Source organism: Cobetia sp. UIB-001 (assembly GCF_044789135.1).
GTDB lineage: Bacteria > Pseudomonadota > Gammaproteobacteria > Pseudomonadales > Halomonadaceae > Cobetia > Cobetia amphilecti.
On sequence record NZ_CP058244.1, the window covers coordinates 2,876,116 to 2,933,786 of the forward strand.

Sequence of the window (57,671 nt, forward strand, 5' to 3'; positions counted from 1 at the left end):
CGAAGCGCGGCAGACGGCCCGCGCAGGCAGAGGCCAGCGTGATCTCGAACACGAACACCTCGACCTTCAGGCCAAGCTCGGCGCGCGCCGCCGGGTGCAGGGCACCCATCCAGCCCGCCGGCTCACCATTGAAGAACAGCTGAGCGCACTGGCCCGGGTGCAGTGCCGGATGCTCGGCGGCTTCGAAGCGCCAGGCATCCAGATTGCCGCCCAGTGCCAGCAGTGCCTCGACATCGCCCTTGAGATCGAAGAAGTCGACCTTGTCACGACCGCCATTCCAGCCTTCCGGCAGACGGGCGCCGGTGATCAGGCCGCCGATCATCGGCGTCTGCTCGAGGGAGTCCAGCTCGCCGCGGAACACAAGCCCGGTCTCGAACAGGCGCACTCGCGACTGCTGACGATTGAGGTTGTGGCTCAGCGCCTTGACCAGCCCCGGCAGCAGCGAGCTGCGCATCACGGCCATGTCGCTGGAAATCGGGTTGGCCAGTGCCGGTGCCACCCCTTGCGGATCCAGCGTCTTCTGCAGCTCAGGGGCGACGAAGCTGTAGCTGATCGCTTCCTGATAGCCCCGCGCCACCAGCTGACGACGCAGGCTGGTCAGCGGCTGGGTGGTCTCATTGGCCACGGCCGGTGCCAGACGCGCGTTCGGGCGGCTGACCGGCAGATTGTTGTAGCCGTGGATGCGCGCCAGCTCTTCGATCAGGTCAGCCTCAATGCTGACATCGAAACGCCAGCTCGGCACCGTCACCTGCCATTGGCTATCGCCATTCGCGGCGACCTGCATGCCCAGACGCTCGAGAATCTCGACGATCTCGTCATCCGGCAGCGCCATGCCCAGCGTGCGCTCGACACTGACGCCGCTCAGGCTGACGACGGCGGCCTTGGGCAGTGCTGCGTCGCTGGCGACCTCGATGATCGGGCCCGGCTTGCCGCCGGTGATCTCGAGCAGCAGGGCTGTCGCGCGCTCGATGGCATCACGCTGCAGCTGGGCGTCCACACCACGCTCGAAACGATGCGAGCTGTCGGTGTGCAGGCCGTAGCTGCGCGCCTTGCCAGCGACGCTCAACGGCGCGAAGAAGGCCGACTCGAAGAAGATGTCGCGCGTCTCGGCGTTCACGCCACTGCCTTCACCACCCATCACACCGGCGATGGCCAGCGGGCCCTTCTCATCGGCGATGACCAGGGTGTCGTCACGCAGCGCGACTTCCTGACCGTCGAGCAGCGTCAGCGGCTCTTCAGCGGCTGCCATGCGCACCTCGATGCCACCGTTCAGGCGTGCCAGATCGAAGGCGTGCATCGGCTGGCCGAGTTCGAGCAGCACGTAGTTGGTGACGTCGACGACGGGGTCGATGCTGCGGATACCACTGCGACGCAGACGCTCCTCGAGCCACAGCGGCGAGGTCGCGGCGACATTGACGTCACGCACGACACGTCCCAGATAGCGCGGGCACGCCTCTGGCGCGCTGACGGTGACCGGGAAGGTATCGTCGATCTGGGCGGCGACCGGCTCGATGCTCGGCGCCGTGACAGCGAGACGGTTGAGCACGCCGACTTCGCGCGCCAGACCCTTGACGCTCAGGCAGTCGCCACGGTTCGGGGTCAGATCGACCTCGATGGCGTTGTCGTCAAGATTCAGGAAGTCACGTGCATCACGGCCCACCGGCGCGTCCGCGGCCAGCACCATGATGCCGTCGGAGGCTTCGGCTTCCAGACCCAGCTCGGAGGCACCGCAGATCATGCCGCGGGATTCGACACCGCGCAGCTTGGCCTTGCGAATCTTGAAGTCGCCCGGCAGCTTGGCGCCGACCTGAGCGAAGAGCACCTTCTGGCCAGTAGCGACATTCGGCGCGCCACAGACGACCTGCACCAGTGCACCACTGCCATCATCCACCTGGCAGACATTGAGGCGATCGGCCTCCGGGTGCGGTTGCTTGTCCTTGACCTCGGCCACGACCACACCGGTGAACTCACCGGCGACCGGTTCGATACCATCGACTTCCAGACCGGCCATGGTGACCTGATCGGCCAGCTGCTGGGTGTTCAGTTCCGGCGACACCCACTCACGCAGCCACTGTTCGGAAAATTTCATCTTGCTGTCCTGTTCCGTAAGTTCACGCCCTCAAGGCGCGATACGTGAATGAGTGCCTAGCTGAACTGGCGAAGGAAACGCAGGTCGTTCTCGAAGAACAACCGCAGGTCGTTGACGCCGTAACGCAGCATCGCCAGACGCTCCACGCCCATGCCGAAGGCGAAGCCGCGGAAGCGCTCGCTATCGATACCAGAGTGACGGAAGACTTCCGGATGCACCATGCCGCACCCCATCACCTCGAGCCAGCCGGTGTGGGAGCAGACACGACAGCCGTCACCGGCACACATCACGCACTGGATATCGACTTCAGCGGACGGTTCGGTGAACGGGAAGTAGGACGGGCGGAAGCGGACTTCCAGGTCATCACGCTCGAAGAAGGCATGCAGGAACTCTTCGACGGTGCCCTTGAGGTCGGCGAAGCTGACATTCTCGTCGACCAGCAGACCCTCGACCTGATGGAACATCGGGGTGTGGGTCAGATCGGAGTCGCAGCGATAGACGCGACCCGGACAGACGATGCGCAGCGGCGGCTCACTGGCCTTCATGCTGCGCACCTGCACCGGTGAGGTGTGAGTGCGCAGAAGACGCGTGGCATCGAAATAGAAGGTGTCATGCATCGCGCGCGCAGGGTGATGCGACGGAATGTTCAGCGCTTCGAAGTTGTGATGGTCATCTTCGATTTCCGGCCCTTCTGCGACCCCGTAACCGATGTGCGAGAAGAAGCTTTCGATACGCTCAAGCGTGCGGGTGACCGGGTGCAGGCCGCCTACCGGCTCACCACGGCCCGGCAGGGTCACATCGACGCGCTCGGCGGCAAGACGCGCATTGAGCGCAGCCGTTTCCAGCGTATTGCGACGCGCATCCAACTCGCCACTCAGCAGCTGCTTGGCTTCGTTGATGGTCTCACCGGCCTTGGGACGCTCTTCGGGGGACAGCTTGCCGAGGCCCTTGAGCAGTGCGGTGATCTCGCCCTTCTTGCCGAGAAAACGTACCCGTACCTCGTCGAGGGTCTGGACGTCTTCGGCCGCCTGGATCGCGGTGCGTGCTTCGTCCACCAGGGTGGAAAGATGTTCCATCCGTTCAGCTCCGATCGCTTGAGTCACTGGCGCGGCAATGTCCGCCACCAATGGAAGTCGCGCCGACCCGAAGGTCGGCAGGGAGAGCGCTCCGCCTGCGGTGAGTCACGCAGACGATCGCACCCTTGCCAGAGACCGGCCCACAACGCGGCCAATCCCGTTCATGTCGCTGTCGACCCACCGCCGGTTCTCTGACGGCAGGTCAAACAAAAACAGGGGAAGAGCGGCTGCTCTTCCCCTGTGACGTAACACGTCATCTCGATACCGCCTGAGTTGTCCAATGCAAGCATTCGACAGTCACGGCCCGATTCGCCACCTGAGCGGCTCGCCGGGTCTGGGCGACATCTGATCCGGTCACTTACTGAGCAGCCTTGGCCTTCTCGACGATGGCAGCAAAGGCAGCTTTTTCGTGAACCGCGATATCGGCGAGGACCTTGCGGTCGATCTCGATATTGGCCTTCTTCAGGCCAGCGATGAAGCGGCTGTAGGACATGCCATTGATGCGGGCCGCAGCGTTGATACGCGCGATCCACAGGGCACGGAACTGACGCTTGCGGACACGACGGTCACGGTAAGCGTACTGGCCGGCCTTGATGACAGCCTGCTTGGCTACGCGGAAGACGCGTGAACGCGCTCCGTAGTAACCCTTGGCCTGCTTCATGATCTTCTTGTGACGGCGACGTGCGACGACGCCACGCTTGACGCGGGACATAGCGTACTCCTGATATTAAGAAAGTTGGACCGAGGTAAGGACGGCTTACAGGTTCGGCAGCATGCGCTGGATCAGCGCCTTGTCTGCAGCGTGAACCTGCTTCATGCCACGCAGCTGACGCTTACGCTTGGTCGACTTCTTGGTCAGGATGTGGCTACGGAAGGACTGCTTGTGCTTGAAGCCGTTGGCAGTCTTCTTGAAGCGCTTGGCAGCGCCGCGGTTAGTCTTGATCTTCGGCATGAGTATTAACTCCGCTCGGTTTCTTGAGAAAATCCAGGGCCGACAAAAAGAGCCACGCCCGCAGGCGTGACCCTGATGTGTCCGTTTTACTGCCTATGGATCACTTCTTTTTCGGCGCGAGAATCATGATCATCTGACGGCCTTCCATTTTCGGGAAGGACTCGACGGTCACGAGCTCCGAGAGATCGCCGGCGATCCGTTCCATCAGCTTGCGGCCGATGTCCTGGTGCGCCATTTCGCGACCACGGAAGCGCAAGGTTACCTTACCCTTGTCTCCGCCTTCGATGAAGCGAGTCAGGTTGCGTAGCTTGACCTGATAATCGCCTTCATCGGTACCAGGACGGAATTTGACTTCCTTGACCTGGATCTGTTTCTGCTTCTTCTTCTGCAGATTCTTCTGTTTCTTCTCGTCGAAAAGAAACTTGCCGTAATCCATGATCTTGCAGACGATGGGGTCGGCATTGGAAATCTGGACGAGGTCGAGCCCTGCCTCTTCGGCCTTGACAAGCGCATCTTTGGTTGACACTACGCCAACCTGCTCGCCATCTGCGTCGATGAGGCGGACTTCGTCCGCACGAATACGGTCATTGATGGGAGCCCGCTTTTCCTGGGGGCGTCCGCGCTGATTATTCCGCTTGATCGTTGCGTCTCCGTTTGGCTGAAATTCGTTACTGTCAGACCTGTTCTTCCTTCAGGCGTTCCATGAATTCTGAAACTTTCATGGTGCCGAGGTCTTCACCGGAACGGGTTCTGACAGCTACTGCATCAGCTTCCACTTCCTTGTCGCCAACGACGATGAGGTAAGGAACCTTCTGCAGAGTATGCTCACGGATTTTAAAGCCGATCTTCTCGTTCCTCAAGTCTGCTTTGACACGGATGTCATGTTTCTCGAGGCGGGAGACCAGATCCTTGGCATATTCTGCCTGGGAATCCGTGATATTCATTACGACAACCTGCTCCGGGGCGAGCCAGAATGGCATCGCGCCTGCGTGGTGCTCGATCAGGATGCCAAGGAAGCGCTCGAAGGAGCCGAGAATCGCGCGGTGCAACATGACCGGCATGCGACGCTCTCCACTTTCATCGACAAACTGGGCACTGAGACGCTCAGGCAGATTGAAGTCGAGCTGTAGAGTACCACACTGCCAGACACGATTCAGACAATCTCGCAGAGAGAATTCAATCTTTGGTCCATAGAAGGCACCCTCACCCGGCTGCAGCTCCCACGGCAGGCCAGTCGCATCCAGTGCTGCCTGCAGGCCGGCTTCGGCCTTGTCCCACGCTTCCGGCTCACCGATGAAGGATTCCGGACGGGTGGAGAGCTTCAATTCGACGTCTTCGAAGCCGAACTGACGGTAGACTTCCAATGTCAGACGGATGAAGTCCTCGGCCTCGGACTCGACCTGATTCTCGGTACAGAAGATGTGGGCGTCATCCTGGGTGAAGCCACGCACACGCATCAGGCCATGCAGAGAGCCGGACGGCTCGTTGCGGTGGCAGGAGCCGAACTCGGCCAGACGCAGCGGCAGGTCACGGTAGCTCTTCAGGCCCTGATTGAAGACCTGAACGTGACACGGGCAGTTCATCGGCTTGACCGCGTACTCACGCTTCTCGGACTCGGTGGTGAACATCAGCTCGTTATAATGTCCCCAGTGCCCGGACTTCTTCCACAGCGAAAGATCGACCACCTGCGGCGTCTTGATCTCCTGGTAGCCATTGGCACGCTGGATACGACGCATGTACTGCTCGAGCACCTGGTACATGGTCCAGCCATTCGGGTGCCAGAACACCATGCCCGGGGCCTCTTCCTGCATATGGAAGAGGTCCAGCTTCTTGGCCAGCTTGCGGTGATCGCGCTTCTCGGCTTCCTCGAGACGCTTGAGGTAGGCCTTGAGCTGCTTCTTGTCCGGCCAGGCGGTGCCATAGATGCGGGTCAGCATCGGCTTGGTGGAATCACCACGCCAGTAGGCACCGGCCAGCTTGAGCAGCTGGAAGTGCTTGAGGTGACGGGTATTCGGCACGTGCGGGCCGCGGCACATGTCGGTGTATTCTTCGTGGTGGTAAAGGCGGATGGTGTCGCCTTCGCCGATGCCCTCGATGATCTCCTGCTTGTACGGCTCATCGCGCTTCTCGAAAGCGGCCATGGCCTGGTCACGCGAGACATACTCACGCACCACATCGTACTCGCTGTCGATCAGCTGCTTCATGCGCTTCTCGATGGTCTCGAGATCTTCCGGGGTGACCGAGCGGCCAAAGTCGATGTCGTAATAGAAACCGTCATCGATGACCGGGCCGATGGCCATCTTGGCCTCCGGGTAGAGCTGCTTGACGGCATGACCGATCAGGTGCGCGCAGGAGTGACGAATCACGTCCAGGCCTTCCGCATCACGCGCCGTGAGAATGGCGACGTTGGCGTCTTCGGTGATCATGTCAGCGGCATCGACCTCGACGCCATTGATCTTGCCGGCCACGCAGGCCTTGGCAAGACCGGGACCGATGGACTCGGCCAGCTGCATCACGGAAATCGGGGCATCGAAGGTACGCTGGCTGCCGTCAGGCAGAGTAACGATAGGCATGAAGAATTCCTTGCGTTCAGTGGTGGCCCTTACCAAGGGTCACGTGAAGCGAATTTGGCCGAACGCGGGGCGTCGGCTCGAAATGGGGGCAATGACGATCACGCCCCTCACGCTACTGACCCCGGCCTACAATGCCTGGGGCGCCGCCCACTGCCCCATGATGATCGAGCGACCAGTCAGGGCGTGGACACATAACGCGGGAACATGAGCGAGGCAAGACCTTAGCAGCCCGTTCAAAAGTCGTAAAGATACGCTTGAGCCACTGGAGGCCATGCACGACACGAACGCAGACGGGGCGCCCTGAGGCGCCCCGTCTGATTCAGCTTACCGCGTTCGGCTTACTTGACTTCAGCAAGCTCGACACGACGGTTTTCGGCACGGCCTGCAGCGGTATCGTTGCTGGCGACCGGCTGCTCTTCACCGTAACCCACAGTCTGGATACGGTTGGCGCCAACACCTTCGGAAGCCAGGTAGGCCTTCACGGAGTCAGCACGCTTCTGGGACAGCTGCTTGTTGTAGGAGTCAGAACCCACGGAGTCAGTGTGACCTTCAACGCGAACGCGGACGTTCTCGTTGGAGACCAGCTTGGCCGCCACACCATTCAGCACTTTCTCGGCATTGGCAGTCAGCTTGGCGGAGTCGAACTCGAAGTTCACGTCACGCAGGACGAGGTCAGCGACACAGCCCAGGGCATTGACCTTGGCGCCGGCCGGGGTGTTCGGGCACTGGTCCTGGTAGTCCGGCACGCCGTCACCGTCGGAATCGAGCGGGCAGCCTTTCGCGTCAACAGTGACGCCGGCCGGAGTACCCGGGCACTGGTCCTTGTAGTCAGCAACGCCGTCACCGTCGGTGTCCAGCGGGCAGCCTTTCGCATCAACAGCGACGCCTGCCGGAGTCCCCGGGCATTCGTCACGGTCGTTCGGCACGCCGTCGCCATCGTCGTCCATGGACTTCGGAGCATCGTCAGCACACAGCAGCGCGCCAGCGGTCGCGCCGCCGACAGCACCCAGAGAAGCGCCGGTGTCTTCGTCGCTGTCGCCAGAGACGCCGTAACCAATCCCGCCACCGATCAGGCCACCGGCCAGACCGCAGACGAACGGCTGGCTGTACCAGGGCTTCTCAGCAGATGAAGACTGGGAAGCAGAGCTTGCGCAGCCAGACAGGCCAACAACCAATGCAGAACCCAGAACCAGGCCAGTCGTAGATCTTTTCATGTAAGACTCCTTCTTAACACAGCGCAATATGTAACGAGGGTGTTACGTATCGACTCAGTATAAGAGCCGAACTCGTTACGATGAAAGGAATTTTATTCAAATCTTCCTTTAAGAAGAAAGCACATGCAGGTGCGTCCTTCCAGCTCTGATCGGGTCTGTTTCCCTTGAAAACGGTACCGATCCTCAGGCATACGGTGAAGGAAAACAGTGTTTTTTGCAACGTCGAAAAACTTTGACACTAACTGTATCAGAATGGCGACGCTGTAAAACCCCTGTTTTACTCTCTTCCAAGGTGCTGGCGAACCAGCCCCTCGAAAATCTCGACGCCGGGCGCCAACAGCGTATCAGGAAAATCGTAATCGGGGTGGTGAAGCCCCGGCATTTCCTCACCTGCGCCAAATGTGAACATGGCGGCATGGCAGTCACGTGCCAGCACACCAAAGTCCTCGGACCAGCGATGTGCCTGAGAAAGTTCCGCGCAATCAAGCCCTTGCTGTCGCGCCACGCGGCGAATCATGTCGTTCGCCTCAGGCGAATTCCAGGTCGCATCGAAGGTGTCACACCAGTCCACGTCGATGCCCAGACGGTCTTCTTCCGCCTCGCTGCGCGCCAGTGACACCGCCGCTTCGGCCAGCGCCTTCATCATGTCATCGCTCTCGGTGCGCAGGGTGACCATCACCTCGGCGTCGCCCGGTGAGGTGCCGAACGCGACCTCGCCCAGGCGCGCATGAATCAGGGTCACCATCGCAAGTCCGGTCTCATCGGCAAATTGCAACGGCAGACGCGACAGGCCTTGCATGATGCGACACATGGCCATCGCCGGGCTGCGACCATTTTCCGGGTGGGCCGCATGTGCACAGAGCCCGGAAAGCCGCACGATCATGCCGCGTGAGGCACAGGTGAAGGCATGGTCGCGCACGCTGACTTCCCCGAGGGGGCGCCCCGGCAGGTTGTGGCACGAATAGAGATAGTCCGGCTTGAGCGCGGCAAAGGCCTTGCTGCGCACGACGGCGCGCGCCCCTTCGCCGGTTTCCTCGGCGGGCTGGAACAGCAACACCACCTCGCCCCTGGCGACCGGAGATGCCGCCAGGCGCTGCGCCACGCCCAGCATCCAGCTCATGTGGCCGTCATGGCCACACAGGTGCCCGACATGCGGATGACAGGAGGACCAGTCGCCGCGCGGCGCCTCATCGATGGGCAGCGCATCCAGCTCACAGCGCAGCATGACGCGCGGGCCTGGCTCGGCGCCGCGGAAGATGGCGGCCAGACCATGCCCGCCCAGCCCGCTGACCACCTCGGCGCCGGCCTCCTGCATCCAGCCGGCGATGCAGGCCGCCGTGGCGGCTTCCTGTCCGGAGAGTTCCGGTGAGCGGTGCAGCGCGTGACGCAGCTCGGCCAGCGGCGTGCCCAGCAAGGAAAGTGTCGTGTTCATGCCTGCCTCGTGAAGACTCATCAGACGGCCTGCCCCAGATCTGCTGGCGAAGCGGGACGCTTGCGCCCCAGGTAATGCTGATGCCAGAACTCCATGTTGCTCAGCACGCGACTCGCCGCCAGCTGCAGCGGCTCCGCCAGCGCTTCCTCGACGGCGATGCGCTCCTTGTCTTCGGCCAGACGTTCACGCGGCGACAGCTCCTTGCGCGCCGAATGGGTGTGCAGGTGTGATACCCGCCCATGCAGGACACCGAAGACCGAGAGCACGTCATCTTCGGCCAGACTGGTATCGAGAATCTCGATCAACACCTTGCAGCGCAGACCGCCTTCCACCATGTCGACCTGCCCGGCCTGCATGGCGCGTGCGATGGCTTCGAGGCTTTCCAGACAGTTGGCGCGCGCCTGGATGAGCTCTTGCTCGCGACGCGCCTCACGCACCTTGACCTCGCGGCGCAGCTTGAGGGCATAGAACGCCAATCCCGCGATGATGATGATCGCGATGACGGCCAGAATGATGCTGATAGTCAGGGACATGCCTTTCTCCTGCGGTAAACAAGCCATGAGTATAGGGACTGCACACGCGACACCCAAGGTGGAGCACTGCGACCGATGACCACGTAGCCCGCCCTCACCCACGCCTTGCGTCAACAAAAGGCCCCGCATCGGGGATACGGGGCCAGTCGTGTCATTCACTCTTGCACGCTTTCCTCTGTCGTACTCATGCTTCGTCCGGCACGCAAGCGGTCAATCTGTCAGCGCGGACCTTCACCGCCCCGCCATCAAGGCCTCGAAGCTGGCCTTGAGCTTGAGATTCTGCGCCTGATGCGAGTAATTGCATGCCAGACTGGCCAGCGCAGCGCTCAGCGCCTGCGTATCGCTCTCGAGCAGATGGGTGCAGCGCTCGGCCCACTGCTGTGGCGTGGACTCTGCCGCCATGACCAGCTCAGGGTAATCATCGAGCAACTCGGCCGAGCCGACCCGCGCATTGAGCAGCACCGGCGCACCACAGGCCATCGCCTCCAGCGCGACACGCCCGAATTCCTCGATATGGGCCGGCATCACGAACAGGTCCAGCGCACCGTAGAGCGTCTCGACCTCCGGGATGGTCGAGCGCCAGATCATGCGCTCGGCGATGCCCGCCTCCCTGGCCTGCTGCTGGTAAGGCGCGGCATCATCCTTGCCTACCACCAGGAAGCGATAGCGGCCCGGTGAGGCCTGCTCCATCAGTGCCGCCATCGCCACGAAGCCTGCCACGTTGCGCTTGGTGAAGTTGCCGGATGACACCAGACCGACCAGCAGCTCATCCTCGGCCACGCCCAATGCCTCACGTTGGGCGGTGCGCCCTGCGCGCGCGCGCTCGACCGTGAATTGCTCCGGATCATAGCCCGGGTAACTGATCTCGATCCGCTCAGGCGCGATACCGTAGCGCGCCATCAGATCCTCGCCCATCATGCGCGAATTGACCGCGACCTGACGGAACTTGCCACCCTTGAGCACGTGATCATGAATCGCCGCCACTTCGTGGTCGCGAGGCAGCTCACGGCCATGGATGCACTGCGAGGCAAGGTGCACGCAATTGTGCAGATAGACGGTATCCGGGCTTTCGCAGTCACCATGACTGATCAGCAGGTCGGGCGCATGACGGCTGGCCCAGGCCTGAACACGGCGATTGAACCAGAAACGTCGATACGCCCCCTTGAAGGGCCACCGCCACAGGCGCACCAGTTCCGCGCCGTGGGCGCGAGCCAGTTCGGGCTTGCCGCGCTCGGCGAGAATCACCACGCGATAGCCCAGCGCGCGCAACGCATCCGCCTGCTCGAAGGCATTGCGGCTGGCACCGGTGTTCTTCTCGACCTGACGAATGGCGATCGCGGCCAGCTTGCCTGCACCAGTGCTCACGACGCCTCCTGCACACGACGCATGGAGTCACCGCGGCCGACCGCGTAGTACATCAGACCAGCGGCCTTCATGGCGGCAGGCTCGAACAGGTTGCGGCCATCGACCACCACAGGGAAGCCGAGCTGCGCCTTGAGCCACTCGCCATCCAGGGTGCGGAATTCCTTCCACTCGGTGCACACCACCAGTGCATCGGCGCCCTTGACCGCCTGCTGACGGTCCGCGACCAGTACCAGCTCATCGCGCTCGCCGTAGATGCGGCGGCATTCCTTCATCGCTTCCGGGTCATAGGCCTGCACGGTCGCGCCCGCGTCCCACAGCGCTTCCATCAGCGTACGGCTCGGCGCGTCGCGCATGTCATCGGTGTTGGGCTTGAAGGCCAGACCCCAGACAGCGATGGTCTTGCCCTTGAGGTCGCCATCGAAGGCCCGCGACAGCTTGTCGAACAGCGTGACCTTCTGGCGCTTGTTGACGGACTCGACCGCAGTCAGCAGCTCGGCGTCATAGCCGACCTGACTGGCGGTACGTGCCAGCGCCTGGACGTCCTTCGGGAAGCAGGAGCCACCATAACCACAGCCCGGATAGATGAAGTGGTAGCCGATACGCGGGTCACTGCCGATGCCACGACGCACTTCCTCGATGTCCGCACCCAGGCGCTCGGCCAGGTTGGAGATCTCGTTCATGAAACTGATCTTGGTCGCCAGCATGGCGTTGGCAGCGTACTTGGTCAGCTCGGCGGCGCGCACATCCATGAACATCAACTTTTCATGGTTGCGGTTGTAGGGGGCGTAGCATTCGCGCATGCGCTCACGCACCTTCTCGGAATCGGTGCCGACCACGATGCGTGCGCCACGCGTGAAGTCGTCCAGCGCCGCGCCTTCCTTGAGGAATTCCGGGTTGGAGCAGACATCGAAGTCGACACGTTCGCCGCGCTCGGCGAGCACTTCGGCGACTCGCGCCGTGACACGATCCGCCGTGCCCACCGGCACGGTGGACTTGTCGATGATGACCTTGTAGTCATTCATGTGCTCGCCAATGGTGCCGGCCACCGCAAGCACGTACTTGAGGTCGGCGCTGCCGTCTTCGTCCGGCGGTGTGCCCACGGCGATGAACTGCAGCACGCCGTGCTCGACGGCCTGACGGGCGTCAGTGGTGAAGTTGAGGCGGCCGGCCTCGACATTGCGCAGCACCATGCTCTCCAGCCCCGGCTCGAAGATGGGGATCTCGCCTTGCTTGAGGCCATCGATCTTGGCCGCATCAACGTCCATGCAGATCACGTCATGGCCGACATCGGCCAGACAGGTGCCAGTCACCAGGCCTACGTAGCCTGTTCCGAAGACAGTGATTTTCATGTCAGTCCTTGAGAGTTTCTGAAGGTAATGAAGCAGGTGACAAGGTGAACGCCGACGACTCCTCTGACGGCGTCACGCGGGAATCCGGTTGTGGGGCTTGCCCGTCGCGTTTCGCGCCCTGCCCGGACATGAACTCCGGACGCTCCAGCAGCTCGGTGGTCGCCTCGACCGCTTCCTCGAGCTCTTCGGCACCCGGCGCGAGAGGTCGGGAAAGAAAGTCCGACGGCAGGGCTTCATAGAAGTTCAATCGTCCCAGCTGGTCCAGCACCGGATGACGTTCACGCGGCTGATAGCAGACCGCCCAGGGCGACAGGCACGGCTTGTCACCGGAGAAGCGGATGCCCAGCCAGTCGCTGGCCAGATAGGGCAGGTCAAAACTGGCGAAAGGCTCATCGGCGTGCGAGCGCAGGCGCGTCAGCTCGCGCGCGGGATTGGGCGCCTGCCCCGTCTGCCACAGCCACAGCGGAATGCGGTACGGCGCCTGACTGGGGCGATCACCGCCATGCACATAGGCGTCACTGAGCGGGTCATGCTCGAGGCCGTGGTCCGACAGATAGAGCACGCCAGCGGGTCGCCCTTCGAGGCGCTGGAAGACGCCCTCGATCACCTGATCCGTGAAGCGGATGCTGTCATCGTAGGCATCGGTCAGCGGCGAGCGGCTGTCCGGGGTCAGGAAATAGCGCAGTGAATCCGGGTACTGCAGGCTGGCCGGCGGGTGACTGCCGTAGAGATGCAGCACGATCAGCCGCGGCCCCTCGACCTCGCGCGCCAGCGCCTCATCCAGTGCATCCAGCAAGCCATCGTCATAGTCGGTCATGATGGTGCGAGCGACATCGGCACGCTGGGCGATGGCGGTGATCCAGGTGCGCTCGGAAGTGATATCGAGCCCTTGGCGCGACAGCCACTCGGTATGATAGCCGGCCTGATTGGCCAGCGAGATCAGATTGGCGTCCAGATAGCGCGGCGAGAAGGCCCGCGGGTCGGTCAGACTGGCCAGCATCGGTACCGCCAGCACGGTCTGTGGCGCCGGCGCGATGGCCTGATCGAAGACCACCAGCTCGTCGCGACGCGCATCGAGATTCGGCGTCGTGGCGCGGGAATAGCCATACAGCGACAGCTGATCGCGGCGCTGGGATTCGCCGATGATCAGGACGAAGACAGCATCATCCGACACCTCGGGGCTGCGCGAGACGCCTCCGAAATCATAGTCATCCGCCATCAGCGCCTTGTAGCGCTCCTTCTCCCACCAGGCATGCGAGGTGGTGGCCAGGTTCCAGCCCGGCGAGACCGACAGCGTCGTGATGGCCAACGGCACACTGGCCCGGCCCCACTGCCAGCTACCGGCCAGCAGCATCAGCATCCAGAGCACGAAGGCGATTCCGCTGCGCCCGCCCAGCCGGGCGCGAGCCAGCCCCGCCCCGAAGCGATTGCCCAGTGCCAGCGCCAGCAGGAAGAACCCCAGCGGGACGATCAGGGCCAGCGGGAACTTGAACAGCATCGCCATCGATTCGCTGCGGCTGGTATCCAGCGAGCTGAGCGCGAAGGCCAAGCCATAGCGGGAATCGTAATAGACGGCGCTGACCACACTTGCGGAGAGATTGACGCCCAGCGCCGCCATCAGCCCCAGCGCCGGCCAACGCCAGCGCGGACGATGCAGCGCCGCCAGCAGACACGGCCACAGCAACAGATTGCCGAACAGGATCAGGCCGCCCTCGAGCAGGCCGTGATAGATCAACGGCACCAGACTCGCCAGCAGGGCCAGCGTGATGGCGGAGATCACCCCGGCCCGTTTGCTCGCCTGATCGCTGCGCGCAAACAGGCGACGGACGAGGCGCTGCAGCAGGCCCTTCATGCGCGTCCTCGCCATGACATGAACGCTTCAGCCCTTACGCGGGCCAATGGATGCACGAGCCGTCGAGCCCCGGCCACCCTCAGACGTCCAGCGCCTGGCGCCAGCGACCATCCGCTTGGCCACAGGCGATGAAGAAGGGATTCACCAGCGTATCGCGGGCGTTGTAGTCCAGACGACGCGGCTGTGAGGGCAATGATTCGGCATCGAAGACCTGGCCGCCGGCCGCTTCCAGCACGGCCTGGGCCGCCGCGGTGTCCCACTCGCTGGTCGGTGCGTAGCGCGGATAGAGATCCGCATTGCCTTCCGCGATGCGACAGAACTTGAGCGAGCTGCCACAGCTGACGTTCTCCACCGGTGCCAGTCGCTCGATCAGCGCCGCCGTACGCGCATCGAGATGCGACTTGCTGGCCACGACTCTCAATACCTCGGGCTCCGGGCTGACCGCGATCGCGACACGCCCGGCGGCGTCTTCCCGGAAGGCCCCCACGCCGGCGAGCCCGCTCCAGGTCGTCTCCAGCACCGGCGCATCCACCACGCCCAGCACGCTGCGCGAACCCTGGATCAGCGCCACGTTGACGGTGTATTCACCGCTGCCGGTGACGAATTCACGCGTGCCATCCAGCGGGTCGACCAGCCAGAAGGTCTTCCAGTCACGCCGCGCCGCGATATCGGCCTTGTCACTCTCCTCCGAGAGCACAGGAATCTGCGGCGTCAGGCGGGCCAGCCCCTCGACCAGCACATGATGCGCCGCCATATCCGCCGCCGTCACGGGACTGTCATCCGCCTTGGCGCGCGTGCCGAGCTCTCCCCCACGGGCAACGGCGAGTATCGCCTGCCCCGCTTCACGGCAAAGCTGTTCAATGGCCGTCAGCAGTTCAAGATCGAGGGTGACATCAGACTGGGTCATGGGGGGCTCGCAGAGAATTCGAAGGAGTCGACACGGGCCCTTCGGCCCGCCGTCATCATACGCAAAAGCGGCCGCGGATGCTGCCCGCGACCGCTTCGAGAGGTCTTCACACAAGCGCCGTCAACTCAAGCTCGGTCAACTTCGGCGCACTGACCCTGCAGTGTCAGTTTTCAGGCACTGCGATAGCCGTTGGGGTTGCGTGACTGCCAACGCCAGCTGTCGGCCATCATGCGGTCGAGACCCAGCTCGGCCTTCCACTTCAGCTCGTTGAAGGCCTTGTCCGGCTCTGCCCAGCATTCGGCGATATCGCCGGCACGACGCGGTGCGATGCGATACGGCACCGGACGACCGCTGGCCTTCTCGAACGCCTTGACCATGTCCAGCACGCTGTAACCGGTACCGGTGCCCAGGTTATAGGTGTGAACGCCATCCCGCGCATCACCGGCCAGGTAGTCCAGCGCCTTGAGGTGGCCATCGGCCAGGTCGACGACGTGGATGTAGTCGCGCACCCCGGTGCCATCCGGCGTCGGGTAGTCATCACCGAACACGGCCAGTTCCTCGAGGCGACCCACGGCGACCTGGCTGATATACGGCACCAGGTTGTTGGGAATGCCGTTGGGGTCTTCGCCGATGGTGCCGGACTCATGGGCACCCACCGGATTGAAGTAGCGCAGCAGCGCGATGCGCCAGCTGTCATCCGCGACGGCCAGGTCGCGCAGCACTTCCTCGACCATCAGCTTGGAGCGGCCATAGGGGTTGGTCGCGGAGGTCGGGAAGTCTTCACGGATCGGCGTGGAGGCCGGATCGCCATACACGGTGGCAGAGGAAGAGAACACGATACGCTTGACGCCGGCACGCGCCATGGCGTCACACAGCACCAGGGTGCCGTTGACGTTGTTGTCGTAGTAGGCCAGCGGCTTGGCGACGCTCTCGCCGACCGCCTTGAGCCCGGCGAAGTGGACCACGGCCTCGATATCGTGACGCTCGAACAGGCTGTCGAGCAGCGCGCCATTGCGGATATCCCCTTCGACGAACGGCACTTCGCGTCCGGCAAGCGTCGCCACACGCGCAAGAGAGGCTTCACTGGCATTGGACAGGTTGTCCAGCACCAGCACCTGATGGCCGGCCTCCATGAGCGCCAATACCGTATGAGAGCCGATGTAGCCTGCACCACCCGTGACCAGAATCATCAATCATCTTCCTTGTGAAAGTAACGCGACAGTGGGCCACGCAGTTGTCCTGCGCTGGCCCTGTTCATGGCTGCTAACCCTACCTTCCAGCCCTTGCGCTCACAAGTCCACAGCCAACGACAGCGTCTGTCGCCAGACAGCAACCTGACCCGTGCAAGATGGCGTCACACAGGGCTTGGCCCGAGGTGTGAGCACCTCGGATCAAGCGTCGCGCTTGCGCGGCGTCAAGGTTTCACTTACCAGCGTTTCAAAACAGGCAATGAAGGCTATTGAGCCGCGGCGCAATGCTGAGACAATGGCCGCGCCTTGCCGCCTGAGCGCCCGGCTGATCGACTCGCGAGCGACTTTCTGACAAGGCAGGCAACATGACACGCCGTGCACGTCACCCCGACCGGGGATACATGCGCGACATGTAATGAATAACACCAACACGACAACTCGCCATCACCTACCATGACCCATACCAACAACACGATGACCACCATGATGAGGAAGCCAGTCGCCGACCGGCTTCTCTGGAGTCGACATGCCTGAGCAATCTCCCGATCACGTCGCTGATCAATCCACTACGCCGCCACAAGCGCCACTCGCGGCGCGCATCGGCCTGATACTCGGACCCCTCCTGTTGCTGCTGACCTGGCTGACACCGGCACCGGGTGACATGCCGGACAGCGCCTGGCTCTGCGTCGGGCTGGCCCTGCTGATGGCCACCTGGTGGGCCACCGAGGCCCTGCCGATTCCGGTGACCTCGCTGCTGCCCATCGTGCTGGTGCCGGCGCTTGGCATCGACGACATCAAGAGCACCACCGCCGCCTATGCCAACCCGACCATCTACCTGTTCCTCGGTGGCTTCCTGCTCGGGATCGCCATGCAGCGCTGGGACCTGCATCGCCGCGTGGCCCTGCATACGCTGAAGCTTGCCGGTCACTCGCCGCGCCGCCAGATCGCCGGCTTCATGATCGCCACCGGCTTCATCAGCATGTGGGTGTCCAACACCGCCACCAGCATCATGATGCTGCCCATCGGCATGTCAGTGGTCAGCCTGATGTCCAGTGGTCAGGACGAGCGCGAGAGCAATGACCCGGAACTGAAGCGCTACGCCGCCGCCCTGCTGCTGGGTATCGCCTACTCCGCCAGCCTCGGTGGTATCGCGACCCTGATCGGCACGCCGCCCAATGCCCTGCTGGCGGGTTACCTGTCCAGTGATCAAGGCATCGAGATCGGCTTCGCCCAGTGGATGCTCGTCGGCCTGCCGGTCGCCATCGCGATGTGCGCCATCACCTGGTGGTGGCTGACGCGCACGCCCTTCTCCTTCAAGTCCGAGACGGCAGACAGCGGCGAGATGATCAGCCGCGAGCTCAAGGCACTGGGCGCCATGAGCAGCGCCGAGAAACGTGTCGGCGTCGCCTTCCTGGTGGCTGCCCTGCTGTGGATGTTCCGTCCGCTGATCAACCAGATGGGCCTTGCCTGGCTGTCGGACACCGGCATCGCCATGGCCATCGGCGTGGGCCTGTTCGCCATTCCCTCCGGCACCTCACGCGGCCGCCGTCTGCTGGTGTGGGAAGACGCGCGTGACCTGCCCTGGGGCGTGTTGCTGCTGTTCGGGGGTGGTCTGGCACTGGCGGGCGTGATCAAGAGCTCGGGGCTCGCCGAGTGGATCGCAGGCCAGCTGTCGATGTTCAGCGTGCTGCCGCTCATCGGCCTGGTCGCCATCGTGGTCGTGGTGATCATCTTCCTGACCGAGGTCACCTCCAATACCGCGACGGCAGCCGCCTTCCTGCCGCTGCTGGGGGCACTGGCGCTGTCACTGGACATCGATCCGCTGCTGATCACCGTGCCGGCGGCCATCGCGGCCAGCTGTGCCTTCATGATGCCGGTGGCGACTCCGCCCAACGCCATCGTGTTCGCCACCGGCCACCTCAAGATCCAGACCATGATGCGCGCCGGCTTCTTCCTGAACCTGGCCGGTACCGTGGTCGTCACGCTGCTGGCCTATGGCCTGATCGTGGCACTGTGGGTGTAGAGGCAAGTGCTGGCGCGGGGCCTGGAGGAGAGCGAAGGTGCGAGCGAAGGTGAAAGTGAGGGTGAGAACGAGGGCGAGAACACAAGCGCCTGACGAGGTTCTCACCGCCTTTGAAGCCTGAGCCCTTGAAGCCTGAGACATCGAAACCTGCAAGCTTCAGCCCCCCGAAACGACAACGCCGGACTCCAATGGAGTCCGGCGTTGTCGTTCATGCCAGGCAGATTCTGCGACTTCTCATCATGACACCTGCGGTCATGTTCAGAAGAAGCCGAGGAAGCCCTTGATGATCAGCGAGTTGGCGATATCGATCAGGAAGCCACCCACCACCGGCACGATGATGAAGGCCAGACGCGACGGCCCGTGGTGCTGCGTGACCGCCTGCATGTTGGCGATCGCCGTCGGCGTGGCGCCCATGCCGAAACCACAGTTACCCGCGACCAGTACCGCAGCGTCATAGTTCTTGCCCATCAGGCGGAAGGTGACCTGGGTGGTGTAGAGGAACACCAGCGCGACCTGTGCCAGCAGGATGGCCAGAATCGGCAATGCCAGATTGGCCAGATCCCAGAGCTTGAGCGTCATCAGCGCCAGCGCCAGGAAGATGGACAGGCTGATGTTGCCCAGCACATCGACGGCGTGGGTATTGAGGTGCTTGTCGCCGAAGGCGCGCACCACGTTGCCGATGACGATACAGCTGAACAGCACCCACACGAAGGTCGGCAGCGAGAAGGCGGTGCCCGAGGTGAGTGACTGCAGCTGCTGGCCACAGACGACCCCGAGCAGCAGCATGAAGAGTGTCTTCAGGGCATTGGCCGTATTCAGCGGGTGCTGGACTTCCGTCTCGTCATATTCGGAATCGCTGACCTGGGCGTTGATGTCCTGCCCTTCGCGCTTCATGCGATTGATCAGGAAACGCGCCGTCGGTCCACCGATCAGGGAACCGAACACCAGCCCGAAGGTGGCACAGGCCATCGCGACTTCCATCGCGCCATTGATGCCATATTCGTCGGCGAAGACGTTGGCCCATGCCGCGCCGGTACCGTGGCCACCGGACATGGTGATGGAACCGCCGAGCAGACCCAGTACCGGATCAAGACCGAACAGACTGGCAACACCGACACCCAGCAGGTTCTGCAGGATGAGCAGACCGATGACCAGCGCGAGGAACAGCACCAGCTTGCTGCCGCCGGCACGAATCATGCGAACGTCGGCCGACAGGCCAACGGAGCCGAAGAACAGCAACATGAAGGGAGTCTGGAGACCGCCGAAGAACTGGAACTCGTAACCCAGGCCACGCAGGCCGGTGACGATGATGGTAGCGATGAGGCCGCCGACCACAGGCTCGGGGATATTGAATTCGCGCAGCACGCGCACGCGCTCGACGATCAGATGGCCAACGACGAGGACAAGCGCCGCCAGCAACAGGGTGGTGATAGCATCAAGTTGAATCATGCGATACCGATGAGTAGTTGTGGGTTGTTCTAGCGGACCTCCTGAACGAGAGGTGCACTGGCGATGCCCGATCAGAGCAGGGATGGGGACGCATCCATTATCTCTTCAATCAGGGGGTTTGCCTTTGCACCGCTTGGAATTGTTGTGTTCTCGAATCCGGTCTGCCACCAGATCGTTATCATTATGCGGGTGCAGCGATGATACGCAGGGTGGGCACCGGTGCAAGTCCGGATGTTGACTGAGCCGTCAACATCAGACAAAAGTCTATAGCGGCCTGGCGAGCATGACACGTATTTTCCACGCAAGCCTGCCCGCGTCAGCCCAGCAACGGCGGGCGTGAGCGCCAGCCGGGCAACTTCTGCCCTGCCACGAAACGCAAAGACCCCCGCTCTGATGAGCGAGGGTCTCGAGAGAGGCAAAAAAGCCCCTGATCAGTCACGCATGAGGCGTGTTGTCGTCAGACAGCGACCGGGCCGGCTTCCTCGGCACGTTCCGCTTCGCTGCGTGCACTGCTTTCCAGGCCGCGATTGACCGCCGACAGCACGGCCTTGAGCGATGCGCTCACGGTATCGCCATCCTCGGCCATGCCGCAGACACGCTTGCCATCCAGGTTGAGCATCACGAAGGCCACCGCGACGGCATCGCTGCCTTCGCCGAGGGCGTGCTCACCGTAGTCCACCACGCTGACGGTGGTACCGGTGTGACGCTGCCAGGCATCCATGAAGGCGGAGATGGCACCGTTGCCTTCGCCGGCCAGCGCGATCTGCTCGCCCTTGTCATCGACCAGTGTCGCAGTGAGCTGCTCGGCCCCTTCGCGATCCAGACGATAGCCCTTGAGACTCAGCGGCGCCTCACGCTTGAAGCTGGCATCGAGAATCGCGCGAATCTGGTCGCTGGACAGCTCACCACTGACCTGCTCGCTGGCCTTCTGCACGTGCGGCGCAAGCTCGAGACTCATCCAGCGCGGCAGGCTGATGCCATGATCGCGCTCGAGCAGGAAGGCCATGCCACCCTTGCCGGACTGACTGTTGACGCGGATCACCGCCTGGAAGTCGCGGCCCAGGTCCTGCGGGTCGATGGGCAGATAGGCGACCTGCCACGGCTCGTCAGGCTGCTGCTTCTTGAGGCACTTGCGGATGGCGTCCTGGTGGCTGCCGGAGAAGGCGGTGTAGACCAGCTCGCCGACCCACGGGTGACGCGGGTGAACCGGCAGATTGGTGCACTCGGTATAGACCTGGATGATCTCGTCCGGGTTGGAGAGATCCAGCTCCGGATCGATGCCCTGGCTGTAGAGGTTCATCGCCAGGGTGATCAGGTCCATGTTGCCGGTGCGCTCACCGTTGCCCAGCAGGGTGCCTTCGATGCGATCAGCGCCGGCCAGCAGGCCAAGTTCGGCGGCAGCGGCGGCGCCACCGCGGTCGTTGTGGGTGTGCAGCGAGATGATCGCGCAGTCACGACGGCTCAGGTGCTTGATGAAGTACTCGACCTGGTCGGCGAAGTGATTGGCCGGGCCCACTTCCACCGTGGCCGGCAGATTGAGGATGCAGCGTTTTTCCGGCGTCGGCTGCCAGACATCCATCACCGCCTCACACACCTCGACGGCGTAATCCATCTCGGTGGAGGTGAAGCTCTCCGGCGAGTACTGGAACACCCAGTTGGTGTCCGGGTAGCGCTCGGCGTAGTCCTTGACCAGCTGTGCACCCTCGACGGCGATGGCCTTGATGCCGTCACGGTCCATCTCGAACACCCGCTCACGTTGCACGGTGGAGGTGGAGTTGTAGACGTGAACGACGGCATCACGCGCACCGACCAGCGATTCGAAGGTACGCGCGATCAGATGCTCACGCGCCTGCACCAGCACCTGGATGCTGACGCCTTCCGGAACCTGATCTTCCTCGATCAACCAGCGCACGAAGTCGAAATCGAGCTGACTGGCGGAGGGGAAACCGACTTCGATCTCCTTGAGGCCGATCTTGACCAGCAGCTTCCACATCAGCTTCTTCTGCTCGACCGTCATCGGCTCGAGCAGCGCCTGATTGCCATCACGCAGGTCGACACTCGCCCATAGCGGCGCCTGGGTCACGGTACGCGACGGCCACTGGCGGTCGGTCAGTGCGACAGGTGTCACGGGGCGATATTTGGTGTGGTCGAAGGCAGCACTTGGCGTGGATGCAGCAGTCATGGTCGTGTCCTTGGCGGTCTGGGTGCGAAAAACCGGCAATCGAGGCCCGATACGGGAGATCGATGGCACCTTTCGCACTCAACAGTGTCCCAATCGGGGCGCCTGAGTAAATGTGAGATGACGAAGGCGTGAAGGCCTTGCATCCGAAAGCTTGCCGTCAGCAGGGCAAGCAAGCAAGTCGGGGGCAGCGTAACGTCACTGCCCGCCGCAAGCTCCGGGACCGGATCACGGTCTCCCGCGCGGAGAGAAGGACGGTGGGATCACCACCAGAGCCCTTTCGGCAGCCTCGCTTCGATCAGAAGCCGACTGCGTTCCGCGTTCACCGGTTGCAAGAGGCGTGTCGCCAGCGCCGGTGGCTCATCCTGCTCAGGTCTGTCGTTCGCGCCGTGCGTCGTGTCATGCGACAGCCACGACCCGAGCGGGCATCTTCATCGCTGAGCAGTGATTACAGTATATGCCGCATATCAGGGCGGACGATTGCGAAAACCACATGACATCGCCATCTTAAAAGCAGATTATTTCACCATTCACATCTTCACCGCTAATGGATTGCGAAAATGAGCCAGAATATTCCTCTCCCGACACTGGACCGCTTCGACCGTCGCATTCTTGACGAGCTTCAGCACTCGGGTCGCATCAGCAATCAGGAACTCGCGGAGCGCATCGGCCTGTCCCCGTCGCCTTGCCTACGCCGAGTCCGTGCGCTGGAAGAAAGCGGCATGATCACCGGCTACCGCGCCCAGATAGATGCCCGCAAGCTGGGACTCAGCCTGATGGCGCTGCTGCATATCTCGATGGACCGCCACACCCCGGAGCGCTTCACCAACTTCGAGGACACCATCGCCTCGCTGCCCCAGGTGATGGAATGCCTGCTGATCACCGGCCAGGAAGCCGATTACCAGCTCAAGGTGGTGGTCAAGGACATGGATGACTATCACGACCTGCTGCTCAAGCAGATCACGCGGATCGAGGGGGTGACCGGCGTGCATTCAAGCTTCGTGCTGCGTCAGGTGATCGATCACCAGCGCGTCCCGACGACCTCCTGAGCCTGACTGCCTGAATCAAGACTTCAGCAACACGAAAGCCCCGTCGGCTATCACCGGCGGGGCTTTCGTGTTGCTGAAGATGCCATCGTGATCACGCCCTGATCAGGGCGTACCGGCTAGCGAAATCACTCGGCGTGCCGATTGGGGAAATCACTCGCCACCGATGATGCCGCGGCGAATCTGGTCTTCCTCGATGGATTCGAACAGCGCCTTGAAGTTGCCCTCGCCGAAGCCATCGTTGCCCTTGCGCTGGATGATCTCGAAGAAGATCGGCCCGATCACCGTCTCGGTGAAGATCTGCAACAGAATGCCCTCCCCCGGCGCGCCATCGACCAGCAGATTCAATGCCTTGAGGTCCTCGACATTCTCTTCATGGTTGGGCACCCGCGCATCGACCTTCTCATAATAGGTGGCCGGCGTGGACAGGAAGGTGACGCCATTGGCCTTGAGCGCCTTGACGGTGGCATGGATATCGTCCGTCGCCATCGCCAGATGCTGGATACCCTCGCCATGGTATTCGCGGATGAATTCCGCGATCTGGGAGTCATCATCCGCTGACTCGTTGATGGGAATGTGCATCTTGCCGCAGGGCGCCGTCATCGCGCGCGAGAAGAGCCCGGTCATCTTGCCTTCGATATCGAAATAGCGGATCTCGCGGAAGTTGGCGATACGCGCATAGAAGTCGGCCCACACATCCATCTGGCCACGCCCGACATTGTGGGTCAGGTGATCCAGCGTATGCAGGCCGACACTGTTGGCATTCTCGATTGCGCCGTCGATGGCGACGAAGTCGGTATCGTAGATCGAGCGCTCGCGGTGATGGTCCACGAAGTACAGCACCGAACCGCCGATGCCTTGCACCGCAGGGATGCCCACCTCGCCCGGCCCGACCGGATGCTCGACGCTGCGCGCACCGTGCGCCAGGGCGTAGCGATGCGCCTGCTCGGCATCCGCCACGCGCCAGGCCATCGCACAGGCACTCGGGCCGTGGATCGCCGCGAATTCCGCCGCCGGGCTGTTCGGCTCGGCGTTGATCACCACATTGATGCCGTGCTGCTGGAACAGGAACACCTGCTTGGAGCGATGGCGACGGGTCTCGGTAAATCCGAGCTGGTTGAACAACTTGCGCAGGGCATCGATGCCGGCCGCATCCGGGGCCGTGAATTCGACGAACTCGAAGCCGTCCGTGCCGATGGGATTGTGCTGTTCGATACGCGCCGGTGCGTTCATGAGGGGCTCCTGAGTCAGGCTGCCGACAAGGCAGGCAAGGTAGAGAAAAGGCGGGCAACATCCTTCACGACAGGCGAACACGTCGCGCGCATCACCTGTCGTGTCCCGATTCCGTTATCGGAAATCTATGCCTTGCCTGCCGCCCTGCCCATTCGCCTTGCGCCCTCATTGGTGCCGTGTCCGGCCTCCCCTCACGCCAGACATGTAACGAAACCCTGCCATGGCGCTGACGGCCATCTCGACACTGCCCACTCGGGGCGCTCCCACTGCCGCCAGCGCCTGACACTGCGTCATGCTTTCTTTACACCTATCGGCGCGTCTCGCCTGCTGTTGCCTCTTGCCCGTCTTGCGTTGGCCGCTAGAGCCAGGCACCGCTGCCCAGCTGCCAGGCCACCCACAGCAGAATCGTGGCGATGAAGGCCTCGATGACCTGCCAGGCACGCGGACTGGTCAGACGTGGTGCCAGCCAACCGGCACATGCCACCAGACCGAAGAACCAGCCGAAGGAGGCCAGGCTCGCCCCGACGATGAAGCTTTGCGGGGACGGCTGCTGCGCGCCGATCGCGCCCAGCATCACCAGCGTATCCAGATAGACCTGCGGGTTGAGCAGCGTGACGGCCAAGGTCGCCGCCAGCACCTTGCCGAGATTGGCCTTGAGCGCGTTGCTCGCCGTCAGCTGGCCGCCAGTGCGCATGCGCCCCAATGCCTTGAGTGCCTGCCAGAGCAGAAACGCCACCCCGCCCCAGCGGGCAATGCTCATCAACAGCGGCGACTGCTGCATCAGCGCGCCCAGCCCGAGCACGCCAGCGATGATCAGCACGCCATCACACAGCGCGCAGAGCCCCGCCACCCACCATTGATGCTCGCGCTTGAGCCCCTGTCCCAACACGAAGGCATTCTGCGCCCCGATGGCGATGATCAAGCCTGCGCCTACCCCTGCCCCATTGAAGAATGACCACCACATATCGCCTGTCCTTTCGTCGTGTCGTTGCCGTGACTGACGACGTCTGCCACGGCTGTCAGTGCTGAGGCAGGCAGAGTACGCTAGGATGAATCCATCAAGGAAATTGATTCAGGGAATGGATCATAAGGAATACTGATGCTGGACTATAAATTGCTGGAGGCGCTGGCGGCCGTCATCGATCAGGGGGGCTTTGAACGCGGGGCGCGAGCACTGGGACTGACGCAGTCGGCGGTCTCGCAGCGCATCAAGTTGCTGGAGGCACGGCTGGGGCAGCCGGTACTGGTGCGTACACCGCGCCTGGGGCCGACGCCACTCGGGCGGCGCCTGCTCAATCATGTCCAGCAGGTGCGCCTGCTGGAACATGACCTGCTCGACCAGATTCCCGCCCTCGGCGAGAGCGAGCAGCGACTGCGCATCGCCATCAATGCCGATTCGCTGGCCACCTGGTGGCCGACCGTCACCGGCAGTTTCTGTCGCGAGCGTGACCTGTTGCTGGACATGCTGGTGGAGGATCAGGAAGTGGCGCTCAGGCGCATGCGTGATGGAGAAGTCGCGGGCTGCATCTGTGCCACGCCACGCCCGGTACAGGGGGCGCGCTCCCACCCACTGGGCAGCATGCGCTATCGGGCGCTGGCCAGCCCGGACTTCGTGCAGCGCCATATCGCAAAGAAAGGCCATCCCATCCCGCCCCTTCTGCCGGCCGAGACCCTGCGCAGCATGCCCGCCATCGTCTATGGCCGTGATGACCGCCTGCAGCACCGGCTGTTGTCGACCATGGGCTTCGATGAGCCCTTCCCCCACCATCTCTGCCCGTCGTCGGAAGGTTTCGTGCGCCTGGCCTTGAGCGGAATGGGCTACGGCATGATTCCCGAGCAGCAGGCGGCGCATCTGCTGGCAAGTGGTGAGCTGGTGGATATCGCGCCGAACCATGCCCTCGATGTGCCGCTTTACTGGCATCACTGGCGCCACGGTGGCAGCACGCTGGACAAGCTCACCGACCACCTGCTGCGGGAATGTGCCACGGTATTGCGCCCGATGCCGGAGCAGGAGACGCCCCGCCCCGGCATGCTGTGAGAGCACGTGTCAGTCGTGCATCAGGCCCGACACAGGAGTCTCAGCCGCCCTGTTGCTCACGCACCAGCTGGGCCAGGAAGCGATCACAGGCCGCCAGCTGGCTGAGCTCGATGTACTCATTGGCCTGATGCGCGACCCCGATGGAGCCTGGCCCGCAGACCACCGTCGGCCAGCCTTCGCTATGGAACTGGCCCGCCTCCGTGGTGTACGCCACGGCCTCGCTGGCCCGCTCATCGCCCAGCAGACGCTGGCAGAGGCGAATGGCCGGGTCCCGATCGCCATGCCCGAGTGACGGCACCGTTTCCACCGTGCGTTCGCTACGAATCGCCACTTCTGGCGCGCGCTCCCGATAGGGAGCGACCAGACGCTCGGCGTGGGCATCGATCTCCGCCAGCATCGCCTCGACATCCTCGCCCGGCAAATGACGCAGCTCCCAGTCGAAGATGCACTCCCCGGCGGTGATGTTGACCGCCGTGCCCCCCTCGATACGCCCGACATGCAGACTGGCGTGGGGCACACCGAAGCGCTCGTCCAGATGGCCGCAGTCGATGCGCGCCTGCATACGGTCCTCGATGAAGGTCACCATGCGCGCCGCCAGATGGATGGCACTCACTCCCTGATAGACCAGACTGGAATGCGACGGCTTGCCGGTCACCGTGGTGCGCAGATCGGTAATGCCCTTGTGGGCATCGACGATCGCCATCATGGTCGGCTCGCCCACCAGCACCGCCGCCGGACGCGGCAGGCGGTCACGCAGGCGCGCGATCATGCGCGGCGCGCCCAGACAGCCGATCTCCTCGTCATAGGAGAAGGCAAGAATCACCGGCTTTTTCAGCGTGCCCGCACGCTGGGCATTCACCAGCGCCGGCACCGCCGCCATGCAGCAGGCGATGAAGCCCTTCATGTCGGCGGAACCGCGCCCATGAAGGCGACCCTCGTCCTCACGCAGCGTGAAGGGATCGCTGTCCCAGGCCTGACCCTCCACCGGCACCACATCGGTGTGCCCGGAGAGCACCACACCGCCCTCGACCTCCGGCCCGATCACCGCCAGCAGATTGGCCTTGTCGCCGCCATCGTTGTGGATGACCTCGGCACTGACACCGACCACTTCCAGGGCGTCGCGCAGGCAATGGATCAACGCCAGATTCGACTCACGCGACACGGTATTGAAGCTGACCAGATGCGCCAGCCAGTCGCGGCTATTGGGCCAGTCGGAAAAATCGGCGTGCTGCGGCATCAGGCTGGCGGTATTGGCGATGGGGGACGCTGAAGCGGACATGGGCATTCCTGTGCAGATACATCAGAGCGGAGAGCACCACACGCAGCGCGCTGGCCTCATATGCTCACCGGTATAGCGCAGCGCCTCTTCGACAACAAGGGCCTGGCTGCAACATCCGCCTGGCAGGCACGCTTCAAAAAAGACGACGCCGCCACACCCGGTCAGAGGGCGTGGCGGCGTCGTCTGTGGCGACAGAACTCCGCTACGGGCGGGATTCAGGCCGTGATGGCATCAAGCGGCACGGCCGTTGCGCACCATGGCGTGGGGGTCGATGACGAATTTCTTGGCAGCGCCGCCATCGAAGTCCGCATAGCCCTGCGGGGCTTCTTCCAGACTGATGACCTGCACATTGACCGCATCGGCGATATTGACGCGCCCGAACAGGATCGCCTGCATCAACGGGCGGTGATACTTCATCACCGGGCACTGGCCCGTGTGCAGCGAGTGGGACTTGGCCCAGCCCAGCCCGAAGCGCATCGACAGCGCCCCGACCTTGGCGGCCTCATCCTCGGCACCCGGGTCTTCGGTGACATAAAGCCCGGGGATGCCGATCTGGCCGCCGGCACGCGTCAGGGCCATCGCCGAGTTGAGCACCGTGGCCGGCTGCTCGCGGCCGTGATCACAACCACAGCCATGCGCCTCGAAGCCGACGCAGTCGACGAAGCAATCCACTTCGCGCTCGCCGAGAATCACCTCGACCTTGTCTTCCATCGAGCCTTCCTGACGCAGATCGATGGTCTCGCAGCCGAAGCTCTCGGCCTGCTGCAAACGCTCGGGGATCATGTCACCGACGATGACACAGGCCGCCCCCAGCAGCTGGGCGGACACGGCCGCCGCCAGCCCGACCGGCCCGGCGCCCGCGATATACACCGTGGAGCCCGGCCCGACCCCCGCGGTCACGCAGCCGTGGAAGCCGGTGGGGAAGATATCGGACAGCAGCGTCAGATCACGGATCTTCTCCATCGCCTGGTCGGCATCCGGGAACTTGAGCAGGTTGAAGTCGGCATAGGGCACCATGACGTAATCTGTCTGACCGCCAGTCCAGCCGCCCATGTCGACATAGCCGTAGGCCGCGCCGGGACGCGCCGGATTGACGTTCAGACAGATCCCCGTCTTGCCTTCCTTGCAGTTGCGGCAGCGGCCGCAGGCAATGTTGAAGGGTACCGAGACGATGTCACCGACCTTGATGAATTCCACATCGCGCCCGGCCTCGACGACCAGACCGGTGATCTCGTGGCCCAGTACCAGGCCCTGCGGCGCCGTGGTGCGGCCACGCACCATGTGCTGATCGCTGCCGCAGATATTGGTCGAGACGACCTTGAGAATGACCCCGTGTTCACACTTGCGATTTCCCAGCGCCAGGGTCGGATAGTCCAGTGATTCGACGCTCACCTTCCCCGCTCCCTGGTATACGACTCCGCGATTGGCATTGGCTGACATGACGTGCTCCTGGCTGGCATGGGGTTTGGCACGTGGCCGGCGACAGGCAGACAAGCTGGCTTGCGCCGCCCGTCACTTTTCCTGCACCGGCCACCAGCCCCCGGTCGGTGGCGTCCAACCGGTAGGGCTCATGCAGACTAGGTCAGTTGTCACAGGTTGGCTGTCCAGATGAGGCATCGACATGCCTAAATGAGACAGTTCACGACCAAAGTGTCACTTCGGCTGCCCGCACGCCCACTCGCCAGTGCCCCCGCGCCTCTGCTGTTGGCGGCAGGCGACAGCCAGCGTCGATGCATCTCGACACTTGAAGCACGCGCCCATACCCCCCAGTACTGATGTCAGCGTCATCTTGACGACAGATATTGCGACCCGAGCCCGCTTACGGCGGCTCTGGAAGACCGCTCTGAACGAAAGCTCTGAAAGACAGCTTTGAAAGACAGCTCTGAAAGACACTTCAAGGAGAGATCATGACCCTGACATCCAACGCCCTGCGCAATTCCTGCATGACCCTAGCCCTCGTCGGCTCCGCCTTCATCGCCGGTTGCGGCAACACCAGCGTGATCGAGAAGCAGGACACGCGCTATGAAGTCAGCGCCGTCGATGAAGACCGCGATGATGCCATCGCACAGGTCAAGGAACGCGCGCTCGAGGTGTGTGAAGAGCAGGACCGCGACAAGTACGATGTGCTCGACTCGCGCGTCTTCGGCCCGCACGACGCCACCGCCAAGGCCGCCGATGGCAATGACCAGCTGGAAGGTGGCACCGTCAATGAAGACACCGAAATGGCTGCCGCCACCCATGAAGGCGAAGGCTACAAGGTCGTCTGGACCGTGCGCTGCCGCTGAGGCGTTCAGTCGTCAGGTAGCGTGACCTGACAGCACGATTGAACGTGAAAGCGAAAGTCGCAACGACGGCGAAAGCGAAAGCGCAGCATCCGTCAGAAAGCCGCCCCCAGGGGCGGCTTTCTTGCGTTCTGGCACCATGCGATGACCCAGGGAAACCGGCACTGCGGCACTTGAGTTCCAAGGCCGCAACCATCGGTTGCCCCAGAAATCAGTCAATTGCACCGCCCCATTAGACGACTCTTGACTATGCTGAGACGAAAGCTGTCCCAGCGCTGCCCCTGATCGCCGCGTATACCTGGTGAAGAAAGTTGTTACCAGCCACCCGGCTGGCACGCCAGTGGCGACTCGGACGCTGTAATTGCAACCTCGCTGCATGCACCTCGCAGCATGAAGCTCGCGCATTGCCATGCGAGACGTTCGACAGCCCTATCGCCCGGGGACTGTCGATCACTGCCATACGCCATGACGAACCCATCAGGACTCTCTGCGCCCACGCGCCGTCAAGGAGGCTTTTCCATGAGTATCGAACAACGCCTGGCCCCCGTTGCACTCCCCGACACCCGTCATCGACGCACCGTCGAACATCTGCTGGCAGGTTCCGGCGTGAGGCTCAACGGGCCTGATCCCTGGGACATTCGCGTTCGCCATCCGGACCTCTTCCGGCGGGTGCTGCAGCAAGGCAGCCTGGGACTGGGCGAGGCTTACATGGAAGGCTGGTGGGACTGTGAGCAGATCGACGAGATGATCTGTCGCCTGCTGCGACATGGCCTGGGCAGCCGCGCCCACACCACCAGCGAGCGCATCGCCTATCGCCTGCAGGCCGGAGTGATCAATCTGCAGAGTCGCCGCCGCGCCGGCGTGGTCGGCAAGGTGCATTATGACTTCGGCAATGACCTCTTCACGCGCATGCTGGATGACACCCTGTGCTACAGCTGCGGCTACTGGAAAGACCTGCCGGTGAGCGCGGAGAACCTGGGCAAGGCGCAACAGGCCAAGCTGGATCTGGTGTGTCGCAAGCTGGGGCTCACGCCCGGCATGCGGTTGCTGGATATCGGCTGTGGCTGGGGGAGCCTTGCCGCCTACGCCGCACGCCATTACGGCGTGGAGGTCGTCGGCATCACCATCTCCGCCGAACAGGCCGCGCTGGCGCGTGAGCATTGCGCAGGGCTACCGGTGGAAATCCTGCTCAAGGACTATCGCGACCCTGACTTCCGGCGCACGGTGGGCAGCTTCGATGCCATCGCCTCGATTGGCATGTTCGAACACGTCGGCCACAAGAACTACGCCACCTACTTTGCCCATGCCGCGCACCTGCTGCGCCCCGGCGGACGCTTCGTGCTGCACACCATCGGCTCCAACCAGAGCGATATCTCGGCCGACCCCTGGGTCAACCGCTATATCTTCCCCAATGGCGTGCTGCCCAGCGCCAGCCAGCTGGTACGCGCCAGCGAAGCGCATCTGGTGATGGAGGACTGGCACAATTTCGGCGCCGACTACGACCCGACATTGATGGCGTGGCGCGCCAATCTCGACCAGCACTGGCATGAGCTGGCCGATACCTATTCACCGCGCGACAAGCGCATGTTCGAGTACTATCTCAGCGCCTGCGCTGGCGCCTTCCGCGCCCGCCAGCTGCAGCTGTGGCAGGTGGTGTTCACCCACGGCACCGCAGGGCGCTACGACGCGCCACGCTGATCCGCCGCTCGCGGGGCGCCGGCAGTCTCGACCGGCGACGACTGTATCAAGCGGCGGGGCGAATCAGACGCGTCGCCGCGAAACGGTTGAGCAGCGCATGCATCAGGTAGATCAGCAGCATCGCGCTGCAGACCGCACCCAACGCCGAAAGCGCTGATCGGATGTCACCCCTGACGACTCCGCTGATATTCGGCCTGCGAGCGCGCGATGCTGGCACTGGCATTGTCTTCAAACTGGAGCAGAGTGCGGGCGAAGGCATTGAGCGCTTCGTCATCGAAGCCGACGTACAGCTCGGCACGCACTCGCTCGATGCGCTCCGTCAACTGGGTCAGGCACTGGCGGCCTTGCTCGGTGAACCACAGGCATCGCGCCCGCTTGTCGGTCTCGTGCGGCACGCGCGCGATCAGCTGCTGAGCCTCGAGCTGGTTGAGGGTGCGCGTCAGCGACGGCATCTCGATGCCCAGCTCGCTGGCCAGCATCTGTTGGGTACAGCCCTCGCCGAGCTTTTCCAGATGGACCATGACCGTCCAGCGCGATTCCGTCATGTCCAGGCTCCGCACCGCGCTGGTGATGGCGGTGCGCCAGAGACGGTGGACCCGGCCGACCTGGCCACCCAGCGAGGGCTTGATCTGCTCGTGAAACGGAATTTCCTGTGTCGAATCCGTCCCCGGAGAATGTGCGTTCATGTATCATCTCTCGACATGAAGGCTCCCATGACACTTCCCCTCATCGGTACTGAGCGGAAGACCCACGAGAGCCTTGATTGGTGCGGCGTCAGGGCGGCTGTTGCCGGCGATATCAGACGCCATCTATATTAGCTTGCTAACAATATGAGAATCATACCCTTTATTAGCGAGCAAAACAATTCACCAATTCCGATATTCAAACACGTATTTAAGCGCCTCTGCGCTTCTGTCTTCTGACTTGTCTTCTTCCCCTTCTCCTCTTTCTTCTTTTGCTGCTCGTCTGCTTTCCTATCACCCTGTTGTCTCTTCTCTCCCGTCATCACCTGCGCCGCGGGTCATTCCTGCGCGATGCCGTGACGCTTGAGCTTGTTGGCGATGGTGGTATGCGAGACCCCCAGACGCTTGGCCAGCAATCGGCTGGACGGATACTCTGGGTAGAGATGCGCCAGGATGCGCCGTTCCACCTCATCGTGTATGTCGCCCAGGCTGCCGGTCAGGTCGATGTTGTCCAGCCCTTCATCACGCGCCTCACCGGTCAGGCGTAGATGCTGCGCCTCGATCACCTCGCCATCGCACAGCGAGACGGCCTGGAACAGCACGTTTTCCAGCTGACGCACGTTGCCCGGCCAGTGATAGCCCTGCAGGCGCGCCATGGCCTCGGGCGAAATATCCCGCACGCGAGCGCCGATCTGACGCACTGCGCGCTCGAGGAAATGCCGCGCCAGCTCCTCGAGCCCATCCAGACATTCCCTGAGCGGCGGTATCTGCACACACAGCACATTGAGGCGATGGAAGAGATCGTGGCGGAAGCGCCCTTCGCTGCACAGTGCCGGCAGGTCCTGTTGAGTGGCGCAGATCACGCGCACATCGAGGAAGGTTTCCTCATCGCTGCCGACGCGCCGGAAACCGCCGTCCTGCAAAAAGCGCAGCAGCTTGACCTGCATGCGCGGACTCATCTCGCCGACCTCATCCAGAAAGATGGTGCCGCCGCTGGTCAGCTCCAGCAGGCCCAGCTTGCCCTCCGGGCGCGCGCCCTCGAAGGCGCCCGGGGCGTAACCGAACAGCTCGGTCTCGGCCATCGATTCCGGCAGCCCCGCGCAATTGAGCGCCATGAAGGGTGCCTGGCCGCGGGGGCTAGCCAGGTGGCAAGCCCGCGCCAGCAGCTCCTTGCCGGTGCCGGTCTCACCCTCGATCAAGAGCGGCGCATCCAGCGGTGCCATGCGGCGAGCCTCCTTGACCACCGCCGACAGCTGACGGCTCGCCTGGAATATCGCTTCGAAGCCGCGCACCTCGGTGCGCTGGATCTGATAGATACGCGAGCCCAGGCGGTCTGCACGATGCAGGGTGACCACGGCGCCCGCCAGCGAGGCGACATCCTCATTCTCGGTGTGCAGTGGCGCGATATCGGCGAGGAAGGTCTCCTCCCCCACCCGCAGGCGCAGGCCGTTGACGCGGGCATTGTTGCGCCGGATCAGCTCCGGCAGGTCGACATCCTGGACGTGACGCGTCAGCGCCAGCCCCGGCACCTCATCGATGCGCACCCCGAGCAACTTGCCCGCCGCGCGATTGGCCGCCACCACGCGCCCATCCATGTCGATGGACATCACCGGGTCTGACAGCGATGACAGCAGTGCATTGAGCTCCAGATGGCGTCGCTCGGTGGGCATCAGGCTGACGCGACTGACCTTGAAGACCCCGGGAATCTCCTCGAGGGTCGGCTTCAGGGTCGAGAGCTGCATGCGCAGCATGTTGGGCACATGCAGATAGATGGAGTTGTTGGCCTCCCCGCCGACCTCACCGCGCAGCACGTTGAGGCCGTAATCGGCAAAGGGGGCCAGGATGTCGCGCAGAATCCCGATTCGATTCTGGCAGGTCAGTTTGAGGCGCATGGCGTTCTCGGCATTGTCGTTGGAATTCTTGTTGGCATAGTCATCGAAATGGTGTCGCCGGCCTGGCGGCGCCGCTCGAGTCACGGGCGGCTTAGCGACGGGCGGCTGAGTGACGTTAACGTAAGCGTTATCAAAAACGTCGTAAAGCATTCCTTACAAAAGACGGCGACACAGCAGTGCATGAGCGCCCGACTGGCACAGGATGCGCCCGATTACCGCTCCAGTGTCACAATTATGTGACAAGACACGCGCCATCGCAGCGTTATCTGCGGCACAGAGCCACGCCTGACCACTGGTCAACGCCACCCGACAAGGCCTAGCGTTGTCATCGACATGCAAGGACTGGCATGTACGCCATAATGACAACACGGCAGCCTGCTCGGCAGCGCCGCCATCTGGTTGGGGAGGTTGCATGAACGCACCGCAGGGTCGTCATTGGCCACAGACATCCCAGGAAGCTCAGCCCGGCTCGCAAGCCAAGGCCAAGGGCACCCGCTACGTGGCCCATGAGCCGGATGCCCGGGGCCGGATCCATTACAGCGATCAGGAAAACGCCACCTGGCAGACACTGATGGCGCGCCAGATGGCGCTGGTCGAGGGGCGTGTCTGTCGCGAGTATCGGCAAGGGCTCGAGCGCCTTGCCCTGCCGGAGGACCGCATCCCCCAGCTCGGCGAGATCGATCGTGTCCTCGAGGCCGCCACCGGCTGGCGAACCGCACGTGTGCCGGCCTTGATCCCCTTCACGCGCTTCTTCGAGCTGCTCGCCGAGCGGCGCTTCCCGGTCGCCACCTTCATCCGCTCCCCGGAAGAACTCGACTACCTGCAGGAGCCGGACATCTTCCACGAGATCTTCGGCCACTGCCCGATGCTCACCCACCCCGCCTTCGCCGAATTCACCGCCACCTACGGACGCCTCGGCCTCGCCGCCAGCAAGGAAGAGCGCGTCTATCTGGCCCGCCTCTACTGGATGACGGTGGAATTCGGCATGCTGCGCGAGACTCAACCCGATGGCAGTCGTGCCCTGCGCCTCTACGGCGGTGGCATCATCTCCTCGCCGCGCGAGACCCGCTATGCCCTGGGCGAGCTTGCGGACAGCCTCGAGCGCCCCGCGCATCTGCCCTTCGATGCCGTCGAGGCACTGCGCACCCCGTATCGCATCGACATCCTGCAGCCGCTCTACTATGTCCTTGAGTCACTGGACGACCTGCATGAACTCGCCAGTCGCGACATCATGGCACTGGTCCACGAGGCCATGGCTCTCGGCCTCAAGACGCCGCGCTTCGCACCACGTTGATCGCACGACGTTGATCGCACCGTGCTGATCGCACAGGCGCCCTTGCCCCAAGGGGTACGCCTTTTCACCAGCCCCCTCTTTCCTCAAGCCGGAGAATAGTGACATGACCGAACTCGCCAGACAGTCCTGTGAAGCCTGCAGCTTCGATGCGCCCAAGGTCAGCGATAGCGACATCGAGACGCTCAAGACCGCCATTCCCGAGTGGCAGTTGCTCAATCGCGATGGCATCATGCAACTGGAACGGTGCTTCACGTTCCGCAATTTCAAGCAGGCACTGGCATTCACCAATCGCGTAGGCGAGATTGCCGAGGAAGTCGGGCACCACCCGGCACTTCTCACCGAGTGGGGCAAGGTCACCGTGACCTGGTGGTCCCACGAGATGAAGGGTCTGCACAAGAACGATTTCATCATGGCCGCCAGAACCGACGAGGTAGCGAAATAAGATGTTCGAGCAGATTGCGCGTGTACCCGGGGATGCCATCCTCGGCCTGATCGAAGCCTTCAACAACGACACCAACCCGCAGAAGGTCGACCTCGGCGTGGGCGTCTATCGCGATGCGAACGGCAATACGCCGGTCATGCGTGCGGTCAAGCAGGCCGAGAACCGCCTGGTCGAGAATGAAGTCACCAAGACCTACATCGGCTCCCACGGCGACCCGCGCTTCGGCAAGGTCGTACTGCCGATGGTGCTGGGCGCCGAGTCGCCGGTGCTGGCCGCCAATCGCGCCAGCGCCACCCAGGCGCCCGGCGGTACCGGTGCCCTGCGTCTGGCCGCGGACTTCATCGCCAGCAACCTCAAGGGACGTGATATCTGGCTGTCCACCCCGACCTGGCCGAACCACCTGGGCATCTTCGACGCCGCTGGCGTGACGCGCCACAACTACCCCTACGTCGACGAGAACAACCGCCTCGACTTCGATGGCATGCTGGCGACGCTCAAGACCATCCCGGAAGGTGACGTGGTGGTGCTGCACGCCTGCTGCCACAACCCGACCGGTTTCGATCTGAGCCGCGAGCAGTGGGACCAGGTGCTGGAAGTCGTCCAGGCGCGCAAGCTGCTGCCGCTGATCGACTTCGCCTACCAGGGCTTCGGTGACGGACTGGAAGAAGACGCCTACGGCGTGCGCCTGCTGGCCGAGAATGTCGATGAAGCCATCATCACCAGCTCCTGCTCCAAGAACTTCGGTATCTACTGCGAGCGCACCGGCTGCCTGATCCTGATCGCCAAGGACGAGGAGAGAATGCTCGACGTGCGCTCCCAGGCCGCGATCACCGCGCGCGAGAACTACTCCAATCCGCCGGCGCATGGCGGTGCGGTGGTCATCGACATCCTCGAGGACGACACCCTGCGCGGCGAGTGGCAAAGCGAGCTGACCGAGATGCGTGAGCGCATCAACGGCCTGCGTCGTGACTTCGTCGAGGCGCTCAAGCCGTATGGTCTGGACGAGCAGTTCGCCTTCATCGCCGAGCAGCGTGGCATGTTCTCCTACACCGGCCTTTCGCCGGAACAGGTCGATCGCCTGCGTGACGAGTTCGGCATCTACATGGTGCGCTCGGGGCGTGCCAACGTGGCCGGCTTCTCCACCGAGAACCTGCCCTACGTGGCCAAGGCCATCGCGACCGTCGTCAAGGGCTGAGCCCGAGCGAGCGCTGTCGTGAAGACAAGAAAACCCCGCCAATCGGCGGGGTTTTTTAATGGTCGGTTGTCTGACTTGCTGTCTGGTCTGCTCTCTACTCTGAGGCAAGGCTTCCGCCAGACGCCTGCGCCGTCATGCCGATCAGCCTTCTTCGTCCACCAGCGGCAAGCGGGCAAGACTCGCCGCCACCTCCTCTTCGAGCAGACTGATCAGCAGGGCCTGCACCGCGTGCAGCGATTCCCCTTCCTCGGCCGTCGGCAACTGCCACTTGAGCTCCAGATAGCGCTCGCTGCGCATCGAAAGCGGCAGGCCGATCAGGTCGCCTCTGGCATCCTCGAGCACCTGCAGCGCCGACAGCGCATCAATGATGGTGGCGGCACTGCCCGAGCGCGCCAGACGCCCGGCGCTGGCCGGCGTGGCGACTTCCAGCAGACTCGCCGGCGTCACACGCTCACGCTTGAGCAGACCCCGAATCAAGCGCCCCTGACTGCTGGTTTCCGGCAGATCCACGAAGGAGCGTTCATTGAGGCGTGCAAGGGTCAGCGGCTTGTCCAGCAGCGGCCAGCGTGAGGGCCACAGCAGCATCAAGGGCAGCTTCAGCGCGGGCGGTGCCTCGGCTTGCGCCTCGTCACTGGCCTCTTCACTTTTCCCGCTGCGGGAAGCGGCCCCTTCGGCATTGTGCGCATCATCCTCGACGTCAAACGGCAACTCCGGCGTATCCCCCAACTCGGGCATGGCAGCCTTGGCGGCGGGCTTTGCCTCATCGTCATCGCCTTCGATGAGAGTCGTCTCCTCGCGCGCGCGCTGACGCAGGCTGGCCTTGAGCTCGCGGGCGCGTGCCGCCGCCGTCTTGGCACGCTTGCCGCCCTGGGGCTCCGGCGGTGCTTCCAGACTCACCGCCATCGCGACCCGCCCCTCGCGGATGGCGAGATCATGCTGTGACACCTCGAGCACTTCCAGGCTGGGCAGCCACTCACTCAAGGCTTCACTGGCCGCGATGCGTGTCAGCCAACCGGCACTGAAGGCCTCCAGACCAGGTGTGACCGCCAGCACGAGACGCGGACGCTTGCCGCTGCCCGGCCCGAAGGCCAGTCGCCTGAGCTCGGATTGAGCACTGAACATCCGGGCAAGTGATGGCGTCAGGCGCTCGGCTTCCGGGGTCGGCACCAGCTTGCCGCCCTCGCGCAGAAACAACGAATAGCCCAGCGTCTGCTCGAGTTGTGCCAAGCCCCGCGAGACCACCGGCACGCTGATCCCCAGTTGTGCGGCACCGCCTTTCATCGAGCCACACTCGATCACCGCCCACAGCATTTCCAGCTGACGCAGCCGTATGCCGGGTTCACGGGTGCCTGTGTCTGACTGCGCCATGGTGTTGCTCCTTGAAGGGTTCGTCCGCGATGCTCCGAGAGTCAGCGCTGGGCGCTGGCTTATTTAGCCTTACGCTAATCATGCTGGCGCCAAATGTCACGCTCAAGCTGCCTACAGGACGTCACGACCCCCTGAAACGACACTCCCCCCGCTGATGAATCAGCGAGGGGAGTGAGAGACAAGGCATCGATTCACGCCAGTCGGTCGATCAGACCGGCCACTGGTTCAGAGCGGCCGCTCGTTCAGACCGACCACTGGTTCAGACCGACAATCGACGAGCGATCAGGAGAGTGCCAGTACACCTTCTGCTTCAAACAGCACGCCCTTGGGCAGCTCCTTGACGCCGACGGCTGCACGCGCCGGATACGGCTGGCTGAAGTACTGCTCCATCAGCGTGTTGACCACGGCGAAGTTGCTGAGATCGGTCAGGAACAGATTGACCTTGACCAGCTGATCCAGGCTGCCACCGGAAGCTTCACACACCGCCTTGAGATTGCGGAACACCTGGTCTGCCTGGGCTTCAAAACCGCCTTCCACCACTTCCATGGTCGCCGGGTCCAGCGGGATCTGGCCGGACAGGAACACCAGATTACCCGTGCGCACCGCCTGGGAATACGGGCCGATGGCAGCCGGTGCGGACTCGGTAGAGATAATCTGCTTGGTCATGCGCAATTCCTTGTTCAATCAGTTGACGGAGAGACACTCGAAAAAAGACGACTACACGGCAGTACGCACTGCCTGGCAGACCCTGGCACAGCCACTGACACTCTCACTGTCACAGACACTGCTCTGAGTATCAGGTCACAGACACGGACACTGCTCTGAGCATCAGGCAGCGTAGCGACCAAGACTGAGACCGTTGGGATCGATGGTGGGCTTGCGACCATCCACCAGGTCCGCCAACAGACTCGCACTGCCGCAGCTCATGGTCCAGCCCAGGGTGCCGTGTCCGGTGTTCAACCACAGATTGTCGTACTTGGTGCCACCGATGATCGGCGTGGAATCCGGCGTCATCGGACGCAGGCCGGCCCAGAATTCCGCCCGCGCATAGTCACCGGCTTCCGGGAACACATCACGCACCACCATGTTGATGGTCGCACGGCGCTTCTCGATCAAGGAAAGATCGAACGAGGCCAGCTCGGCGGTGCCACCGACGCGAATGCGGTCATCGAAGCGTGTCAGCGCGACCTTGAAGGTCTCGTCCATCACGGTGGACTGCGGCGCGGCATCGGCATTGATGATCGGCACGGTCAGGCTGTAGCCCTTGACTGGATAGATCGGCAGGTCCAGATCCAGATCACGCGCCAGGAACGGCGAGTAGCTCCCCAGACACATCACGTAGCTGTCTGCGGTCATCTCGCCACGGTCGGTGATGACCTTCTCGATGCGGCTGCCGCTGCGCTGGATGCGCTGAATGGTGGTATTGAAGACGAAATTGACGCCCAGGGTGTCGCGGCAGTAATCCGCCAGCCGGTTGGTGAACAGATGGCAATCGCCGGTCTGGTCATCCGGCAGGTGCAGGCCGGCGATGAACTTGCCCGGTACGCGGGTCAGTGCCGGCTCCACCGTGGCACAGGCGTCGGCGTCCAGCAGCTGATGGCGCACGCCACAGCCCGCCAGCACCTTCATGTCGCTCTGCACGGCATCGACCTGCGCCTGGGTACGAAACAGCTGCAACAGCCCCTTCTGACGGTCTTCGTAACGCAGTCCGGTCTCTTCGCGCAGGGCATTGATGCAGGCGCGGCTGTACTCGGAGACCCGTACCATGCGCTCCTTGTTGACGGCATAGCGGTCGGCGTTGCAGTTGGCGAACATCTTGACCATGAACTTGGCCATCTGCGGGTCCATGCGCGGCTGGATCTTGAGCGGCGCATGCTCCTGGAACATCCACTTGACGGCTTTCTGCGGAATGCCCGGCGCTGCCCACGGCGAGGAGAAGCCGAAGGAGACCTGACCGGCGTTGCCGTAGCTGGTTTCCATCGCCGGGCTGGCCTGACGGTCGACGACCGTGACCTCATGCCCCTGACGCGCCAGATAATAGGCACTGGTGACACCGACGACGCCGCTACCGAGTACAAGAATCTTCATGTTGGCCTACCCCATGACTGCAAGCCGCGCCCCACGGCAAATGACAGGCGTATTCGCGCACTCGGCAGCGAATAAAGACGATGAAGGCCGGCACCGGTCGACAGGGCGACTCACAGTGGCTTGGCCTGAATGCATCCAGTATAGAGGCGCAAACCACGGTTAATATTCTGTTATGAGACCCTATATCAGAAAATAAGCAGGTAAATTTCGCATCATGGCAGTGATAAAAAACAAAAAAGCGGCCATTTTTGGAATGGCCGCTTTCGGTGCTTCTCAGCGGGACTGCTGACGGGGCTTCTGGCAAGGTCTACTGGCAGGGCATCCTGTAGGACCTTCCGGACAGAATCTTCTGAATAGCGCCTGACATCTCAAGGGAGCGCTCGTGCTGGACGCCATGAGGGCCCGGGCGATCAGGTCGTCGCGACATAGGCATGGCGACGCACTGACTTGCCGCGGTCGCCCAGGGCCTGACGATAGACGCGCCATGCCACCACACCCGCCAGCAGGTTGCCGATCGCCGAGCCGATGGCGACACCGCGCAGCCCATCCAGATGTGCCCCCAGCCATACCGCCGGCATGAAGCAGATGAAGAGACGCACGAAGGACAACGCCGTGGCACGCAGCGGCCACCCCAGCGCGTTGGCAGCCGACACGACCAGCATGCAGATGCCGAGGAAGGAGTAACTGGGCAACATCCACGGCAGCAGAACCGCCAGTGCCGCCGAGACCTCGTCACTGCCCACCAGCACATAGGCCAGCGGTGTCGCCAGCACTGCGGCGATGATGCCCAGCACCAGCTGCCAGATCACCACCACGCGGGCGGCCAGGTTCATCAGGCGGCGAATTTCCTGCCAACGGCCGGCGCCATAACAGCGCCCGAGCCACGGCGGCAGCGACATGGTCAGGGCCAGCACCACGATCAGCGAGAAGGTCTCCAGGCGTGAGGCGATCCCCCAGGCGGCTACCTCCGTCTGACCCAGTCCCGCGACGATGGCGGTGACCAGCATCGCGGAGAGTGCCGGCATCATCTGGCACAGAATCGCGGGTATCGCGATCCCCGCCAGCTGACGGCGCGAGGCCTGCCATTCGGCCCACAGGCCGCGATATTCCATCCAGTCGCGGCGCGAGAGCTTGAATGCCGTGATGGCAAGCCCGGCCCCGAAGGAGAGTACGGTCGCCCAGGCAGCCCCCGCCAGGCCGAAGCCGGGCAGCGGCCCCGCGCCGAAGATCAGCAGCGGGTCCAGCACCAGGTTGAAGACACTGGTCAGCAGCATCATCTCGCCCGGTAGACGCGTATCGCCGTGGGCGCGGAACAGGCTGTAGAGCACATAGGCCATGGCCCCCAGCCAGCTGGCGATCAGCGATGGGCCCCAATAGACCTCGATCAGCGTCATTTCAGTGGCATTGGCACCCAGCAACTCGAAGGCCGGCCCCCTGATGACCCACAACAGCAGCATCAACAGTGCCATCAACACACCGGACCCCAGCAGCACCACACCGCCCAGACGCCGGGCACGCGCCTCATCCTCGGCACCCAGGGTCCGCGAGACGATCGCGGCGATCGCGATGCCCATGCCGACCTGCACCCCGATGATCAAAAAGGTCAGCGGGAAGGTGAAGGATTGCGCGGCCAGCGGCGCGGTGCCCAGGTGCGAGACGAAGGCGGCATCGACCAGGTTGAAGCCCAGCAATCCCATGATGCCGAGTGTCATCGGCAAGGTGCTGCGCCACAGGCGTGACATCAGCTCACGCGTCGTCGGCGTTTCCGACGTTGGCGGGGTCGATGTTGCAGAGGCGTCGGTGGACATAGAAGAAGACATGAACTCACTCCCAGCATGTCGAGCATGGCTGGTTGGATGAAGGTATAAGGCGTCGGAACACTTCCGTGACGCTGGAGGGATGATTCTAGGGATTTCGCCGGACCCCAGATAGGCTCAGTGGGACATGTCTTTGATGCATTGTCGGCAACAGGAAGAGCGAGAAACGCGTTGATGCGTGGTATTAGAGGAAACAGTGACCGTGATAAACTCACCTTGTCAGGGATTTCCGTCACCTGGATTCGTGATGATGACCCATGCAATGTCACCGATTATCGACTGCTACCGAAGCTGGACCGTCGCTTTATATGCACTTACTGCCTCACGGATGGCTGGCAGAGTGTTCCCCTCCCCATGGCATCACGAGAGGTCAGACCGTGGATAAAGCATCCCGTTTGTTGCTGTTTCTCGATGTGGTAGAAGCACAGAGTTTTTCCAAGGCGGCTGACCATCGTCAGGTCAACCGCTCGGTGGTCTCCAAGCAGATCAGCCGTCTGGAAGAAGAACTGCAGATTCGCCTGTTCAATCGCTCGACTCGCTCGCTGGCCCTGACGGATGCGGGGCGCGAGATCCATCAGCACGCACTGCGTCTGCGTGAAGTGCTGGAAGATACCGATGATGTGGCCGGCGCCTATCAGGATGGCCCGCGTGGCATCCTGAAGATCACCAGCCCGAGCCATTTCGGGCGCACCTATGTCGCCCAGGCCGTGCGTCTGTACATGGAGCGTTACCCGGATACCCAGGTGGAAGTGCGCCTGGAAGACCACCTGACCGACCTGATCGGCGGCGGTTATGACCTGGCCATTCGCATGTCGGAGCTGGAAGACTCCAACCTGATCGCGCGTCCGCTGGCTGCACACCGTCACCTGATCTGTGCCTCGCCGGCCTTCATCGAGCGTCACGGCATGCCCCAGACCCCCGCCGATCTGTCTGGCCTGCCGGCAGCGGTGTATTCCCGCGATGGCTTCATTCTCGATCGCCTGCGCGTCTGCACCGAGAGCGGTGTCGAGGAAAAGGTGGCGCTGGATTCACGCCTCAAGGTCAATGATGCAGACGTGCTGATCGGTGCCATCAAGTCGGGTGCCTGCTATGGCATGGTGTCCGCGATCAACATCAAGGACGAGATCCTGAATGGTGAGCTGGTGCCGCTGTTGACCAACGTGCCGATGAAGCCACTGCCTTCGATCCACCTGGTCTACCCGCACCGCCAGTACCTGCCGCAGAAGACGCGTCGCTTCAGCGATTGCCTGCAGGAGGTCGTCGGCACGCCACCCGTCTGGGAGCAGCGCATTCCGGGCTTCGAGAACATGTACGGCTACGGTAGCGGTTGCAGCGAGTGAGACGTCGTCACGACTCTCGAGTCTGAACGCAAGCCGCCACCTCCCGCGGCCACTGCCAGACCCGAATGCCCAGCATGAAAACGCCCGCCATGCAGTGTCACTGCGTGGCGGGCGTTTTCATCTCAGGCCCCTTTCATTTCAGGCCCCCCTTCATTTCAGGCCCCTTCATTTCAAGCGCCTTTCACTTCAGCCCCCTTCATCTAGCACCCTTCAAAAGAAACACTCAGGGGCAGGGATGGATCGACGGCTTGCGCTTGAGCCACTCGACCAGCTCCGGCAGGCGCTTGGGCCGCGCATAGCGGAAGCCCTGCACCAGATGACAGCCCATCTCGACCAGCAGGCGCTCCTGCTCTGCGGTCTCGACACCCTCCGCCAATACCTCCATGCCCAGACTGTCGGCCAGCGAGATCGCATGGGAGACAATGGCGCGGTCGCGGGCATCATGGTCAAGGCTACCGACGAAGCGCTGATCGACCTTGAGGCGGCAAGCACGCAGGTCGCGCACGTAGAGCAGTGACGCGAAGCCGGTGCCGAAATCATCGATCGCCAGGCGCACGCCGCGTTCGATCAGGCCGGTGAGTCGCTCCACGACGCGATCGAGATCCGGCACGCGTGAGGATTCGGTGATCTCAAGCTCCAGACGTTCCGGCGCGAAGTCATGGCGCGCCAGAGCCTCCGAGACGCGCTCGGGGAAGCCGGGGTCACGAAACTCCTGAGCCGAGACATTGATCGCCACCGACAATGGCTTGCCGTTCGGCGTCACCAGGTCACGCGTCGCCGAGAGGGCCGTGTCCATCACCCGCGCGCCGACGGTGCCGATCAAGCCGTACTGCTCCGCCAGCGGGATGAAGCGACCCGGCCCGATGGTGCCAAGCTCGGGGTGGTCCCAGCGCACCAGCACCTCGACGCCGACGGCCTCGCCACTGGCGAGGTCGAACTGGGGCTGGAAAGCGAGATCCAGCTCTTCGAGATGCTCGCGCAGGTCACTGGTCAGGCGATAGTCATTGAGATGCTGCATGTGCGCGCCGGGCGAGAACACATGCAGGGGGCCGCAGACATCGATGTCATCGTATTCCCCGTGCAACATGGCGAGTTCGGCCAGATGCATCAGGCGATGGGCACGCCGCGCGTGCTGCGGCGCCAGACTGATGCCGACCCGCGCCGTGACCGGCAGGGCCTTGCCATCCAGTCGCATCAGCATCACCAGCCGTTCGCACAGCTCGTTGGCACGCGCGATCAGGCTGGCCTCATCCCCGACGAAGAACAGCGCGAAGGCATTGCCCAGCGGGCGGCAGACCAGGGCGTCGCGATACTGCAGGGACATGGCTTCTGCCACCCGCTCCAGCAGCGGATCGATACGCTCGGCACCGTGCGCCGAGTTGATGATTTCCAGGTGGGTCAGTGACAGATAGATGATGCCGCCATCGATGCTGCCGTCGACGCTTTCTTCCAGCAGCAGTTCATCGATCTGGGCATTGAAGCGATCGCGCGACAGCAGGTTGATGGGCTGCAGACGGCGCAGGGCGATCAAGACCTTGTCATCCACCCCGGCCGCACGGGCCTCCGCCAGCCCCGAGAACGGCGCCTTGAGGCGGACTCGCCGCTCGCTGACCGGCTCGAGACGCGGCCGCTCGGTGCCGAACAGCTCCTGCCAGCCACAGGTGTTGGCCACCAGACACTCGGCATCGAAGATCGCCATGCGCCACGGCAGATTGGCCTTCTGCACCAGCAGCCATTCTCCCAGCTCGCCGGTGATGCCCATCAACCAGAAGCCGGGCTGGCCGCTGATGCCACAAGGCTCCGGCTGCTTGGGCAACGGGGATGGCAGCTCCGGCACCCTGTCTTCCTGTCGAGCGCGCGGCGACGTCCAGGCGAGTTGGCCGAAGCGGTCATGAATCCACAACGGCTCTTCGATGGACGACAGCAATTTGATCAAGATATCGAGAGGCACGCTCACTCCACCTGCAGTCATAAGGAAAATGGCTTGATGCCCCGCAAGGGCCGCCTGTCGCCAGTGATGCTGGCCGTTGGCTGGCGCAACGCGGGTAACACCGCCGGGACATGACACGTCATTCACGCTTCCGGCTGTTCTCGCGCTTATCTGCTTACACCTGCTTTCATTGTCGCCGCTGGCTGCAGCAAAGCCCGGACGCCCATGCTACTCCTCCTATGAACATCACCAGGCGCCAGACTGCTGCACTTTGTCTCTTCTGATCGCCCTTTTGAGCGCCTTTTTGAACGCCAGACACCTCCCGCTTCGCCTGTCACTTGACGCTGCACCAGGCGCCATTGCGAGAGCCATTCGGCAAGCCACGTAACCGGCTCCTCAACCCATCATCCCGAAATTCGTGCTGTCAGGGAAAGCACTAGGTGGACAAGCGTGCAGCACGCAGACGACTCTCCCTACGCTTCGCTAATACTCCGAGTCTATGCCAGCCTGTGGTGCGGGTACCAAGGCTATTTTCTCGCCGACTCAACGCTTGGCTGCCATGGCCGCTGCAGAACCTGGCGACAGGCGGCGTATCCGCGGCCCGCGCCAGTACACGAGTGGCATCAAGGCGTGCGGAAGAGTAGGATAGGCGCCCGTTTCGCCCGGACCGGATCCCGGGCGCCGAATCCATCGGTCAAAGAAATTCTCCGTCATGACTCTCAACGTCCAGAATTCCGCTGTCTCCGCTTCTGCCTCCTCTGCAGAGCGCCCCCGCGCCGTCGTCATCTACTCCGGTGGCATGGACTCCTACACTGTCCTGCACCAGGCGCTGAAGGAAGGCTTCGAGGTACATGCCCTCTCCTTCCATTATGGCCAACGTCACTCGCGTGAGCTCGACGTCGCACGCCAGGTCTGCGAGTCGCTGGGCGTCGCCCACGAAGTCGTCGACATTCGCGCCATCCATGGCCTGATCGACAACTCCGCACTGACCAACAGTGACCAGGCGATGCCCAAGGCCGACTACGACGAGGCCTCCATGACCTCGACCGTGGTGCCCAACCGCAACATGATCCTGCTGTCACTGGCCATCGCCAAGGCCGTCAACATCGAGGCCGAGGTCTGCTTCTATGGTGCCCACGGTGGCGATCACGTGCTCTACCCGGATTGCCGTCCGGAGTTCGTCGACAAGATGAACGCCGTCGCCGCGATCGCCAACTTCTCCCCAGTCGAGATTCGCGCGCCCTTCCTGCACGCGAGCAAGGACGAGATTCTGGCCGCCGGCATCGCCATGCAGCTCGATTATGCCCAGACCTGGACCTGCTACGAAGGCCGCGAATTGGCCTGCGGGGAATGCGGCAGCTGCCGTGAGCGTCTCGAGGCCTTCGCCGCCCATGGGCTGAGCGATCCGCTCGGTTACGAAACGACCGACTCGGCCAAGGGCGCAGGCACTCTCTGATGTATACGGTAAAGGAAGCGTTCTACACCCTGCAGGGCGAAGGTGCTCGCGCAGGGCGCGCCAGCGTGTTCTGCCGCTTTGCCGGCTGCAATCTGTGGAGTGGCCGCGAGCAGGACCGCGACACCTCGGTCTGCCGCTTCTGCGACACCGATTTCGTCGGCACCAACGGCCAGAATGGCGGCAAGTTCCGCACCGCAAACGCGCTGGCGGACTTTTTGGCCAGCCTGTGGCCGGAGCACACCGGCATCGCCACGCCCTATGTGGTCTTCACCGGCGGTGAGCCGCTGTTGCAGCTCGACAGCGAGCTGGTGGACGCGATGCACGCCCGCGGCTTCGAGATCGCGGTGGAGACCAACGGCACCGTCGAGCCGCCTGCCGGCATCGACTGGCTATGCGTCAGCCCCAAGGGCGCAAGCGAGCTGGTCCTCACCGGCGGCGATGAGCTCAAGCTCGTCTACCCGCAGCCGGAGGCCCTGCCGGAGCGCTTCGTCAGCCTGGACTTCGCGCACTTCTATCTGCAGCCGCTGGATACCGCCGCCCTCGACGCCCTGCCCGCGCCTGCCGCGGCCCGCGAGCATTACCGCGAGGTGCTGGCGTCCGACACGCCGATGAACCAGTGCGTCAGCTACTGCATGCGCAATCCCCAGTGGCAGCTCTCGCTGCAGACTCACAAGATCAGTGGTATCGATTGATGACCGCAATGACTCCCAAGACCCTGTTCGTCAGGGCCCTCACCGCGGTGGATGCCTCGGTGTGGAGCAATACCCGCGGCCTGTACGGCATCAGCCAGCATCTGGACCTGGAGCTGGACGGTGCCGTCGGCCATGACGGCATGCTGTTCGACTTCGGCGACGTCAAGCCGTGGGCCAAGCGCATGATCGATCAGGACGCCGATCACACCCTGATCGTGCCCAGCCAGGCCGAAGGCGTGAGCGTCACGGACTGCCCGGAAGGACTGTGCCTGCGCTTCACCCAGCCCTATGCCATGGAAGTGCGCGGCCCGCGTCAGGCCTTCTGCCTGCTGCCGGTGACCGAGGTCACCACCGAGGTGCTGGCCAACCACTTCGAGAAGCTGCTGACTCGCCGCCTGCCGCCGCGCGTCGAGGCGCTGCGCGTACGTCTGCGAGACGAGACCATCGACGGCGCCGCCTACACCTACAGTCATGGCCTGCGTCATCACAGTGGCAACTGCCAGCGTATCGCGCATGGGCATCGCTCGCCGCTGATCATCGAGCGCAATGGTGTGCGGGACACGGCGCTGGAAGCCGAGTGGGCCGAGAAGCTCAACGACCGCTACCTGGCCGAGGAAGGCGATCTGATCGACCGCCCGGGGCGTGAGCTGGTATTCAGCTATGAAGCGCCGCAGGGCAGGTTCCGCATCCGCCTGCCGCGCAAGCAGGTGTGGCTGCTGCCGACACCGACCACCATCGAGTGGATCGCCGACTGGCTGGCGCGCCAGATCGCCCTCGACAGCGGTGACAGCATCCGCGTCGAAGCCTACGAGGGCATCAACAAGGGCGCCATCGCGCGGCATACCCCGCAGACGGCGCGCGAGCCTCTCGTCCTTCCCGAGCACGAAGACACGTCCGCCACCTCATGACGCAGACCGCCGCCCCTTCTGCAGATGCTGCCGCTCCCGGCTGTCGTGCCGGTTGCGGCGGCTGCTGCATCGCCCCCTCGATCTCGAGCCCGATTCCCGGCATGCCGAATGGCAAGCCGGCGGGGGTGCGTTGCGTGCAGCTGGATGACGACAATCTGTGCAAGCTGTTCGGCACGCCGCAGCGCCCGACGGTATGCGGCGACTTCGATTTCGATCACGAGTTGTGTGGCGATTCCCGCGAAGAGGCCCTGCGCCTGATCGGCGAGTGGGAGCGCCTGACGTAAGAAGCGCTTCCTGAGGGAGGTGCTCAGCTCACTCGCCGAAGAAGTTGAAGGGCCTGGCGGCACCGTCGCTGCGACAGGCCAGCAAGGCTGCATTCAGCTGGCGGGAATCCTCAAGCGGCAACGCAGCCACCATCCCTTCCTGCTCCTCCCCCTGCTCCTGCCCATCCAGCGGTGCAATCAGCTCAAGCCGCGAATCCTCGCGCCAACTGGACGGCGCAAGCTCGGCACGCCCATTGGCGCGGTTATAGCTGCGCCAACCATCCTGGGTATGAAAGATGCCCTTGATGCGCCACTCACGCGGCAGGCCATCCAGCCATTGGGTCAGCTGATCGAGATCGAAGACCTCGCTTGCGGCCATTCGCCAGCCCAGACTGGCATGCTCAAGCCCCTCGGCCTGCTCGATCACCGGTGCGCCGGGCAATGGCATCATGTCTGAGGCGGACGGCTCAGCACTGGCCTGCGCCACCAGACGCGCCCTATCCCGCGCAGCGCGATGGGCGGTCGGCATGCTGATCTCGGGCTGGTCTTCACGCGCTGCGCTTACGTGCCCGCCACCTTGGCGCTGAGGCGCGCGTTCTGCTGACAGCAGCCAATCGATCAGTGCGACCTCCTGACCGGCCATGCGGGCCTGCGGCGGCTGGCTTTCGCCGTCGGCTCTGCCCAGCTCACCGACCCAGCGCTTGCGCGGCCACATCCCCGACAGAAACTCATGCGCGGCCGCCAGCTGCTGATCGCTCGCCAGATCACGCTTGCTGAGCACCACGCCGCCCGCCAGCGTCAGTTGATCCTGGAAGGTGCCGTGTTCGCGCGTGCGGGTATCGTCCAGTGCGCGCGGGTCAAGCAGGGTGATGACTTCCTCAAGCGCAAGCGCCGAGGCCAGCCCTTCACTGCGCAGCACATCGATCAGCCCCGCCGGATGGCCCAGCCCCGAGGGTTCGATGATCAGACGATCAGGACGCGTCTGATGGATCAGGCTGACCAGCCCCGCCTGCAGCACGAAGGCCAGCTGACAGCACAGACACCCGCCGGGCAGCCCCTTGACGCTGACATCCTCGCGCCCGGCAAACAGTGCCTGATCGATCCCCACCTGCCCGAACTCATTGACCAGAATCGCCCAGTGTTCATCCGCAGGCTTGGCCGCGACCAATGCCTGGATGAAACTGCTCTTGCCCGTGCCTAGAAAACCGGTGATCAGATGCACCGGAATCGGAGCTGGTTCCGTCGGGGCGTCGCCGCTCCTGGCGCCGCGTGAAGCCACAGACATGCTGAAATCTCCGCAAGATGAAGGGCGTGCAAAAGGTTATAGAGTAACAAAAACCGGCCGACGACGAAGTCTCGTCAAGCGAATCCAGCTCTTGGGCGTGACGCGATCTGGCGATCGGCAAGCTGCAACAAGGGGGAAGACAAGGGGGGAGATACGCAAAACCCCTCGCCACCAGGAGTGACGAGGGGTTTGAGGCTGACACTCGAGCCTGACTGACGCGTGCGATCAGGCAGCGCGGGTCAGGATACGACGCGCCACGTCCGGCGTGATATCGCCGTGCTCACCGATGGCGGTGAAGCCGTGACGGGTCAGGTTGTCGACCAGCTGATCGATGCTGTCGGCACTGATACCGGCTTCGCTCAACGACACCGGCGCGCCCAGACGAGTGAAGAAGTCACGGGTCTTGTCGATGGCGGCGCGCGCGACGCTCTCCTCATCGCCCTCCAGCGCCCAGACGCGGCGACCGTATTGCGCCAGCTTGGCACGCTTGGCCTCGAACAGCTCTTCCCACAGCGCAGGCATCACGATGGTCAGGGTGCGACCATGATCGACACCGTGCAGTGCGGTGATCTCGTGACCGATCATGTGGGTGGCCCAGTCCTGCGGCACGCCACGCCCGATCAGACCGTTGAGACCCAGGTTGGCGGCCCACATGATGTTGGCGCGCACAGCCAGATCATCCGGCTGACTCAGCACCTTGGGGCCTTCCTCGATCAGCGTCATCAGCAGCCCCTCGGAGAAGCGGTCCTGCACCGGCGCATTGACCGGATAGGTCAGGTACTGCTCGCTGACGTGGATGAAGGCATCGACGACGCCATTCACGCTCTGACGCTCCGGCAAGGTCAGGGTGGTGGCCGGGTCCAGCACCGCGAAGCGCGGATAGGCCAGCTCGCTGAACATCGGCAGCTTGTCGTGGGTCTCGTAGTTGGTGACCACGGCGTTGCCATTGGACTCGGAACCCGTGGCCGGCAGTGTCAGCACCACGCCCAGCGGCAGCGCCGTCTCGGGGTGCTTGCCTTCGGCGAGAATCTCCCACGGATCACCGGCATGACAGGCGGCGAGCGCGAGGAACTTGCTGCCATCGGCGACGCTGCCACCTCCGACCGCCAGCAGATAATCGATCTTCTCGCGCTTGATGACTTCCAGGGCTTCGAGCAGGGTGTGATAGCTCGGGTTCGGCTCGATGCCGCCGAAGCTCCACCACTGACGGCCTTCCAGCGCAGCCTCGATCTGCTCCATCACGCCATTGCGCTTGATCGACCCGCCACCGTAGGTGACCAGCACGCGGGCATCCGCCGGAATCTCGTCACGCACCTTGACGATCTGGCCGGCACCGAAGTGCACGCGGGTCGGGTTCTGATAGGTAAAGTCCTGCATGATGCTCTCCTCGCGGAGTCAGGGGCGACACGGCTACATGAGATGACAGGGCCGTGGTCAGGCGCCACCTGACACAGAGTGATATGTGGGCAAATGACAGATAAACGCGACGATGACGCCACCTGCCCACGAACGATGGTCTGCATTCTAGAGCAGTGACCAAGACCAAAGTAGAGCGCAGGCCGCACGTCTTTGGTTCGTGAGAGTCACCAATCCTCACGACCAGTGATATTTGACGACCAGTAATGCGTGATGACCAGTAATGCGTGATGACCAGTAATGTGTGATGAACAGGAATGCGTGATGAACAACGCCAGACCACCCACGCAAAAGGCCCGCCGTAGCGAGCCATTCGTGACTGCCTGAGCGCCGCGCATTCGCGCGGCGCTCAGGTGTTCGGGTCTTCAGTAATGCTGTGTCAGTTCTCAGCACTCAGTTCTAAGATCAGAGACGCACCAGCATCTTGCCCTTGTTGCCACCCGAGAACAGCTTGAGGAAGGCGTCCGGCGTCTGCTCGAGCCCTTCTTCCACCGTCTCTTCGTAGTCGATATCGCCCTTGGCGACCTGCGGCCCTACCTCTTCGAGGAAGCGGCTGTAGTTCTGCCAGTGATCGAAGACGATGAAGCCTTGCATGCGCGCACGGCGGATCAGGATCATCGAGATGTTCGAGGGGCCAGGCGCCGCCTCGGTATCGTTGTAGCTGGAGATCATGCCGCAGACGGCGATGCGTGCACCGACATTCAGATTGTTCAGCGCTGCCATCAGGCAATCACCGCCGACATTCTCGTAGTAGACATCGAAGCCGTCCGGGCAGGCTTCCTTGAGCGCCTTCGTCAGCTGCTCGGCGTCCTTGCCCTTGTAGCTGACCGCCTTGACGCCCCGCGCTTCCAGCCAATCGAGCTTTTCCTGGCTGCCGGCGATGCCGACGACAGTGCCGCCCTTGGCCTTGGCCAGCTGCACGGCGAGCGAGCCGACCGCACCGGAGGCCGCGCTGACCAGCACGTTATCGCCCTCTTTCATCTCGGCGATGATGTTGAGGCCGGTCCAGGCGGTCATGCCCGGCATGCCCAGCACGCCCAGGTAGGCCTGCTCCGGCACCTCGATGCTCGGCAGCGGCTCGACCTGGTCACCCGACAGCTGCGCGATGTCACGCCAGCCACCCATGTGACGCACCTTGTCGCCGCTCTTGAAGCGAGAGTCACGTGACTCGATCACTTCACCGACGGCTGCGCCCTGCAGCGGCTCATTGAGCTCGAAGGGGTCGATATAGGTCTTCACGCCGCTCATGCGGCCACGCATGTAGGGATCCACGGACAGCCAGCTGTTGCGAATGCGCACCTCGCCTTCGCCGAGCTCGCTCAGCTCTTCCTCACGCAACTGGAACAGGTCGCGTTCCGGGGTGCCTTTCGGATAGTCGGTGATCGTGTAATAGCGTGTCTGCATGCAATGCTCCTTGCGAATGATCTGCTCAAACGACATGTGATCTGAATCGTCATCAGGCCGCTGGGCCGTGGCCTCAACCCTGTGACGACTGGCCGCCGCAAGCGTTGCTCGGCGACGAAGTGCTCCCAGATTACGCGCGCTCCCGATATCACACCAATGACAGAAACTGAATCCCGGTATGCATGAGACTGATATCATGTGCGGTTGAAACTGCACGCTTTCATCCCAGTGACTGGGTCGCTTCACTACCGGGAACCGCTTGCCATGCACCTGGCTGAACTTGCTCGCCATGATCTCAATACGCTGGTCGCGCTGCATGCGCTGCTGGAAACCCGCAGCGTGTCGCGGGCCGCTGAGCGCCTAAACCTGAGCCAGCCTGCGGTGTCCCGCACCCTGGGCCGGCTGCGCGAGGCCTTCGATGACCCCCTGTTCGTGCGCGCGCAACGCGGTCTGCGCCCCACCGCACGCGCAGAGGCCCTCAGGCAGCCCCTCGCCCGCCTGCTGCAGGAGCTGGGCGCCCTGCTGGCACCGCCCGAGTTCTCGCCTGAAGATAGCCAACGTCGCTTTCAGCTGGCCACCACCGATTACGGCATGCACGCCTTCGTGGCGCCCCAGATCGCCCCGCTGCACGAGCAGGCACCCGGCATCCGTCTGGATATCCAGGCCTATGGCGGCAATGTCGAACAGCAGCTGGAAGAAGGCGGGCCGGAGCTTGCGATGTGCGTGCCCACCGCCAGGGTGCCGGCCGGCGTGCATGGTCGCGAGATCGGGGATGACCAGTTCGTCTGCGTGATGCGCAAGGACCATCCGCTGGCAGCGAAGGAGACCTTGAGCCTGGAGGACTTCCTCGCCGCCAGCCACCAATTGATCAGCATGGGTGGCGATGAGCGAGGCGCGGTGGACCTCAAGCTGGCGGAACTGGGACTGAGTCGTCAGGTCGTCATGCGCCAGCCCCATTTTCTGGCCGCCTTCAGCGTCAGCTGCCACAGCGACCTGCTGCTGTGCGTGCCGGGCTGTCTGGCCATCAGCATGCTCGATCAGCTGCCGCTGGCCCTGCGTCCGCTGCCCATCACCCTCAACCGCTTCTCCTACTGGCTGGTGTGGCACGAACGCCTGCACCATGACGCCGGCCACCGCTGGCTGCGCCAGACGCTCTCCACGGGCATTCAGGCCCGTCACCGCGAACTCTCCCAGCGCCTGCGCCAGCGGCTGGGCTCCTGACTTGATACAAGACTCGTGACCTGACGCCAAGCTCGTGACCTGACACCACACCGGCACGCAGCCTCGCGACCTGAGCTGCGATACCTGAGCCTCTGAGGCTTGAACCCAATGGCTTGAACCCAATGGCCTGAACCAATGGCTTGAACCAAAAAAAGACCGCCACCCCAAGGGGTGACGGTCTCATTGGCAGGGAAAGCTGCCCACGCCAGTTGCCTGGCTCATTTGCGCTCGATCAGTTGCGCTCGATCTCGGCACGCTCACGCAGAGATTCCTGCAGACCCGTGACAGCGGCCTGAGCACGCAGACGCGTGGCCAGACGCGAGAGGAACTGGTCCATCTCGCCCGGCTCGGCCTCGCCGATCTCGGTCAGGGCGATCAGCGCGATGCCACCACTGAGCGACGCCTTGCCGTAGACCGGCTGGCCAGCCTGCGGGTGCGCCAGCGTGAAGGCCTGCTTGACCAGACTCTGCGGCAGCTGGGTGCTGGCCTGACGGCTGACGTCATCAGCCTGCTGCCAGTCGATCCCCTCGAGTGATCCGCCCTGGCGCAGCGTCTCCAGACGCTTCTCGGCCAGTGCCTCGAGTGCCTTGGCAGTCTTGTCGGCCTTGGCTTCGCGCTGAACCTGCTGCTTGACCTCATCCAGCGCCAGCGTGGTGGCCGGGCGCTGCTCGAGGACACGCAGCACCAGACGACGGCTGTCATCCAGTTCGATGACGTCACTGTTGTAGCCCTCTTCCAGCACTTCGTCACCGAAGGCTGCCGCCATCACACCCGGCTCGGACAGCAGTTCGTCATCGTTTTCCTGCGCGACCCAGTCGGTCTTCTTCAGCGGCAGGTCCAGATCCTCGGCGACGCTGGCCAGATCATCCGCCGCGAAGCTCTCGTCCTTCAGCTGCTGCGCCTTCTCGTTGAAGGTATCGCGGGAAGCGGTCTGACGGGCTTGCGTCAGCAGCTCGTCGCGCATGTCCTCGAAGGGCGCGATGTCCAGACCGGTCACCTTGATCAGGTGCAGGCTGTCGCCGGTATCGACGATATCCGAGACCTGACCTTCATCCAGCGCGAAGGCCGCATCATCAAAGTCTTCACCGAAGATACCGCGGGTGATCACGCCAAGCTCACCGCCGTCCTCGGCCGTGGAGCTGTCTTCGGAGACCTCGGCCGCCACCTTGGCGAAGTCTTCGCCGTTGGCGAGTGCGTCACGTGCGCCCTCGAGCTTGGTTCGTGCCGCCGCATCATCGTCACCCTTCTCGACCATGATGTGCGCGATTTCCCGCGGCGCATCGGCACGCTTGGCCGCATATTCGGCCTTCAGCGTGTCTTCGCTGATATCGCCACCGCTGGCCAGCTCATTCTGGTCCAGCAGCACGTAGGCCAGCTTGACCTGTGCCGGGCGACGGTAGTTGTCCTGGTGGCTGTCATACCAGGCCTTGAGCTCGTCTTCGCTGACCGTCACCGGCGCATCGAGGTCCGCACTGCTCAGCGTGGCATAGCGGAAGGTGCGCGTCTGACGCTGCAGCTGGCTGAGCTTCTCTTCTTCGCCCGGCAGCACGAAGGCACTGGCGGCGAAGCCGTCGGTCAACTGCTGGCGCAGGGTGTCGCTGCTCAGCTGCTGGCGGAAGGAGGTGGGCGAATAGCCGGCGCTGGCCAGACGATTGCGGAACAGGTCGGCATCGAAGCGTCCCTTGTCGTCCTGGAAGTCCGGAATGCTCACGATCAGTTGATCGAGCTGCGCATCGGACATGTGCAGGCCGCCTTCCTCGGCGTATTGATCCAGCAGGCGGGAATCGATCATCTGGTTGATGATCTGATTGCGTGCTTCGCGCTCCTGTTCCGGCGCTACCTGGCCAGAACGGATGGCACGCTGGACTTCGGTTTCCACCGCCTGACGGCTGATGGTATCGCCATTGACCGTGGCCACGTCGTCACTGCTGGCAGTGAAGGCGCCAATGATCGACTCAACACCAAAGAAGGCAAAGGTGACGACAATGAAACCAACGATCGTCTTGGCCACCCAGCCATGCGACCGGTCTCGAATTCGTTGCAGCATGCAGGCCTCGAACTACAGGGATTGGAATGGCCACAAGGGCCGCGACTCAGTGACTGATGATTATACGCATGCCGCAGACAGATGCAGGTGACTTTGCACGACTGACTGACTCGCCAGGGTCATCAAACGCTTGCGCCCTGCCGACATGGCCGGTTTCAGCCACAAAAAAAGCGCATCGCCAGGCGATGCGCTTCGATGTTCTGGTGCCGGTTCGGCAGTCATCAGACCACTCCCGAACCGGTACCGCGCCACCGGGTGCCTGCGAAGCAGGCAGACCTCAGTTGACGGCGTCTTTCAGTGCCTTGCCAGCCTTGAAGCTCGGCACCTTGGCAGCACTGATCTCGATCGGAGCGCCAGTCTGCGGGTTACGGCCAGTACGTGCAGCACGTTCCTTGACAATAAAGGTGCCGAACCCGACCAGTGCCACGGTCTCACCCTTCTTCAGGCTATCAGTGACGGTGTCGACCATCGCATCGAGTGCACGGCTAGCTGCTGCTTTCGGAATATCGGCAGATGCAGCAATGGCTTCGATCAGCTCGGATTTATTCACTCTTCACCCCTTGAATTTGCAAAAATTACCAGAAATCAGCGCGAAAATTACGGGTGCTAAACGCGATCGCGACGAAGCGGAGTTTATAGCAACGCCCTCAAACGACTGTCAAGCAACCTCACGCGCAAAACCGCACCACGCCGCCGTTTCGACAGCGGCATGGCCAAAAAAATCCCGTCAATGTGTACTGATCATTGTCTGACGACCACTGGCATCGTCTGAACGAGAATCGTCCTTCTCAGCAGTAGACTTTTCTGCTAGAGCCACCTCAAGCACTTCGTCGATCCAGCGCACCGGCCGAATATCGAGTGCATCCTTGATGGTGTCCGGAACCTCCTTGAGGTCACGGCGATTTTCCTCGGGAATCAGCACAAGCTTTATACCACCGCGTCGCGCCGCCAGCAATTTCTCCTTGAGGCCACCGATCGGCATGACTTCGCCGCGCAGGTTGACCTCACCGGTCATTGCCACGTCACAGCGCACGGGGCGTCCACAGTAAGCGGATACCATCGCGGTGACCATGGCAGCGCCCGCACTGGGGCCGTCCTTGGGCGTGGCGCCTTCCGGCACGTGAATGTGCAGGTCTTCCTTCTCGAAGCGCTCAGCCTCGATACCGAAGGC

At 63.1% G+C, this 57,671-nt stretch carries 47 protein-coding genes (2 of these 47 only partly in view); 14 read left to right on the forward strand and 33 right to left on the reverse strand.

Annotated elements, in window-relative coordinates; all coding sequences use genetic code 11:
• The 14 genes from pheT to galE all read right to left on the reverse strand — a co-directional run.
• A protein-coding gene (pheT, locus tag HA399_RS11995; RefSeq protein ID WP_404325104.1) for a phenylalanine--tRNA ligase subunit beta crosses the window boundary here: on the reverse strand, positions 1-2,089 show its 5' portion. 296 nt of this gene lie to the left of the window's left edge; the window shows 2,089 of its 2,385 coding nt (coding positions 1-2,089); the start codon lies at positions 2,087-2,089; its stop codon lies beyond the left edge, outside the window.
• A gap of 56 nt (positions 2,090-2,145) precedes the next feature.
• Positions 2,146-3,165, reverse strand: a complete 1,020-nt coding sequence (pheS, locus tag HA399_RS12000; protein ID WP_043335643.1) for a phenylalanine--tRNA ligase subunit alpha — start codon at positions 3,163-3,165, stop codon at positions 2,146-2,148.
• A gap of 358 nt (positions 3,166-3,523) precedes the next feature.
• Positions 3,524-3,877 (reverse strand): 50S ribosomal protein L20, encoded by a 354-nt coding sequence (gene rplT, locus HA399_RS12005; protein ID WP_043335644.1) that lies wholly within the window; start codon positions 3,875-3,877, stop codon positions 3,524-3,526.
• Positions 3,878-3,922: 45 nt separating this feature from the next.
• A complete protein-coding gene (rpmI, locus tag HA399_RS12010; protein WP_043335648.1) occupies positions 3,923-4,117 on the reverse strand; it encodes a 50S ribosomal protein L35 in 195 nt (64 codons plus the stop codon).
• Between the two features lie 100 nt (positions 4,118-4,217).
• Positions 4,218-4,757, reverse strand: coding sequence for a translation initiation factor IF-3 (gene infC / locus HA399_RS12015; RefSeq protein WP_082388253.1), 540 nt, complete (start codon positions 4,755-4,757; stop codon positions 4,218-4,220).
• A 34-nt stretch (positions 4,758-4,791) separates the two neighbouring features.
• Positions 4,792-6,690, reverse strand: a complete 1,899-nt coding sequence (thrS, locus tag HA399_RS12020; RefSeq protein WP_054555467.1) for a threonine--tRNA ligase — start codon at positions 6,688-6,690, stop codon at positions 4,792-4,794.
• Between the two features lie 338 nt (positions 6,691-7,028).
• Positions 7,029-7,904, reverse strand: coding sequence for an OmpA family protein (locus HA399_RS12025; RefSeq protein ID WP_043335655.1), 876 nt, complete (start codon positions 7,902-7,904; stop codon positions 7,029-7,031).
• A 277-nt stretch (positions 7,905-8,181) separates the two neighbouring features.
• Entirely contained in the window at positions 8,182-9,336 is a 1,155-nt protein-coding gene (locus tag HA399_RS12030; protein ID WP_404325105.1) for an amidohydrolase, read from the reverse strand.
• Positions 9,337-9,356: 20 nt separating this feature from the next.
• Positions 9,357-9,869: a DUF2489 domain-containing protein gene (locus HA399_RS12035; RefSeq protein ID WP_082388255.1), complete on the reverse strand. Its 513-nt coding sequence runs from the start codon at positions 9,867-9,869 to the stop codon at positions 9,357-9,359.
• 231 nt (positions 9,870-10,100) lie between these two features.
• Positions 10,101-11,234, reverse strand: a complete 1,134-nt coding sequence (locus tag HA399_RS12040; protein ID WP_404325106.1) for a glycosyltransferase family 4 protein — start codon at positions 11,232-11,234, stop codon at positions 10,101-10,103.
• Positions 11,231-12,583: a UDP-glucose dehydrogenase family protein gene (locus tag HA399_RS12045; RefSeq protein WP_404325107.1), complete on the reverse strand. Its 1,353-nt coding sequence runs from the start codon at positions 12,581-12,583 to the stop codon at positions 11,231-11,233. Before HA399_RS12045 ends, HA399_RS12040 begins: the two co-directional genes overlap by 4 nt.
• A gap of 1 nt (position 12,584) precedes the next feature.
• On the reverse strand, positions 12,585-14,435 hold the full coding sequence (locus HA399_RS12050; protein WP_404325108.1) for a sulfatase-like hydrolase/transferase: 1,851 nt from the start codon (positions 14,433-14,435) through the stop codon (positions 12,585-12,587).
• A 79-nt stretch (positions 14,436-14,514) separates the two neighbouring features.
• A complete protein-coding gene (gene cysQ, locus HA399_RS12055; protein WP_404325109.1) occupies positions 14,515-15,342 on the reverse strand; it encodes a 3'(2'),5'-bisphosphate nucleotidase CysQ in 828 nt (275 codons plus the stop codon).
• Between the two features lie 170 nt (positions 15,343-15,512).
• Entirely contained in the window at positions 15,513-16,535 is a 1,023-nt protein-coding gene (gene galE, locus HA399_RS12060) for a UDP-glucose 4-epimerase GalE (protein WP_054555473.1), read from the reverse strand.
• 523 nt (positions 16,536-17,058) lie between these two features.
• Here galE and HA399_RS12065 point away from each other — a divergent pair.
• Positions 17,059-18,555, forward strand: coding sequence for an SLC13 family permease (locus HA399_RS12065; RefSeq protein WP_404325110.1), 1,497 nt, complete (start codon positions 17,059-17,061; stop codon positions 18,553-18,555).
• A 258-nt stretch (positions 18,556-18,813) separates the two neighbouring features.
• On the opposite strand, the gene gltS is transcribed toward HA399_RS12065, so the two are convergent.
• Positions 18,814-20,004: a sodium/glutamate symporter gene (gene gltS / locus HA399_RS12070; protein ID WP_233593315.1), complete on the reverse strand. Its 1,191-nt coding sequence runs from the start codon at positions 20,002-20,004 to the stop codon at positions 18,814-18,816.
• A 457-nt stretch (positions 20,005-20,461) separates the two neighbouring features.
• On the reverse strand, positions 20,462-22,186 hold the full coding sequence (locus tag HA399_RS12075; protein ID WP_404325111.1) for a 2-isopropylmalate synthase: 1,725 nt from the start codon (positions 22,184-22,186) through the stop codon (positions 20,462-20,464).
• Between the two features lie 557 nt (positions 22,187-22,743).
• On the opposite strand from HA399_RS12075, the gene HA399_RS12080 reads away from it, so the two are divergent.
• On the forward strand, positions 22,744-23,232 hold the full coding sequence (locus HA399_RS12080; protein WP_043331273.1) for an Lrp/AsnC family transcriptional regulator: 489 nt from the start codon (positions 22,744-22,746) through the stop codon (positions 23,230-23,232).
• A gap of 150 nt (positions 23,233-23,382) precedes the next feature.
• On the opposite strand, the gene hppD is transcribed toward HA399_RS12080, so the two are convergent.
• Both hppD and HA399_RS12090 read right to left on the reverse strand, forming a co-directional pair.
• The gene (gene hppD / locus HA399_RS12085) at positions 23,383-24,462 is read right to left on the reverse strand and encodes a 4-hydroxyphenylpyruvate dioxygenase (RefSeq protein ID WP_404325112.1); all 1,080 of its coding nucleotides are present in this window, start codon (positions 24,460-24,462) and stop codon (positions 23,383-23,385) included.
• Positions 24,463-24,820: 358 nt separating this feature from the next.
• Positions 24,821-25,426, reverse strand: a complete 606-nt coding sequence (locus tag HA399_RS12090) for a LysE/ArgO family amino acid transporter (protein ID WP_043331275.1) — start codon at positions 25,424-25,426, stop codon at positions 24,821-24,823.
• Between the two features lie 135 nt (positions 25,427-25,561).
• Between HA399_RS12090 and HA399_RS12095 the strand changes: the two genes are divergently transcribed.
• On the forward strand, positions 25,562-26,500 hold the full coding sequence (locus tag HA399_RS12095; RefSeq protein WP_404325113.1) for a LysR family transcriptional regulator ArgP: 939 nt from the start codon (positions 25,562-25,564) through the stop codon (positions 26,498-26,500).
• A 40-nt stretch (positions 26,501-26,540) separates the two neighbouring features.
• Here HA399_RS12095 and argE read toward each other — a convergent pair whose 3' ends face one another.
• Positions 26,541-27,779, reverse strand: a complete 1,239-nt coding sequence (gene argE, locus HA399_RS12100) for an acetylornithine deacetylase (RefSeq protein WP_404325115.1) — start codon at positions 27,777-27,779, stop codon at positions 26,541-26,543.
• 231 nt (positions 27,780-28,010) lie between these two features.
• Positions 28,011-29,219, reverse strand: a complete 1,209-nt coding sequence (gene fdhA, locus HA399_RS12105) for a formaldehyde dehydrogenase, glutathione-independent (protein ID WP_054555477.1) — start codon at positions 29,217-29,219, stop codon at positions 28,011-28,013.
• A gap of 467 nt (positions 29,220-29,686) precedes the next feature.
• Between fdhA and HA399_RS12110 the strand changes: the two genes are divergently transcribed.
• Positions 29,687-30,064, forward strand: a complete 378-nt coding sequence (locus HA399_RS12110) for a hypothetical protein (RefSeq protein ID WP_043331278.1) — start codon at positions 29,687-29,689, stop codon at positions 30,062-30,064.
• Between the two features lie 516 nt (positions 30,065-30,580).
• Positions 30,581-31,759 (forward strand): cyclopropane fatty acyl phospholipid synthase, encoded by a 1,179-nt coding sequence (gene cfa / locus HA399_RS12115; RefSeq protein ID WP_404325116.1) that lies wholly within the window; start codon positions 30,581-30,583, stop codon positions 31,757-31,759.
• A gap of 164 nt (positions 31,760-31,923) precedes the next feature.
• Here the strand turns inward: cfa and HA399_RS12120 are convergent, their stop codons facing one another.
• Positions 31,924-32,445, reverse strand: coding sequence for a MarR family winged helix-turn-helix transcriptional regulator (locus HA399_RS12120; RefSeq protein ID WP_052384225.1), 522 nt, complete (start codon positions 32,443-32,445; stop codon positions 31,924-31,926).
• 335 nt (positions 32,446-32,780) lie between these two features.
• Positions 32,781-34,334, reverse strand: a complete 1,554-nt coding sequence (locus HA399_RS12125) for a sigma-54-dependent transcriptional regulator (protein ID WP_043331281.1) — start codon at positions 34,332-34,334, stop codon at positions 32,781-32,783.
• Between the two features lie 412 nt (positions 34,335-34,746).
• Between HA399_RS12125 and phhA the strand changes: the two genes are divergently transcribed.
• From phhA to HA399_RS12140, 3 genes are all read left to right on the forward strand, one after another.
• On the forward strand, positions 34,747-35,628 hold the full coding sequence (gene phhA / locus HA399_RS12130) for a phenylalanine 4-monooxygenase (protein WP_404325117.1): 882 nt from the start codon (positions 34,747-34,749) through the stop codon (positions 35,626-35,628).
• Between the two features lie 103 nt (positions 35,629-35,731).
• Positions 35,732-36,070, forward strand: a complete 339-nt coding sequence (locus HA399_RS12135) for a 4a-hydroxytetrahydrobiopterin dehydratase (RefSeq protein ID WP_054555480.1) — start codon at positions 35,732-35,734, stop codon at positions 36,068-36,070.
• A 1-nt stretch (position 36,071) separates the two neighbouring features.
• Positions 36,072-37,265 (forward strand): aromatic amino acid transaminase, encoded by a 1,194-nt coding sequence (locus HA399_RS12140; RefSeq protein ID WP_404325118.1) that lies wholly within the window; start codon positions 36,072-36,074, stop codon positions 37,263-37,265.
• Positions 37,266-37,406: 141 nt separating this feature from the next.
• Here HA399_RS12140 and HA399_RS12145 read toward each other — a convergent pair whose 3' ends face one another.
• The 4 genes from HA399_RS12145 to HA399_RS12160 form a co-directional block, all read right to left on the reverse strand.
• The gene (locus tag HA399_RS12145; RefSeq protein ID WP_404325119.1) at positions 37,407-38,633 is read right to left on the reverse strand and encodes a LysR family transcriptional regulator; all 1,227 of its coding nucleotides are present in this window, start codon (positions 38,631-38,633) and stop codon (positions 37,407-37,409) included.
• Positions 38,634-38,915: 282 nt separating this feature from the next.
• Positions 38,916-39,299, reverse strand: coding sequence for a RidA family protein (locus HA399_RS12150; protein ID WP_043331285.1), 384 nt, complete (start codon positions 39,297-39,299; stop codon positions 38,916-38,918).
• 162 nt (positions 39,300-39,461) lie between these two features.
• Complete coding sequence (locus tag HA399_RS12155) at positions 39,462-40,721, reverse strand: D-amino acid dehydrogenase (RefSeq protein ID WP_043331286.1); 1,260 nt, start codon at positions 40,719-40,721, stop codon at positions 39,462-39,464.
• Between the two features lie 410 nt (positions 40,722-41,131).
• A complete protein-coding gene (locus tag HA399_RS12160) occupies positions 41,132-42,463 on the reverse strand; it encodes an MATE family efflux transporter (protein WP_404326973.1) in 1,332 nt (443 codons plus the stop codon).
• A 452-nt stretch (positions 42,464-42,915) separates the two neighbouring features.
• On the opposite strand from HA399_RS12160, the gene HA399_RS12165 reads away from it, so the two are divergent.
• Positions 42,916-43,878 (forward strand): LysR family transcriptional regulator, encoded by a 963-nt coding sequence (locus tag HA399_RS12165; protein WP_043331288.1) that lies wholly within the window; start codon positions 42,916-42,918, stop codon positions 43,876-43,878.
• Positions 43,879-44,101: 223 nt separating this feature from the next.
• Here HA399_RS12165 and HA399_RS12170 read toward each other — a convergent pair whose 3' ends face one another.
• Positions 44,102-45,829, reverse strand: coding sequence for a bifunctional diguanylate cyclase/phosphodiesterase (locus tag HA399_RS12170; protein ID WP_052384227.1), 1,728 nt, complete (start codon positions 45,827-45,829; stop codon positions 44,102-44,104).
• 691 nt (positions 45,830-46,520) lie between these two features.
• Here HA399_RS12170 and queC point away from each other — a divergent pair.
• From queC to HA399_RS12190, 4 genes are read left to right on the forward strand one after another with little or no spacing between them, the layout of a single operon-like run.
• A complete protein-coding gene (queC, locus tag HA399_RS12175; RefSeq protein ID WP_107336281.1) occupies positions 46,521-47,264 on the forward strand; it encodes a 7-cyano-7-deazaguanine synthase QueC in 744 nt (247 codons plus the stop codon).
• Positions 47,264-47,956 (forward strand): 7-carboxy-7-deazaguanine synthase, encoded by a 693-nt coding sequence (gene queE, locus HA399_RS12180; protein WP_107336280.1) that lies wholly within the window; start codon positions 47,264-47,266, stop codon positions 47,954-47,956. Before queC ends, queE begins: the two co-directional genes overlap by 1 nt.
• Positions 47,957-47,964: 8 nt before the next feature.
• Entirely contained in the window at positions 47,965-48,864 is a 900-nt protein-coding gene (locus tag HA399_RS12185; RefSeq protein WP_225347033.1) for a 6-carboxytetrahydropterin synthase, read from the forward strand.
• Positions 48,861-49,148 (forward strand): YkgJ family cysteine cluster protein, encoded by a 288-nt coding sequence (locus HA399_RS12190; RefSeq protein ID WP_404325120.1) that lies wholly within the window; start codon positions 48,861-48,863, stop codon positions 49,146-49,148. Before HA399_RS12185 ends, HA399_RS12190 begins: the two co-directional genes overlap by 4 nt.
• A gap of 28 nt (positions 49,149-49,176) precedes the next feature.
• Here the strand turns inward: HA399_RS12190 and HA399_RS12195 are convergent, their stop codons facing one another.
• The 3 genes from HA399_RS12195 to HA399_RS12205 all read right to left on the reverse strand — a co-directional run bounded on the left by HA399_RS12195 (position 49,177) and on the right by HA399_RS12205 (position 53,232).
• Positions 49,177-50,412, reverse strand: a complete 1,236-nt coding sequence (locus HA399_RS12195) for a CobW family GTP-binding protein (protein ID WP_404325121.1) — start codon at positions 50,410-50,412, stop codon at positions 49,177-49,179.
• Positions 50,413-50,637: 225 nt separating this feature from the next.
• Positions 50,638-51,789 carry an iron-containing alcohol dehydrogenase gene (locus HA399_RS12200; protein ID WP_404325122.1) on the reverse strand — a complete coding sequence of 384 codons (1,152 nt, stop codon included), beginning with the start codon at positions 51,787-51,789 and terminating at the stop codon, positions 50,638-50,640.
• 444 nt (positions 51,790-52,233) lie between these two features.
• Positions 52,234-53,232, reverse strand: coding sequence for an NADP-dependent oxidoreductase (locus HA399_RS12205; RefSeq protein WP_404325123.1), 999 nt, complete (start codon positions 53,230-53,232; stop codon positions 52,234-52,236).
• Between the two features lie 264 nt (positions 53,233-53,496).
• Here HA399_RS12205 and HA399_RS12210 point away from each other — a divergent pair, with 264 nt between their 5' ends.
• A complete protein-coding gene (locus HA399_RS12210; RefSeq protein ID WP_052384231.1) occupies positions 53,497-54,453 on the forward strand; it encodes a LysR family transcriptional regulator in 957 nt (318 codons plus the stop codon).
• 232 nt (positions 54,454-54,685) lie between these two features.
• On the opposite strand, the gene HA399_RS12215 is transcribed toward HA399_RS12210, so the two are convergent.
• The 3 genes from HA399_RS12215 to lon form a co-directional block, all read right to left on the reverse strand.
• Positions 54,686-56,500, reverse strand: a complete 1,815-nt coding sequence (locus HA399_RS12215; RefSeq protein ID WP_215823237.1) for a SurA N-terminal domain-containing protein — start codon at positions 56,498-56,500, stop codon at positions 54,686-54,688.
• A 277-nt stretch (positions 56,501-56,777) separates the two neighbouring features.
• Positions 56,778-57,050, reverse strand: a complete 273-nt coding sequence (locus HA399_RS12220) for an HU family DNA-binding protein (protein WP_043331296.1) — start codon at positions 57,048-57,050, stop codon at positions 56,778-56,780.
• A 177-nt stretch (positions 57,051-57,227) separates the two neighbouring features.
• Positions 57,228-57,671, reverse strand: partial view of an endopeptidase La gene (gene lon / locus HA399_RS12225; RefSeq protein WP_404325124.1) — the 3' portion only. It continues 1,965 nt past the right edge of the window; only the last 444 of its 2,409 coding nucleotides appear in the window; the start codon falls outside the window, past its right edge; the stop codon is at positions 57,228-57,230.

Bases quoted from the DNA above. Each gene is read 5' to 3' on its own strand.
- pheS (WP_043335643.1), bottom strand. From the start codon at position 3,165: ATGGAACATCTTTCCACCCTGGTGGACGAAGCACGCACCGCGATCCAG.
- rplT (WP_043335644.1), bottom strand. From the start codon at position 3,877: ATGTCCCGCGTCAAGCGTGGCGTCGTCGCACGTCGCCGTCACAAGAAG.
- rpmI (WP_043335648.1), bottom strand. From the start codon at position 4,117: ATGCCGAAGATCAAGACTAACCGCGGCGCTGCCAAGCGCTTCAAGAAG.
- thrS (WP_054555467.1), bottom strand. From the start codon at position 6,690: ATGCCTATCGTTACTCTGCCTGACGGCAGCCAGCGTACCTTCGATGCC.
- HA399_RS12025 (WP_043335655.1), bottom strand. From the start codon at position 7,904: ATGAAAAGATCTACGACTGGCCTGGTTCTGGGTTCTGCATTGGTTGTT.
- HA399_RS12030 (WP_404325105.1), bottom strand. From the start codon at position 9,336: ATGAACACGACACTTTCCTTGCTGGGCACGCCGCTGGCCGAGCTGCGT.
- HA399_RS12035 (WP_082388255.1), bottom strand. From the start codon at position 9,869: ATGTCCCTGACTATCAGCATCATTCTGGCCGTCATCGCGATCATCATC.
- HA399_RS12045 (WP_404325107.1), bottom strand. From the start codon at position 12,583: ATGAAAATCACTGTCTTCGGAACAGGCTACGTAGGCCTGGTGACTGGC.
- HA399_RS12050 (WP_404325108.1), bottom strand. From the start codon at position 14,435: ATGAAGGGCCTGCTGCAGCGCCTCGTCCGTCGCCTGTTTGCGCGCAGC.
- cysQ (WP_404325109.1), bottom strand. From the start codon at position 15,342: ATGACCCAGTCTGATGTCACCCTCGATCTTGAACTGCTGACGGCCATT.
- HA399_RS12065 (WP_404325110.1), top strand. From the start codon at position 17,059: ATGCCTGAGCAATCTCCCGATCACGTCGCTGATCAATCCACTACGCCG.
- gltS (WP_233593315.1), bottom strand. From the start codon at position 20,004: ATGATTCAACTTGATGCTATCACCACCCTGTTGCTGGCGGCGCTTGTC.
- HA399_RS12075 (WP_404325111.1), bottom strand. From the start codon at position 22,186: ATGACTGCTGCATCCACGCCAAGTGCTGCCTTCGACCACACCAAATAT.
- HA399_RS12080 (WP_043331273.1), top strand. From the start codon at position 22,744: ATGAGCCAGAATATTCCTCTCCCGACACTGGACCGCTTCGACCGTCGC.
- hppD (WP_404325112.1), bottom strand. From the start codon at position 24,462: ATGAACGCACCGGCGCGTATCGAACAGCACAATCCCATCGGCACGGAC.
- HA399_RS12090 (WP_043331275.1), bottom strand. From the start codon at position 25,426: ATGTGGTGGTCATTCTTCAATGGGGCAGGGGTAGGCGCAGGCTTGATC.
- HA399_RS12095 (WP_404325113.1), top strand. From the start codon at position 25,562: ATGCTGGACTATAAATTGCTGGAGGCGCTGGCGGCCGTCATCGATCAG.
- argE (WP_404325115.1), bottom strand. From the start codon at position 27,779: ATGTCCGCTTCAGCGTCCCCCATCGCCAATACCGCCAGCCTGATGCCG.
- fdhA (WP_054555477.1), bottom strand. From the start codon at position 29,219: ATGTCAGCCAATGCCAATCGCGGAGTCGTATACCAGGGAGCGGGGAAG.
- HA399_RS12110 (WP_043331278.1), top strand. From the start codon at position 29,687: ATGACCCTGACATCCAACGCCCTGCGCAATTCCTGCATGACCCTAGCC.
- cfa (WP_404325116.1), top strand. From the start codon at position 30,581: ATGAGTATCGAACAACGCCTGGCCCCCGTTGCACTCCCCGACACCCGT.
- HA399_RS12120 (WP_052384225.1), bottom strand. From the start codon at position 32,445: ATGAACGCACATTCTCCGGGGACGGATTCGACACAGGAAATTCCGTTT.
- HA399_RS12125 (WP_043331281.1), bottom strand. From the start codon at position 34,334: ATGCGCCTCAAACTGACCTGCCAGAATCGAATCGGGATTCTGCGCGAC.
- phhA (WP_404325117.1), top strand. From the start codon at position 34,747: ATGAACGCACCGCAGGGTCGTCATTGGCCACAGACATCCCAGGAAGCT.
- HA399_RS12135 (WP_054555480.1), top strand. From the start codon at position 35,732: ATGACCGAACTCGCCAGACAGTCCTGTGAAGCCTGCAGCTTCGATGCG.
- HA399_RS12140 (WP_404325118.1), top strand. From the start codon at position 36,072: ATGTTCGAGCAGATTGCGCGTGTACCCGGGGATGCCATCCTCGGCCTG.
- HA399_RS12145 (WP_404325119.1), bottom strand. From the start codon at position 38,633: ATGGCGCAGTCAGACACAGGCACCCGTGAACCCGGCATACGGCTGCGT.
- HA399_RS12150 (WP_043331285.1), bottom strand. From the start codon at position 39,299: ATGACCAAGCAGATTATCTCTACCGAGTCCGCACCGGCTGCCATCGGC.
- HA399_RS12155 (WP_043331286.1), bottom strand. From the start codon at position 40,721: ATGAAGATTCTTGTACTCGGTAGCGGCGTCGTCGGTGTCACCAGTGCC.
- HA399_RS12160 (WP_404326973.1), bottom strand. From the start codon at position 42,463: ATGTCACGCCTGTGGCGCAGCACCTTGCCGATGACACTCGGCATCATG.
- queC (WP_107336281.1), top strand. From the start codon at position 46,521: ATGACTCTCAACGTCCAGAATTCCGCTGTCTCCGCTTCTGCCTCCTCT.
- queE (WP_107336280.1), top strand. From the start codon at position 47,264: ATGTATACGGTAAAGGAAGCGTTCTACACCCTGCAGGGCGAAGGTGCT.
- HA399_RS12185 (WP_225347033.1), top strand. From the start codon at position 47,965: ATGACTCCCAAGACCCTGTTCGTCAGGGCCCTCACCGCGGTGGATGCC.
- HA399_RS12190 (WP_404325120.1), top strand. From the start codon at position 48,861: ATGACGCAGACCGCCGCCCCTTCTGCAGATGCTGCCGCTCCCGGCTGT.
- HA399_RS12195 (WP_404325121.1), bottom strand. From the start codon at position 50,412: ATGTCTGTGGCTTCACGCGGCGCCAGGAGCGGCGACGCCCCGACGGAA.
- HA399_RS12200 (WP_404325122.1), bottom strand. From the start codon at position 51,789: ATGCAGGACTTTACCTATCAGAACCCGACCCGCGTGCACTTCGGTGCC.
- HA399_RS12205 (WP_404325123.1), bottom strand. From the start codon at position 53,232: ATGCAGACACGCTATTACACGATCACCGACTATCCGAAAGGCACCCCG.
- HA399_RS12210 (WP_052384231.1), top strand. From the start codon at position 53,497: ATGCACCTGGCTGAACTTGCTCGCCATGATCTCAATACGCTGGTCGCG.
- HA399_RS12215 (WP_215823237.1), bottom strand. From the start codon at position 56,500: ATGCTGCAACGAATTCGAGACCGGTCGCATGGCTGGGTGGCCAAGACG.